Source organism: Cognatishimia sp. (assembly GCF_049116455.1).
GTDB lineage: Bacteria > Pseudomonadota > Alphaproteobacteria > Rhodobacterales > Rhodobacteraceae > Cognatishimia.
Map to the genome: position 1 here is coordinate 1 of NZ_JAGDYW010000005.1, position 56607 is coordinate 56607.

The window sequence follows — 56607 nt, forward strand, 5'->3', positions numbered from 1 at the left end:
CTCTAACCAACTGAGCTACAACCGCTCTCTGAAGTAATCCGCTGCGCCGTCTCCGTCGCTGCGGTGAGAGGGGGTTTAAGCTTAGCCCAAGTCATCGTCAAGCGATTTGCGATGACTAAATTACATTTTTTTCACTCTTTTGAAAAACCAGCTTTGCAACCTACCTAAATCCCTAAGAAATTAAGAGAATTTTCAAATAACTCGCCATCAATATCGCCATCTGACCTTTAACCTGCTGCAATGAAGCCCTTGGAATCACGTCAAAAATGGCTTGCGCACGAGGGATTTAAAAAATTTCGATAAAAGTCATTATTCGCTCTTGCCCTTCACCTGACTTAACGATTAAAAGCTGCCTCACCGGGTCGTTAGCTCAGTTGGTAGAGCGCTTCGTTTACACCGAAGATGTCGGGAGTTCGAGCCTCTCACGACCCACCATCACCCCTGCCCCGATTTGGTGGCGTATATCAAGGGTGATGCCGGAATGACCGCTGGCTTACCAACCAGCACTGAATATGGGTCGTTAGCTCAGTTGGTAGAGCGCTTCGTTTACACCGAAGATGTCGGGAGTTCGAGCCTCTCACGACCCACCATTCCCCATCGATCACCATCGACAATGACACGACCAACGTTCAATATCCGCTTGGCTGTTTCGCACATGTCCTTTCCATGGTATCCGCTGCGCAATGCAATTGGATTGTCATATCAGGAGCCAAGATGGCCGAAAACATCGCCCTTAAAGAAGAAAACTTCGACGAGAGCGTTTCAACTTTCGGGGATCGCTTGGTTGCCGCACGTGCTGCAAGCGGAATGTCCGTTGAAAACCTGGCGGCAAAGCTCGGTGTCGAGGCTTCAACACTTGAAAACTGGGAAACCAACGAAGATGAACCCAGGGCCAATCGCATTCAAACCATATCTGGATTACTGAACATCTCGGTTATTTGGCTCATTACCGGCGAAAGCAATGGCACGACAAATGTAGAGCAAGGCTATCGGCGCCCAGAGGTTGTGAATGAAACGCTTGGCGTCATTTCCGAGGTTAAAGCGTCACTATTGGCAGCACTCGATCGTATTGAGCAGCTTGAAAAGCGCATCAAATAGGGTGAGGTATCACCTACCCCAAATGTGAAATGCACCGCCATTTAGATATGGCAGGGCATTTCAGAAATCACATTTATCGCGCCTAATGTCCGCTGCGTTTTTGCGGCACCAAAGATCGCACCAGCGTGCTCATTTTCAACTCACCCACCGGTTCGCCCTCGTGTTTCACGAGATATGTACCACTGGATTCCCCGCCGGTCTGAGCAATGACTTGCTCTAGCGTATCTTCGCGCTGAATTTCACCCGCATGCGCGGTGCCTGAATTTAGTGGCTCCATGATCGAGCGGACCCGCAGAACCCGCGCGCGGTTGATGTCTGAAATGAAGTCAACGATGTAGTCGTCTTCAGGGTTCAGAAGAATGTGCTGCGGTTCGCCCTGCTGTACCACTTGACCATCTTTGAGGATCACCAGGTGATCCGCCAGTTTCAGCGCCTCATCCAGATCGTGACTGATAAAGACGATGGTCTTGTTCAGCTCGACCTGCAGCTCCAGTAGCAAATCCTGCATATCGGTGCGGATCAGAGGATCAAGGGCAGAAAAAGCCTCGTCCATCAGCATGATCGGCGCATTTGAGGTCAGCGCCCGCGCAATACCAACGCGTTGCTTCATGCCACCCGACAGTTGATGCGGATAGCTTTCCTCATAACCGCCCAGTCCAACACGCTCGAGCCATTTCTTGGCCTCTGGTTCATAATCAGCCTTGTCTTCCCCTCGCACAATCGGAGCGGTTGCTGTGTTTAGCAGAACGTTCCGGTGTGGCAGCAAAGCAAAGTGTTGAAAAACCATCGACATTTGCCGACGGCGCATGTCGCGCAGCTTGTCTTCGTCGTAGTCCAACACGTTTTCGCCTTGCACCAAAACCTGACCATCCGTTGGATCGATCAGTCGATTGATGTGACGCACAAGTGTGGATTTACCAGAGCCAGACAGTCCCATGATCACCGTGATCTCACCTTCCATGAGATCAACGTTGATGTCCTTTAAGCCCAAAACATGGCCATGGGTGGCCTGCAGCTCGTCTTTGCCCATGCCCGCGCGGACATGTTCCATTGCGCCCTCGGGGTTGCCCCCAAAGACCTTATAAAGATTGCGGATCGAAATCATTGGTTCACTCATGTCGTGCGCCTTTAGTGGTTCTGCGCAGCGTTGACACGCGCGAGTGCTGATTTGGTGACACGATCCAGAATGATCGCAAGGATAACGATGCCAAGACCAGCCACGAGGCCCACACCAAGCTCAAGGTTACGAATGCCGCGTAGCACCAAAACACCTAGACCCGGCGCTGAAACCAGCGAGGCAATCACAACCATGGCAAGGCTCATCATGATGGTCTGGTTGATACCGGCCATGATATTGGGCAGCGCCAATGGGATCTGCACTTGGTAGAGCTTTTGGCGTGGTGTCATACCAAATGCCTGCGCGGCTTCCAGCACGTCCTTGTCGACCATTCGAATGCCCAGATCCGTCAAGCGAACCACAGGAACAATAGCGTAGAGAATGATCGCAATGCCATAAAGCTTTGATTCCGTTACGCTAAACAAGAAGATCAGCGGGATCAGATAAACAAAGGTCGGCAGCGTTTGCAGCATGTCTAGAATGGGAATTGTGCCGCGTTGTAATCGATCCGATCGCGACATCGCAATGCCTATGGGCACCCCAAGTAGTACGCATATTGCGGCGCAGACAAAGACAATCGACAAGGTTTGGATGGCAGGCAAATAGTGATCGATAAAGGCCAAGCCAAGCATCGCACCTCCGACCGAAAGAACGATCGACCAAGATCGAGAGACAAAGTAGGTGATCAGTAGCAACAACGGGATCACAATCCACCAAGGTGTCGTTTCAGCCATCCACATCGCCCCGTCCAGCATCCAGCTTAGGGGCTCGGTGATCGGATCAAGAATAAAGCGTAGAGTGTCTTTGATGGCCAGAAACGCATCTTCTAGGCCAACTGTCAGATCACGTGACTTTGGAAATTTGTCACAAGCGTCATTGAGGGCATCCATCGATGGGAAGGGTAAGTCCCAGATGGTTTCTTCAACTTGGCCACCTTTTTTGCGTGCAAGTAAGTCCGCCATGGACAGGGGCGCATCTCCGCCACCTTCGTCACACCACTCTTTTAAGCCTGTGCCTTCAAACACAAAATCATAGGTCGCCATCGTCTGCCCCCGCGCTGTTCGCGCATAAAAACAAAGCCCGCGGCAAATGCGCGGGCTTTGTATCATTCATTTTAGTTTAGAAGAATTCTGCCAGTTTCTTGTTGGCATCTTCGCTAATCCAACCAGACCACATGTCTTTGTTGTTCAGCAAGAAGTACACAGCGGCCTCTTCATAGGTCGCTTTGTTGTCTTCCATCCAAGACAAGAAACCCAGAACGGTATCGTTGTCATATGACATCTTAGTCATAAACTCGGCAACCGCAGGCTCACGTGATGCGAAGTCTGTTGTAACGACTGTTTTCACAGGACCAACTGGCCAAGAGGAAACTCCTTCAGCTGTACATTCCGCATTTGCGGCACAAAGGAAGACTTCTTCATTGTATGGCACGCCAAGATCGACTTCGACCATGTCATATTTCGCCATCAAAGGATCCGGAGACCAGTAGTACCCGATCCATGGCTCTTGGCTTTCGTAAGCCGCACCAATGGATGTTGCCAGCGTTTCGCCGGAACCGTGAACGAAGATTTCATAACCTGCGTCGACTAGGCCAAAGTTGCGGGCCAGATCACCGTTTGTGTTTTTACACGCCCAGCCGTCTGGGCAGTTATGGAAGCGTCCACCAAGCAGCTCTGCGTTGGCAAGAACACCTTCAATAGTCGCAAGCTCAGGATTGGCGTCAACCATGTAGCGTGGCACCCACCAACCTTCGAGTCCGCCATCTGCCAGAACATCCGCAGCAGTGGTGATTTTGCCGGCATCTTGCAGCTCTTGATACGCAGGCGCACCGTTGATCCACAGCTCTGTCACGATGTCAGGCTTGCCGGTTTCAGCAACAGATACCAGTGATGGTGTGGTGGAAGACGGCACTTTTTGCACCGAACAGTCGTAACCATTTTCCATAATGAATTTGGCGATTTCGGTGATGATCGCACTGGAAGCCCAGTTCATTTCAGTGATGGAAACTTCACCACATTCATCAGCCATGGCAACGCCCGGCATCATCATCACACCAAAGGCTGCAGCGCCAAGTAACTTTTTAGACATAGATATCTCCCCTGTTGGCTCAAAATTATTGGTGAGCCATTTGCTTAGTAAAGCTAATCAATTGCAGACTATGCTGTCCAATCATAACCAAGGTTTCCGTGGCGTAAAGTAACCTTATGGACTTTATCTCTATGAGATGTAACGATTATGTGTAGGATAAAAGTGTCCTACTGATACTTAGTGTCAGCAAAGTAAGTTGATTGCTCATTCATTCAGAAGCGCAGATTATGGATCGAACCCACGCTACCCTCATGGCGCTTCGGCGCATCCTCCGAGTGACCGAATTGCATGGTCGTGAGGTTGCGAGATCAGTTGGCCTTACTCCGGTGCAATTGCGACTATTGAAGTTCATTTGCGACATTCCTTGCGCCAATGCGAAATCTTTGGCGAGTGAAATGCGAGTATCACAGGCAACAGTGACGACGCTTTTAGATAAGCTGGAATGTCACCAGCTGGTACAAAGGGAAATCTCGCCCAAAGATCGGCGGCAGAAAATGATCTCGCTTACAGCCAAAGGCCACACGGCCTTAGAGAATGCGCCCGACCCGATGCAGCGCCGTTTTTCGGAGCGGTTCGATCAGCTCGAAAGCTGGGAGCAAGGCATGCTACTGGCTTCGGTCGAACGGATTGCTTCTTTGCTGGATGCTGAAGATATCGATGCCGCCCCGATCCTGACCACGGGCAGCATGATTGACGAAGCCTATGTCGATACATTGAAGTCATTGCGCGTGGACCGAGGGTAGCCTGAAACGCGCGTTCAAATTCGCAGAGCAACGCCTACACGGCCCACAAAGTTTCTTACTTCGGCCCAATTTCCGGGCCTCAAAAGCCTGAATTCCTTGTGAAACCTACCTCAACACACTGTTTTACGAGGTTTCACATGTTTATGCGTCACGATGAATTTCGCAGCCCACAACCAGAACCGCGCCACGCGCGTCTGTTTGAACTGATGCGTCAGGGCAATGCCTACGCGGGTCAGAACCGTATCGCCGCAGCGGCAAGCTCCGATGAAATGGAAGCATTCCGCAATATGGCCTGCGCATCCCTGAAACGCTAAGTCTTAGCCACGGAACCCAGTGGCGACCACAAACTTCTCGGATGAATCTGCCCGAGAAGATGGCGGTTTGACGTTCACAACCTTGGTGAACTTTTGCTTCAGCAGCTTTTGCAGATCACCTTCCGCACCACCGGCCAGAACTTTAGCCACAAAGGTGCCGCCTTCATCCAGCACATCAAATGCAAAATAGGCTGCCGCTTCACAAAGTGCCATGATCCGTAAGTGATCAGTCTGTTTGTGCCCAGATGAAGATGCGGCCATGTCCGACATCACAACATCCGCATTGCCGCCCAGCCAGTCTTTGACTTTGACGTCAGCGTCATCTTCCATGAAATCAAGCTGATGCACTTCGGTTCCTGGCAATGGCTCGACCTCTTGCAGATCAACCCCTAAGACTGTGCCCACCTTTTTGCCCGGGCGTTCGCCCAGAGAATTCACGCGTTTCACAGCGACTTGCAGCCAGCCGCCCGGCGCGCAGCCCAAGTCCACCACTCGTGCACCCGGCACCAGAAAGCGGAACTTTTCGTCAAGTTCCAAAATCTTGAACGCCGCGCGCCCACGATACCCTTCTGCCTGAGCCCGTTTTACATAGGGATCATTCAACTGACGCTGCAGCCAAAGAGTCGAGCTCATAGTGCGACCGCGTGCGGTTTTCACCTTCACCTTAAGGTCACGCTGACCACGTCCGGATGTGTTTTTACTCTTCGGCATTATCTTCGTCCAAATGTTGGGCTGGGCGCTGCTTATGCCCTAGAATGGGCCATCTTCCAAGACACCATCTGCAGACATCTGTGCATAAAGCAGCCCTTCGCGCAGACCGCGATCCGCAACAGACAAACGATCTGTAGGCCAACAGCGCAACAAAGCCTGCAAAATCGCCGATCCTGACATAATCAACGCATGTCGATCCTGTCCAATTCGCGGGTCTTTGCGCCGCCCAGTCGGACCCAAACGCAGGTAATCATTGATCACAGCATCAATCTGCTCAGACGTCATACGCAGCCCGTCAACCTTGGTGCGGTCATACCGGCGCAGCCCCAGATGGCTTGCGGCAACGGTCGTGACAGTGCCGGAGGTGCCAACAATCTGAAAACCTTCTCGCGGTTGCTCGTCTTTATAGGGGGCGAACTCAGATAGGTTTTCCTCAAAGAACCAGCTCATCAGCGCAAAGCGCGCAGCATCATCCTCAACATCGTTGAACTGATCGCGTAGCGTTGCGACGCCCAAAGGCACAGAAATCCAATCCACTACACGTGCGGTTGGGAACATGGTTTCTATGTTCTGCAATCCGTGATGCATACGCATAATGGCCTTAGGGCGCTCGATCCGGTCCACTTTGGAAAGATCGATCCACACAAGTTCTGTAGAACCACCACCAATATCAACCACTAACAGCTGTTCTGTTTTGGTCGACACCAAAGGCGCGCAGCTGATCACCGCCAGACGTGCTTCTTCCTCGGGTGGGATAATTTCCAGCTGCAAGCCGGTCTCGCGCCGCACCTGTTTGATGAAGTCCCGCGAGTTCCGCGCCCGACGGCAAGCCTCGGTTGCCACAAGCCGCATGTGTTTCACACGGTGGCGTTTCAGTTTTTGCTGACAGATCCGCAAGGCCTGAATTGTGCGCCGCATCGAACCACGCGACAGACGCCCAGTCTTTTCCAGACCAGAGCCCAATTGGACGGATTTAGAAAAGCTATCAACCACATGAAACTGGTTGCCCTTCGGTTGGGCAATCAGCATGCGACAGCTGTTGGTACCCAAGTCCAGCGCCGCGTAAAGCTCGCTAGAATCAGGTTTTTTCGGCGCGGGGCTCTCTACCGCTTTCGGGAATGCGCCCGCACCTTTGGGACGCTTGGGCGCCATAGTCACGCCCTCCATTTCGAGTTACCTCCAACCTAGTCAGTTCACGACCTTCGCGCAATCCCTGTGATGGGCTAATGATGGCTTGGCTCATTATCTTCATTAGGATTTTTCAGCCCCTACCCCCTCGCCCCTTTAATCATTGGGCGCTACAAGGCAGAGGTCACCCATGAGGTCGCTCATGGCGGCCATTAAGTCGAAAACACGCTACGTGCCGATCCGCCCCCGCGCTAGGAAGGATTAGGCAATGTAAAGGAATCATGTCATGCCCGAAGTCACAGTTGTTTACTGGCGCGATATCCCCGCTCAGGTGATTGTGGGCAAAGGCCGTCGTGGTGCGAAAAAACAGCTTGATGAGCGGTTTGAGCAAGCCATTGATCGTGCTGCGATGAAATCCGGTGCGGCAGAAACCGACGATTATTTGGCGGAATGGCGCAAAGCGGATCCTTATATTGTGGACGGAGACCCTGCCGAGGTTGCGCAACAAGAAGCCGCCCGCCTTGAGGCAGAGTTTGATAAAGCGCGTCTGATCGCGCTAATTGACAACGATGGCCGGGCCTAAATCCGGCGGCATAAGGACAACGCTGATGGCGCTACTGAATTTCAAACGCAAGACGCAGACCGGTCAAACGGTCTCTCCGGTTGTGTCAGATTTCTTGCAGGATTTTTCCATCGAGGTCATGCCTCGTACCGCCGCTAAGGTCGAGAATTTTCAGGATATCCTGCCATCTGGTACCCGCGTTTACATCGCGCATATCGACGGCACACCGATCGAGGACATGGTTGGCACTGCAAAGCGTCTGGCGGATGAAGGCTTTGATGTCATGCCGCATTTCCCAGCCCGCATCATCCAAGACGCGGCAAAGCTGGAAAACTGGATCGCCATGTATCAAGGCGAGGCTGGCGTAAAACAAGCGCTGCTACTGGCCGGCGGTGTGAATGAACCAAAAGGCGATTTTGACAGCTCTATGCAGCTTTTGGACACAGGTCTGTTTGACAAGGCCGGCTTCACTCGCTTGCACGTTGCAGGCCACCCAGAGGGCAACAAAGACATTGATCCTGATGGGTCCATGAAAAACGTCAATGATGCGTTGAGCTGGAAACAAGAATTTTCCAAACGCACCGATGCGCAGATGGCATTGGCCACACAATTCTGCTTTGAATCCAAGCCAATCATTGAATGGGCAGATGGGCTGAAAGCCGCAGGCATCGATATTCCGGTGCATATCGGCATCGCAGGACCCGCGAAGCTGCAAACCATGATTAAATTCGCCATCGCTTGCGGCGTGGGACCTTCGCTGAAAGTTCTGCAAAAACGCGCGATGGATGTCACTAAGCTGATGTTGCCTTACGAGCCAACTCAGGTTGTGACCGAACTGGCAGAACACAAAGCTGCAAATCCAGAATTTAATATTGAAGCCGTGCATTTCTTCCCGCTCGGCGGCATCAAGACAAACGCTCAATGGGCGCAAGACAACGGAGCCGAAGCACCGGCTTCTCGTTCAACTTAAGGATCAACTATGACCCGTACGATCATCGAATCTAATACAAAAACAGCGATCATGGGCTTTGATCAGCCGTTCTGCGTCATCGGCGAGCGGATCAACCCGACAGGTCGCAAGATCCTGAACGCTGAACTGGAACAGGGTGATTTCTCTCGCGTTCAAGCCGACGCTTTGGCGCAGGTCGCGGCGGGCGCAACGGTTCTGGACATTAACTCTGGCGCGGTATTCTCCAACAAAATGGCCGAAGACGTGCGCTATGCGGACAACAACTTTGTTGAGCCTGGCTTGATGAAGCAGCTGGTCGAAAAAGTTCAGGAAGTCACTGACGTACCTCTCTGCATCGACAGCTCAGTTCCTGGTGCTTTGGAAGCAGGTCTAGAGGCCGCGAATGGTCGTCCGCTGCTCAACTCTGTAACCGGTGAAGAAGAGCGCCTGGAATTGGTTCTTCCGCTGGTCAAGAAATACAATGTGCCAGTCGTTGCGATTTCCAACGACGACACAGGTATTTCCGAAGACCCAGACGTGCGCTTCGCCGTTGCGAAAAAGATCGTTGAACGCGCAGCGGACTTTGGCATTCCAGCCCATGACATTGTGGTTGATCCTCTGGTGATGCCAATCGGCGCGATGGGCACTGCTGGCCTGCAGGTTTTTGCCCTGGTGCGTCGATTGCGCGAGGAACTGGGTGTGAACACCACGTGCGGTGCATCCAACATTTCTTTTGGTCTGCCAAACCGTCACGGCATCAACAACGGCTTCCTGCCGATGGCCATGGGCGCAGGCATGACCTCGGCGATTATGAACCCAGTGGCCCTGCCGATTGGCCCCAAGAAGATTGCTGAGAAGAAGGCGGCTGTGGAAGCCGCAGGTGTGATCTTGCCGGAAGGTATGGATGACGAGGCGTTTGTACAGCTCTTTGGCATGGGCTCCACAAAACCGCGCGCCGGTAAAGAGATGGAAGCCATCCGCGCTGCGAACTTCCTGACCAATAACGATGAAGGTGGTGCGGCGTGGATCAAGTTCAACGCTTCTGACGATGCGGCTGGTGGCCGTGGTCGCCGCGGTGGCGGTGGTCGTCGTCGTCGCGGTTAAAACATCGTTATACAAAAAAGGCCTCGCAACACTCTGATTGCGAGGCCTTTTTTGGTGAAAATCAACGCGCCTTCAGCTTGTTCGGAGCGCTTTAGCACGCGCAACCAGAGCCGCGGTCCCTGCGTGCAAACCCTCGGTTGAGCCCCCCTCTTCTACGGCGGGCGCAAGTTTCACTGCCAGTTCTTTGCCCAGCTCAACGCCCCATTGGTCGTAAGAGTTGATGCCGAGAATGGCACCCTCGACAAAGACACGGTGCTCATACAGCGCAATGATTTGGCCCAGAACAAAAGGTGTCAGCTTTTGATACATCAAGGTTGTCGATGGGCGATTGCCCGAGAAAACCCGCTGCATCGCATGAGCCTTGAGGGCGTCACCTTTATGCCCCTTAGCTTTCATGCGCGCCTCAGATGTCGCGTAGTCACGACCCAGCATCAGGGCTTCGGATTGCGCCAGACAATTTGACAGTAACGCGCGGTGGTGGTGCGCCAAATGTGGCTCATGCCCTTCTGCACCCACAATAAATTCACAAGGCACAACTTGCCGGCCCTGATGGATCAGCTGATAAAAGGCGTGTTGACCATTGGTGCCTGGCTCGCCCCAAACGATCGGTCCCACAGTCTGGTCAAGCGCATCCCCTGCAAGGCTAACACTCTTACCGTTGGATTCCATTTCCAACTGCTGCAGATAGGCAGGAAGACGCAGCAATCGGTTTTCATAAGGCAACACAGCGCGTGTGCCATAGCCGCAAATCTGGTGGTGCCAAATGCCGGTCAAGGCCAGTGCAAAGGCCATGTTGTCTGCAATTGGTGCTGTACGGAAGTGTTGGTCCATCGCCTGTCCACCGCGCAAAAACGCCATGAAATTATCAGGCCCAACCGCCAGCATCACCGACAGGCCAATCGGCCCCCACATTGAGTAGCGCCCGCCAACCCAATCCTCAAATCCAAAAACCCGCTCGGCCGAAATGCCAAAGGCTGCAGTTTCTTCTTCGGCTGTGGAAATCGCCGCAAATTGATCCGCTGGATTGCTGACTTTTGTGGCCATCCAATCAAACGCGCTTTTGGCGTTCATCATGGTTTCCATGGTGGTGAAGGTCTTTGATGCCACCAACACCAGAGTTGTCTCTGGATCGAGCCCCGCCAGCTTGTCTGCCAGATCTGCACCATCAACGTTGCTGACGAAATGACATTTCGGACCATCCGCAAATGGCGCCAGCGCCGGGTAGGCCATGGCCGGACCAAGGTCAGAACCGCCGATGCCGATATTCACCACATCGGTGATCGCGCCGCCCTGCCCTTTGAACGCACCAGATCGCACAGCATTCGCGAAATCCGCCATCTGCGCCAGTGTGGCCTTCACGCCCGGCATGACGTCCTCGCCATCCACAAAGACCGCATCGCCATCCAGATTGCGCAGCGCAGTATGCAAGACCGCGCGGTCTTCGGTTTCATTGATCTTTGCGCCTGCAAACATCGCATCGCGCTTGGCAGACACTTTCTTTTCCTCGGCCAATTCAATCAAGGCAGTATAGGTATCCGCATCGATATTGGTCTTGGAAAAGTCGAAAAACAGACCATCGGCCTCGACACCAAATTCTTCGACCCGATTGTCATCAAATAGATCGGTGATCTTACGATCTTTGGTGGCAGCTTGTAGCGCTTTCAGCGTATCCCACATGGGTTAACTCTCCGAATAATGGACGAATGCGCCGTCAAAAACAGCGCGGATTGGGGCCTCGGTAGGTGACAATGTCACAGCACGATCCAGTGCCTCGCGCTTGTCAACCCCTTTAAAAACAACATGTTTGCGCAGCGCGCCGTTCAAGACATGCGCCGCCAAGGTGATGCGCGCCTCTGGCTGGCTTTCTGGCCGCACCGGGATCAAAGCCGGTGCATCCGGTGCAAGCGCTGCCTGCAATTCCGCTGAATCTGGAAACAACGACGCTGTGTGCATGTCTGCTCCCATGCCCAAAACGGCGACGGCAACCGGCAGCCGCGCTTCGATGCCTGGTATCAACTCCGGAAGGCCTTCTTCGGGTTCCTCCGTCGGCACATAAAGCGGCAACAATGTCGCCTCTGCGGCGCGATCCACCAATAGGCGCTCTTTCAGCAATTTAGTGTTGCTACGTTCATGGTGACCCGGAACCCAGCGTTCATCGGTCAGGATGATGTCCACCCGCGACCAATCAATGTCAGCTGCACATAGCGCATCAAAAATCGGCCCCGGCGTAGTCCCGCCCGGCACCGCCAACAAAGCGCGATCCTGATGCAACAATGCGGCGCTCAAATCACCTGCAATCTGTTGCGCCACATTCAACGCCATCATATCGAAATCTGCGTAAGTCTCTAAATTCATGCGCCAATCTCTCTCCACTCGCGGCCATCGCGTTGCATCAGCAACGCGGCATCTGTTGGCCCTTGGCTATAGCTGTCATAGGGTTTGGGCACGTCATTGACCGCTTCCCAGCCCTGAATGATCGGGTCAGTCCAGGCCCAAGCCGCCTCAACTTCATCATCCCGCATAAAGAGCGTCTGGTTGCCTCGGATTACATCCATGATCAGACGCTCATAGGCATCTGGCGTATCCGCGTGATCACCCAGAGTTTCGGCAAATGACATGTCCAGCGGCACATCCATCAAACGCATGCCACCAGGACCCGGTTCTTTGATGGTCACTTTCAACGTGATGCCTTCATCTGGCTGCAACTGAATGCGCAGCTCATTGCGTGCGCCCCCCGCTTCGGCCCCGAAAATCGAGTGCGGCGTGTCTTTGAACACCACAATGATCTCAGAATCCCGCGCCTGTAGCCGTTTGCCGGTGCGTAGATAAAATGGCGTGTTAGCCCAACGCCAGTTCTGCACATGGCATTTCATGGCAATAAAGCTTTCGGTCCAAGATTTCGGGTTTTCGACATCGTCGCGGAACCCCTGCTCATCTTGGGTTTCGCTATATTGTCCCCGCACGATATGATGCGACTCTACAGGTTCCAATGCACGGATAACCTTAAGCTTTTCATCACGCACCGCGTCAGGATCAAACTTTGCTGGAGGCTCCATCGCCGTCAGGCACAATAGCTGCATCAGATGGTTCTGCACCATATCACGCATCGCGCCAGAATTGTCGTAATAGCCACCGCGCCCACCAACGCCAACTTGCTCGGCGACTGTGATCTGCACGTGATCAATGTACTGGCTGTTCCAAAGCGGCTCAAACAGCATATTGCCAAAGCGCACAGCCATCAGGTTCTGCACGGTCTCTTTACCCAGATAGTGATCAATCCGGTAAATCTGACTTTCGTCAAAATGCGCTGATAGCACCTTGTTCAGAGCACGTGCGGTTTCCAGATCGTGCCCAAAGGGTTTTTCGACCACGATCCGCGTCTCCGGGTTTACCAGCTTGTGCTTGTGCAAACGCATCGCGAGATCATCAAATAGGCTGGGCCCAACAGAGAAATAAAAGGCCCGCACAGCCGTATCACGCATCTTCTGCGCCAGCTCAGGCCAGCCGGTCTCTCCAAGTGCATCGATGGTGACATAGTCCAGTGATGCCAAAAATCCTCTTAACTCATCGGCACTAACCGCGTCACCCAAAGCGTCCTCGACAGCACTTTTGGCAAAATCGACAAAGGCTGCCTGATCCATCTCAGTGCGTGCAGCCCCAATGATCCGAGACCCATCCGGCACCTGTCCATCCGCGAAACGTTTGAAAAGACCCGGCAAAATCTTACGGCGCGCCAGATCCCCAGTACCGCCAAAGATGATAAGGTCGAATTGTTCAACCGGAATAATGCGCGAAACCATGAGATCTCCCCACCCTGCTTTAACCGCCCTGCCGGCGAATTTACGTTAGCGCTAACGGCGCTATATCAATCCTCGCTTCCGCAAACAAGAGTCAATCACATGTCCGTCATGGCGACTCAAACGGGTTTGCAGATGCGTTGAACTTCGATAGCACAAAAGAAACACAGGATTGACAGGCTCATGAAAGATAACGCGAATTTCGGTAAATTTGAGGACGCTTTTGTTACGGCAAAGGGCGAAGAACGTGCGCATGTGGCCCTGACGGATCCGCAGACGCTGTGGTTCAACACCGGAACACTGTGCAATATCGAATGCGAAAACTGTTATATTTTAAGCTCTCCAACCAATGATGCGCTGGTTTATCTGACCGCAGATGAGGTCAGCGACTACCTTGATCAGCTTGAAACCCGCAACTGGGGCGTGCGTGAGATCGCATTTACCGGTGGTGAACCCTTTATGAACCCGGACATGGTGGAAATGACCCGTCGGTCGCTGGAACGCGGTTATGAGGTGCTTATCTTGACCAACGCGATGCTGCCAATGCAACGCAAAAAGGTCAAAGAAGGCCTGCTGGAACTGCACAAGGATTATGCCAGCAAGCTGACCTTCCGGATTTCTGTTGATCATTGGTCTGCCGAGCTGCACGACAAAGAACGCGGCAAAGGCAGCTTTGATAAAACCGTGACCGGCATGGAATGGCTGCGCGACAATGGTTTTCAAATGGCCGTCGCCGGACGCACCGTTTGGGGCGAAAGTGATGCAGAATCTCGCACGGGTTATGCGGAGTTCTATGCAAAGCATAGCTTTGAGATTGACGCACAAAACCCTGGAATAACTGTTCTTTTCCCAGAAATGGATGAAAAGGTTGAAGTGCCTGAAATCACAACGGCCTGCTGGGGTATTCTTGATAAATCCCCAACCCAGGTCATGTGCTCAAACTCTCGTATGGTGGTCAAACATAAGGGCGCTGACACCCCATCTGTGATTGCCTGCACCCTGCTGCCCTATGAGCGTGAATTTGACATGGGTCCAACGCTCGAAGACGCCGAAAAGCCGGTCCAGTTGAACCACCCGCACTGCGCGAAATTCTGCGTTCTTGGAGGCGCCAGCTGCTCTGCGTGACCTGATCCTTTAGGCTGTCGAAAATCAGCAATATTTCGTTATTGTTTATCAGGGACTTACCCTAAAACTGACGAAAGCGGCATGCTTTCGTGGGCTCTGCCATTGCACCCTACATCCGGGGTCTGTTATAAAAATGACAACAAAATATTGATGTCAAAAAGAAGCGAGCACGGTACGTGAACGACACGCCAGAAACGCCTGAAAACGAAGAAGAAACCCCAGTCGCTCGTATGGAGCATGAGGGACCTTCGATCTCTATTGAAGAGGAAATGCGCACCTCCTATCTCGATTACGCGATGAGCGTGATCGTGAGCCGTGCGATTCCTGACCTGCGCGACGGGTTGAAACCGGTGCACCGCCGCATCCTTTACGCGATGCATGAAACCGGAAACACCCACGATAAATCCTATCGTAAATCCGCACGTCCAGTTGGCGATGTTATGGGTAAATATCACCCGCATGGTGACAGCGCGATCTATGATGCCTTGGTACGTATGGCGCAGGATTTCTCGATGTCCCTGCCGCTTTTGGACGGTCAGGGTAACTTTGGCTCTATGGACGGCGACAACCCGGCGGCGATGCGTTACACCGAAGTGCGCATGGACAAACCGGCGGCCTTTGTTCTTGCGGATATCGAAAAAGACACGGTCGATTTCCAAGACAACTACGATGGCAAAGACCGTGAGCCAACGGTTCTGCCTGCGCGTTTCCCAAATATGCTGGTCAACGGTGCTGGCGGTATTGCGGTTGGTATGGCGACCAATATCCCACCACATAACCTCGGCGAAGTCTGCGAAGCTACGCTGGCCTTGATCGAAAACCCTGATCTGTCCAGCGAAGAGCTGATCGAATATGTTCCAGGCCCAGACTTTCCAACAGGCGGCATCATGTTGGGTCGATCCGGCGCCCGCAAAGCCTATCTTGAGGGCCGCGGCTCTGTAATTGTACGTGCCAAAACCCGCGTGGAAGAGATTAGGAAAGACCGCTACGCCATTGTTATTGATGAAATTCCTTATCAAGTTAACAAGGCAGCGATGATCGAAAAGATCGCCGAGCAAGTGCGTGAGAAAAAGGTCGAAGGCGTCGCCCACGTTCAGGATGAATCCGACCGTAACGGTGTGCGTGTCGTCGTGGAGCTCAAGCGTGACGCGACAGCCGAGGTTGTTCTGAACCAGCTCTTCCGCTTCACTCCGATGCAGACCTATTTTGGCTGCAACATGTTGGCGCTGAATGGTGGTCGCCCAGAGCAGCTGACCCTGCGCGCCTTCCTGACATCCTTTATCGACTTCCGTGAAGACGTTGTTGCGCGCCGTACTGCTTATGAGCTGCGCAAAGCACGCGAACGCAGCCATATCCTTTGTGGTTTGGCCGTAGCGGTGTCCAACGTCGACGAAATCGTCGCCACCATCCGCTCTTCTGCGGATGCTGCTGAAGCACGAGCCAAGTTGATGGAGCGCCGCTGGCCGGCCTCTGATATCGCTGCCTATATCCAGCTGATCGACGATCCGACCCATAAGATCAACGATGACGGCACTTATTATCTGTCAGAAACCCAAACCCGCGCGATCTTGGACTTGCGCCTGCAGCGTCTGACGCAAATTGGTGTGAAAGAAGTCACTGATGAGCTCGAAGAACTGGCGGGCAAGATCAAGGAATACCTTGAAATCCTATCGTCCCGCGAACGCATCATGGGTTTAATTTCAGACGAACTGACTGAAGTTAAAGAGAAATTCTCCGTACCACGTCGCACCGAGATCGTTGATTGGTCCGGCGACATGGACGATGAAGACCTGATCGAGCGCGAAGACATGGTCGTGACCGTCACCTCCGGTGGCTACATCAAACGGACTGCTCTAGCTGATTTCCGCGCTCAAAAACGCGGCGGTAAGGGCATTTCCGGGATGCAGACCAAAGAAGAGGACGTTGTCACAACCCTCTTTGTGGCCAACACCCATACGCAACTCTTGTTCTTCACCACCGATGGTATGGTTTATAAGCTGAAAACCTGGCGTCTGCCGCTGGGTGGCCGGACTGCCAAAGGCAAAGCGATCATCAACATTTTGCCAATCCCGCAGGGTGTTTCCATTGCAGCGATCATGCCTGTCGATCGCGACGAAAAAGAGTGGGACGATCTTCAAGTTGTCTTTGCCACTGACCATGGTACCGTACGCCGCAACAAGCTCAGCGATTTCACAAATGTGAAGTCCAACGGCAAAATTGCCATGAAGTTTGAAGGAGATAACGCGGATTGGAAGATGATCAATGCCCGCATCGCATCGAACGATGATGATGTCATGTTGGTCACCAATTCTGGTCGCGCAATCCGCTTCCCGGCAACGGACGTCCGGGTGTTTAACTCGCGTGCCTCAACCGGTGTGCGCGGTGTGAAACTGGGGGACAACGATAAAGTTGTCTCGATGTCGATCATCCGTCACTTCGAAGCAACCACAGATGAACGTTCCGCCTATTTGAAAATGCGCCGCGCTGTTGCCGGTGCAGTTGATGACGAAGGTACTTCAGACGAAGAATCCAATGAAAACGCATCGATTTCTCAGGAACGCTATGCGGAAATGTCTGCGGCTGAAAACCTGATCCTGACGATCACGACCGGTGGCGCTGGCAAATTGTCCAGCTCACATGACTATCCGGTGCGTGGCCGTGGCGGCATGGGTGTAGCTGCGATGGACAAAGCCATGCGTGGCGGTGAATTGGTCGCGTCATTCCCTGTGGAACTGGGCGATCAGATCATGTTGGCGACCTCGAAAGGTCAATCGATCCGCGTACCTGTTGATGGCATCTCCTTCCGCAGCCGCTCTGCGGGTGGCGTGAAAGTCTTCAACACCGGCAAAGGTGAAGAAGTTGTTTCCGTCGCTTGGATCGCGGAGCAGAATGAAGAAGACGAAGAAGGTGGCGCAGAAGAGTAATCTTCTGCCCATCACAAAATCAAAAAAGCCCGCTTTAAGAAGCGGGCTTTTTCTTTATACATCATAAAGTTCCGAGAACTTCTTCTCGAGATAGTTGAGCATTGGTTCCGGTCCAGGCTCCATGCCGCTTGCCAACGCAATGGTTTCATGTGGGGACCGCAGCGCACCATGTTGCTGTAACTTATCGCGCAACCATCCTGTGGCGACCGAAGTATTTCCATCGCGCAGTTGCGCATCCAGATCGGTGACATCCTTGCGCAGCGCCTCATGCAGGCAACCCGCATAGACGTTGCCCAACGCATAGGTCGGGAAATATCCAAAGAGACCCACGGACCAGTGCACGTCCTGCAGCACACCGTTGCTTGGCTTATCAACCGCATATCCGAAATCGGCTTCAAAGCGGTCATTCCAAGCGGCTTCCAGATCCGCAACAGCCAGATCACCACTCATCAAGGCGCGCTCCAGGTCAAAGCGCAGCATGACATGCAGATTGTACTGTATTTCATCTGCTTCCGTGCGGATGTAGCCTTTGTTCACACTGTTGACTGTCTTGTAGAAGTCTTCTTCAGAAGAGACATCAAACTCGTCAAAGTGATCGCACATCAGGTCAAACAGCCAACCGGTAAAGGCGCGTGAACGGCCCAATTGGTTTTCATAAATACGGCTTTGACTTTCATGCACGCCCATCGACACACCACGACCCAGAGGGCTTAGAAGGTAAGCATTATCAATGCCTTGCTCATAGCAGGCATGACCAACTTCGTGGATTGTCGAATAGAAACAATTGAACGGATCATCCGTACTGACACGGGTCGTGATGCGCACATCTTGACCGGAGCCAGAGCTGAATGGATGCACCGCTTTGTCGATACGACCATTGTTAAAGTCATAACCAAAGGCACGTGCCAGTTTGTCAGACACTTCAAGCTGCGCTTTTTCTGGATATAGGCCCGTCAATGCACGTGGCGCTTGCGCGTCCAGCACTTTGGCGCGCAAATCCACTAGACGTGGCCGCATCGCATCAAAGATTTCGGCTAAACGCACGGCGGTCATGTCTGGCTCATAGTCATCCAGCATGGCGTCATAGACGTCGCCACCCTGCGCCAGTGCCTGACCTTCTTCGCGTTTGAGGCGCACAACCTCTTCTAAGGCTGGCAAGAAGGCCGCCACATCTTCAGCAGCACGGGCTTTGGCCCAAGTGCCTTGTGACATGCTGGTGACGCGCGCGATGGCAGCGGCAAGATCAGCAGGGATTTTTGAAGTCCGCTCGTAAGAGCGACGGATTTCCCGCACCTGCGCTTGACCTGCAATATCCAAGGCGCTCACATCGATGGCGTCCAGCCATTTTGCGATCTTTGGATCAATGCGGCGCGCGTGCAGGACTTTCTCCATCGCGGCCATTTCGTCGCCACGCTGAGGTGCTGCGCCAGCTGGCATCATGGTTTCCTGATCCCAACCCAGACGACCCGCCACTTGGGCCAATGCCTCGGTATCCTTTTGAAACGCCATCAAATCATTGAGAGCATTCATAATATCCTAACCTCCCTTAATCCCAGTCGAGATTGGATAGTGGCTGAGGAAACGGGCCCGCAGGATCAACACCCAAACGGCAACTGCTGTCAACTGGTGCAAAATCGCAAGCTGCCAAGGGGCGATATACAAAACTGTCATAATTCCGAGTACCGCCTGAATCGTCATAGCTGCCATGACGAGATTGAATGCAAAGCGGGTTTTGTCATGCGCAGAGCCACGCGCGCGGCGCCAAACAACTATGGTGAAGGCAAAAAGAAGATAGGCCCAGACACGATGCATGAACTGAACGGTGCCTGCGTTTTCAAAGAAATTTGACCAAAGCGGAATCAGTTCAAACATGCCCTCCGGCAGGATACGTCCGCCCATCAACGGCCAATCGGTGTAGCTGCGGCCAGCGTCGATACCAGCAACCAGCGCGCCGAGCAGGATTTGAAGGCCGCTGGCATGCAAAAGGCCCGTTGATAGAGAAAACAGTTTCGCTTCTTTGCCACGACGCGCCTGCAGCAGATCACGCTCTTCACGGCCCAACAGGAAGACGTACCATGCAATGAAACCAAGGATAACAAAGGCCAACCCCAAGTGTGTGGCCAGACGATAAGAGGCCACATCCAGCATCGTGCCCTCCAGTCCAGAGGATACCATCCACCAACCGATTGCACCTTGCAGACCACCCAATGCGCCAATCAGGAACAAGCGTCCTGTCCAGCCAGTCGGGATATTTCGTGTGGCTGCAAAGCCCAGGAAACCTACCGCCCAGACAAGGCCCATCACACGGCCCAGCTGACGATGACCCCATTCCCACCAATAGATGGTTTTGAATTCAGCAAGGCTCATGCCTTTGTTTTGCAACTGATATTCTGGGATCTGTTTGTATTTTTCGAATTCTTCAAGCCAGACCGCTTCGCTGGTCGGAGGCACAGCCCCCGTGACGGGTTTCCATTCGGTGATCGAAAGCCCGCTGTCTGTCAAACGGGTCAGCCCGCCGACGACGATCATTGTGACAACAAGCGCAAACAACACCATCAACCATGCACGAATACCGCGCCGCGCGCCCTTTGGGGCGGCATCGATCGCACCTTTGGCTGTTGATTGGGCCGTTGCTTGGTTTGGCTTCTGGTCGGCTACATCTTCGAAAATACTACGCTTTTGGCTCATCTTACTGTCCTTGCGGTTTGATCGGAGACTAGGGCTGAGCCCTCTGCTCTTCAAGCCAGTCCGGTGGATTTTTATCGCGCTGCGGCGGTTGGTCCGACTAGTCTTTGCGCCGCAACAGCTGACGCAACATGCCATGCATCATCTGGGCATCCGCACGTGTCAACGGCAGGCGCGACCACATGTTGCGCAGGTTGACCTTCATGTTCTCGGCCTTTGCTTCTGGGTAAAAAAACCCGGCCTCATCCAATCGCTGTTCATAATGGCGTGCAAGGGCTTCGACCTCAGAGTGGTTGGCCCATTCGGTTTTGGCCAGTTCCATACGTTCGGGTTCAACCTCAACGGTGCCGCGCATCCATTCATAAGCGGTCAGCAAAACACATTGCGCCAAGTTTAACGATGCATATTCCGGATTTACCGGCACGTTGATGATCGCGTTGGCATATGAAATGTCTTCGTTTTCCAGCCCAGAGCGTTCCGGGCCAAACAAGACTGCCACCTTTTCACCTGCTGCGATCTTCTCTCGCGCCACCTGCATGGCGTGTTCAGGAGTCATGACAGGCTTGGTCAAATCCCGCGCCCGCGCCGTGGTGGCAAAGACATATGTGCAATCCCCAATGCTTTCCGCCACAGAACTGCAAATCTGTGCCTCATCCAACAGGCGCCCTGCCCCCGATGACATCGCCACAGCCTTTTGGTTTGGCCATCCATCGCGCGGGTTCACAATGCGCATGCGGTCCAAACCAAAGTTCCACATCGCACGCGCGGCCCCACCGATGTTCTCACCCATTTGCGGGCGCACCAAAACAATTGCGGGCTGTGGATTTGGATTTGGCATGGTGGACTCCATCTGAATTCAGCGGCTCATACCCAGAGCATGCTTGCAAAACAAGTCATCTCGCAGTTTACTTGCATTTAACAAGTGATTTAAGGAGACCCCAATGGCTTATGACGAAGGACATTTGGCGCTGTTGCGTGATGATTTGGTGGATTATCCGGGTATCGTGGAAAAGAAGATGTTTGGCGGTATCTGTTTCATGTTGAACGGCAATATGTTGTGCGGCGTTCATAAAGGTGGCGGGATGTTTCGGGTCGGCAAAGAGCTGGAACCCGAAGCTTTGAGCATCGAAGGCGCAAACAAAATGGCTTTCACCAAACGCCCTATGCCCGGTTTTATTGATGCTGATGAGGATCTTTTCGAAGACGACATACGGCGGCAGCAAATCCTTGCGCTGGCAAAGGCTTACGTGGGCGCGATGCCATCTAAATGACGCTTCTGGATGGCCAAGGCGCGTTTTCCACGTTATAGCAGCCAAAAGACGTTCCGGGAAATGCACTATGTCTGACATCGAGCAACCACAGATTTATCTGATCACACCGCCAGAATTTGAACTCAGCACCTTTCCAACGCAGCTTGCGCGGGTGTTGGATGAGGTTGACGTCGCTTGTGTGCGTGTCGCCATGGCGACCCGGGATGAAGACCGTCTAAGCCGCGCTGCAGACGCTGTGCGCGAGGTTTGCTATCCACGCGATACAGCACTGGTCATTTCAGAACACTTGCTGCTGGCGGAACGCCTGGGCTTGGATGGGGTGCATCTTGTCGACGGGTCTCGGTCGGTGCGCAAAGTGCGCAAAGACCTAGGCGACGATGCGATTGTTGGCACGTTCTGCGGCGCATCGCGCCATGACGGGATGAATGCGGGCGAAATGGGTGCAGATTACGTTTGTTTTGGTCCGGTTGCCGAAACGCCTTTGGGCGATGGCACCCTTGCAGAGCATGAGCTTTTTGAATGGTGGTCACAGATGATCGAAGTGCCCGTTGTCGCTGAAGGCGCGCTGCACGAGGATACCATCCGTACCCTGGCGCCAGTGACGGATTTCTTTGGTATCGGCGAAGAGATCTGGCGCGAAGATGACCCGCTGGCGCGCATGAAGCAATTCATGGCGGCGATGAAGTGATCTTAGGGTGGGGTTTCACCCCACCATTCTATTTGTAGCGTATTTCGATGGGTTAAACCCCAACCTAGCTACAAAAACACCCGCTCAATAACCCAGTAAGCCCCTACCAAGGCAATCGCAGCAGATGCCGGGTTGGCGATATAGTTTTTGTACCAAGGCTTTGAGCCAAACCAGAGACCAACCGCAAGGAAGGCCACTGCAATCACTGTTAGCTGACCAAGCTCGACACCGATGTTGAAGCCAAGCAGTGCTGGAATAAATTGCCCAGCCGGCAGGCCAAAGTCGCCAAGCACTGAGGCAAATCCCAAGCCATGCAACAGCCCAAAGCCAAATACCACGATGGGTCGCCACTTGTTCAGCCCCTTTGACAGGATGTTTTCCACCCCGACATAGACGATTGAGGCCGCAATAATGGGCTCAACGATGCTGCCAGGAACAGTGATGACCCCCAAAGCCCCCAAGGCCAAGGTCACCGTATGTGCAGCTGTGAAGGCGGTGACTTGCCAAAGCAAGGCTCCCATCCGCAGGGAAAGAAAAAACAGCCCCAACACAAACAAGATATGATCCAACCCTTTGGGCAGAATGTGATCAAAACCAACGGGGATATAGCTGACAAAACTCTGCCACCCAGTCATGGCTGCCCCGCCTGCAAGCGCAATGTCAGGTGTTGTCTCACCGCCCACAAGAAAGCCCGTATAGGGTTCTTCGACGCCTTGTTGACGAATAACAATTTCACCGTAACCGGCACCCCAAGCAAAGGAAATGTCCCGCGCCTCTGCTGGCAAGTTTGCTGTAAATTGAACCGCGCTCAAACGCGCGACCTCTGGCAAGGCTATGACGGGCGTTTTGATGGACTGAAATGCCAGGGCAACTGCAGTTTCGCCGCTACTTACCACCAACCCTTTAGCGAAATCATCAGCCTGCGCTGCAAAAAGCGCCTCGATGTCAGCACCGGTTTGATTTTGCAGGGCATCATAATTCACGGCCCCATCCGCATCATTGGTGTCGCGGACCCCATCAAGGTTTAATTCGGCCAAAAACGCCTCTGCATTCATTTGCAGATCAAGAACCAATGTCCCATCGGTCACGGTAAAGTCTGCAATCGTTGGATTCAGCTCATGTGCACGCGAAGGTGAAGCGAAAAATGCCATCGAAAGAATTGACAATATCACCCATTGCGTCAGCTTATGGGGCAAGCCCTTTGAAAGGTCCATCATGCGCCTCGTTACATCACTTCTTTTTGCGGTTTTGGCCGCCTCGCCTAGTCTTAGCCATGAGTTCTGGATCGAGCCAGAGGTTTTTCAGATCGAAGCGGGGGAAACGCTGAATGCAAATTTCCGCAATGGGCAGGAATTTAAAGGTGGGGCGCTCAGTTGGTTTGATCGCCGAACACGTCGTTCGGAAATACATTTAAATGGCAATATGACCGAATATTCCGGGCGCGATGGAGATATTCCCGCGGTGTCGTTCATAACGTCGACACAGGGCCTAATCAGCTTCGCCCATGAAACAACCCGCAATCGGATCAGCTATGAAGACGCCGCCAAGTTTGACGCCTTTGTCACACACAAAGACTTAGATACGTCAGCTCATCCAAACCCGAGCTACCCCATCACCGAAGGCTATGTACGATATGCCAAGTCGCTGGTTGCGATTGGTCATGGCGAAGGCAGTGATCAGTCAACCGGGCTTGAGATTGAATTTGTTGCATTAAAAAACCCCTATTCCGATGATCTTACCGACGGGCTTTCATTTCAACTCCTCTATCAGAACCAACCACGCGCCAATGCGCAGGTTGAGGTTTTTGAACGCGCTCCAAACGATGAGGTCCATATTTTCCTATTGCGCACGGATCTGAACGGAGAGGTTACGATCCCGGTCAAATCAGGGTTCGACTATCTTCTCGATTCCGTTCTTCTGCGCTCGCGACCGGAAGATAAAATCAATAAAGACGGCATGATTTGGGAAAGCATATGGGCCTCTATGACTTTTACTGTTCCTGAATGATCCACCTCTTGTCTTGGGGCCACTTTGTCGCCAAAAGCGGTCTATGACCAAATCACATGATATTCTCTGCATTGGCTCTGTTCTGTGGGACGTGATCGGCCGCGCGCCGGTGCATATGCGTCAAGGCTCTGACGTCGCCGGACGCATCACCCGTCTGCCCGGCGGCGTGGCCATGAACATCGCGATGACTTTTGCGCGCTTTGGCCTTAAGGCCTCGCTTTTGACCGCGATTGGCCGTGACACTCAGGGCGATGAGCTGATCGAAGCCTGCGAAGAGTTGGGCATGGAAACCAGCCATGTTTACCGATCCGAAGATCTGCCAACCGATCGCTATATGGCGGTAGAAGGCGCAAACGGATTGATTGCTGCGATTGCCGACGCACACTCGCTCGAAGCTGCAGGTAGTAAAATCCTACGCGCGCTGAATGACGGCACATTGGGGAGCGAAGAGACCCCTTACGAAGGCTACATCGCACTTGATGGCAACCTCACACAAAGCCTGCTTGAAAAAATCGCTGTGAGCCCGGCCTTTGCTAATGCTGATCTGCGTGTGGCTCCGGCTTCTCCCGGAAAAGCAGAGCGCCTGCTGCCCTTCTTAGTGCATAAACGTGCAACGCTTTATGTGAACCTCGAAGAAGCAAGTCTGCTCTGCCAGAAAGAATTCACCTCATCTGGAGAAGCCGCCGCTGGATTGCTTGAGCGTGGCGCTCTACGCGCGCTGGTCACTGATGGTGGCAATAGCGCAAGCGACGCGACGCCGGATGGCGTCATCACGCAGGTTCCCCCATCCGTTATGGTCACCCGTGTGACCGGTGCTGGCGACACGTTCATGGCCGCCCATATTGCTGCGGAAAATGAAGGCGCTGACCGCGACGAAGCTCTTAACCGCGCGATCCGCGCAGCCGCTATTTACGTATCCGGAGGCAACCCGAAATGAGCCTATTTGTCATGTCACCAGAAGTGGCCAAAGCCAAAGAGGCAGACACACCGATTGTAGCGCTGGAAAGCACCATCATCACGCACGGCATGCCCTACCCGCAAAACGTCGAAGTGGCGCGTAAGGTTGAAGCCACAGTGCGTGAACATGGCGCAACGCCAGCGACAATCGCAGTAGTGGATGGTGTGCTGCACATCGGCCTGGATGATGCACAATTGGAAGCGCTTGCAACAGCCAAAGACGTGATGAAAGTCTCGCGTGCAGACATGCCGGTTTGTATTGCAACCGGTCGCACGGGTGCAACCACGGTTGCTGCGACCATGATCGGCGCGCATATGGCGGGCATCAAGGTTTTTGCAACCGGTGGCATTGGTGGCGTACACAAGGGCGCGGAACTCAGCTTTGATGTCTCCGCTGACCTGACAGAGCTGGCCGCGACCCCGGTCAGCGTCGTGGCTGCCGGTGCAAAAGCTATTCTCGATATTCCAAAAACCTTAGAAGTGCTGGAAACCCAGGGTGTGCCTGTGATCGCCTACGGCCAAGACAGCTTCCCGGCGTTCTGGTCTCAGCACTCTGATCTCGCCGCCCCGCTACGCCTGGACACAGCCAAAGAGATCGCAGCCAGCCACGCCATGCGTGGCCAAATGGGCTTACCCGGTGGTCAGCTGATCGCAAACCCGATCCCGGCAGAAGCAGAGATCGCTGCCGAAGTATTAGCACCGATCATTGCACAGGCCACTGAAGAGGCCGATGCCCAAGGTGTTAGCGGCAAAGGCGTGACGCCCTTCTTGTTGGCACGTATTTTCGAATTGACCGACGGACGTTCCCTAGAGGCCAATATTGCCCTGGTTCTGAACAATGCGCGTCTGGCATCTGAAATTGCCGTCGAACTTTGCTCTTTGGAGGGTTAACGCCCTGCCATTACCACGTTATTGAAGCTTGAGGCACAAGACCTTATCTAGCCAGAAACAGATGAGACCACGATGACCACACCGTTTGACGAGACCCATACTCCGGCTAAACCGCGCTTTCTGGCCCGGATGCGCTCGTCCTTTTTGACGGGTCTTGTGGTGATCGCCCCTGTGGCCTTCACTATCTGGCTGATCTGGTCCTTTATTGGCTGGGTAGACGGCTTTGTGCTGCCCTTTGTGCCCGAGTTTTATCAGCCCGATAATCTGCTGCGCTATGTGATTGGCGAAGATCGTTACAACGCGTGGATTGGCGAAGACGTCAAAATCAATATCCGCGGCGTTGGCGTGGTCTTTTTCCTGATCTTCACAATCTTCATTGGCTGGGTTGCCAAGGGCCTGATGGGCCGCTCGATGATCCGCTATGCGGAAACATTGGTAGATCGTATGCCGGTTGTGCGGTCGATCTATTCCGGTGTGAAACAGATCGCGGAAACGGTTTTTGCCCAGTCCGATCGCAGCTTTGAAAAAGCCTGCCTTGTGCAATATCCGCGTGAAGGTATTTGGGCGGTTGGTTTTATCTCGACCACGGCCAAAGGCGAAGTGAATGAACGTGCTCCGCATGAGGATCAGCTGCTGTCGGTCTTTGTGCCGACGACACCGAACCCGACCTCTGGCTTTTTGCTGTTCTTCCCTGAAAGCGATGTCATTGAATTGGATATGAGCGTGGAAGATGCGGCGAAATTGGTGATTTCGGCGGGGCTGGTTTATCCAAACCCCAAAGATCCAAACCAGCCTTCGCTCGATCTGGGCGACGACACACCAAAAGCAGCTGAGTGATCAGCCGTACATTTTGGTGATATCAACTGAGCTTTCTTTGCCAAGCTTCGCTTTGTGATCGTTCAAAAATGTCTTTGCCGCTACCTGTCCGGCCTCTTTAAGTTGGGACAGGATCACGGGCACCGGCACCATTTTTGTCGCCGCGGATAGATCATTCATCAGATCGTCATCAGCAATCATATGGACGTTCACATCCTTCATGTCGCCTTCCTGAACAGCGCCTCGTTTAAGCAGACGTTTTGCAAAGGAAATCGCGCGCAGCTCGCTCATCAATGACGAATTGAAACTGATCTCATTCATGCGCGACTGAATCTGCTGCGGCGTCACCGGTGTCTCGCTACGCTCAATCGGGTTGATATTCACGATCATAATGTCGTCTGGCAAATGCGGCTCAAAAAACGGCCACAAAGCGGGATTGCCGGTATACCCGCCATCCCAAAACGCATCGCGCCGACCGGTCTTTGAATCTTCAATTTCCACCGCCTGAAACACAGTTGGCAGGCAAGCAGAGGCCAGGATCACATCGGTGTTGATTTCGTGTCGCGTAAAGACGCGTGCCTTTCCTGTGCGCACATTGGTTGCACAGACAAAAAGCTGCGGGCCATCTTCGGCGCAAACCTTATCGTATCGAAAAGCCTCGGCAATCGACGTTAGTGGATGGCTGTAAAAGGGCCCATAGGCATAAGGCGATACCATGCGGCTCGCCATATCTGCCATCATAAAGGGCAAAGAATACTCCAAAGCTTTCGCAACAGCGCCCGCGCCCCAACTGCCCATCCATTGCGTCACAGCCGGACCACTTAAAGCGCCCATCTGCCGCCAAAGCCAATCTAGGTTCTCACGCGCGGCTTCCGAACCGCCGGAAATAAACCCGGCCTTTAGTGCCGCGCCATTTAGGGCCCCCGCAGAGGTCCCTGAGATCGCCGCAATCTCCAAATCTGGCTCTTGCAGCAGCACATCCAAAACGCCCCAGGTAAAGGCCCCATGCGCACCGCCGCCTTGCAGAGCTAGGTTAATACGAACCACAGCGAACCCTTTTCACTTTTAACTAAATACTCAGAGGAGTTTGAGGGGCTTAGCCCCTCATCAATTAACGCGAGTTTGAGGGGCTTTGCCCCTCATCAGTCGGACTTAAAGCGCCGTCCAGCCGCCATCCACACTGATCGTGGTCCCGGTGATCTGTGCTGCTGCCTCCGAACACAGGAAGGCAACTGTGCCACCCATCTGCTCAACCGTTGCGAATTCCTTGGAGGGCTGGCGTTTCAGCATCACATTTTTGATCACCTCTTCACGGGACATATTATATTCCTTCATCGTGTCAGGAATTTGCGACTCGACCAGTGGTGTCAAAACATAGCCCGGGCAGACCGCATTACAGGTGATGGGCTCTTCAGCTGTTTCCAGCGCCACGGTTTTGGACATGCCAACCACGCCGTGTTTGGCAGCAATATAGGCCGCTTTGTAAGGGGATGCCGTCAAACCATGGGCGGAGGCGATATTCACAATCCGGCCCCAGCCGCGTTCGCGCATCACTGGAAGTGCTGCGGCCATTGTGTGAAAGACCGAATTCATATTGATCGCAATGATCGCATCCCATTTGTCGACCGGGAACTGATCGATTGGCGCAACATGCTGAATGCCCGCGTTATTCACCAGGATATCGCAGCCACCGGCCTTTCCGATCAAGGCACGGCATTCGTCGCCCTTGGACATATCGGCTTTCACGTATTGTGCGGTTACACCGAATTCTTCAGCGATGCTTGCCGCCAGCGCATGATCTTCGTCGCGATCAGAGAAAGAGTTCAAAACCACATTAGCGCCAGCCTTTGCCATCGCGCGCGCGATTCCCAGACCGATGCCAGAATTGGATCCGGTAATGATCGCTGTTTTGCCTTGAACTGTCATGTCACTCTCCCTGACGTCGTCAATTTTCTTTGCAACTGCAACATATCATGCTGCACGCGCATAATAAGGGGGAAAACGGCTGTCGGGTATTCATACGGGAGCGATATGTCGACCCACCCAATCACCTTTGCGTGACGCCCAAACAAAAAAAAACGCCCGCACGAAGCGGGCGTAAAGTTATTGAGGCAGGTTTCATACAGGCAAGAAACCTATCGAGCAGTGACATCTTTATAAGCAATGTCATGCCAAGAGTCCAAGCTAAAAGTTTGATATGGCAGGAATCCCTAGATACGTTATGGTCAAAGAAACAAGGTCTATGAGGGATTGTTCGGCAGATGGCATCAGTGAGTTTCCGTAAATTTATTCAGAAAAGTGCCACTTTGGCGCTTATTTTCATGGGCACGTCAGCCTTAGCCGAACCCAAGCATGGAATCGCCATGTATGGTGAACCAGAACTTCCAGCGGATTATATTTCCCTGCCCTACGCGAACCCCGATGCACCTAAAGGTGGACGAATCGTTACTGGCAACAACGGCGGATTCGATTCGCTCAATCCTTTTGTGCGCAAAGGCAAAGTGCCGTGGCAGCTACGTTTTTTCGCCTATGAAAGCCTGATGGGCCGCAACCGCGACGAACCATTTGCGCTTTATGGACTTCTGGCGGAAACCATCGAGACCAGCCCTGATCGCGACTGGGTTGAGTTCACTTTGCGCGCTGAAGCCAAATTCTGGGACGGCAGCCCCGTGACTGTTGAGGATGTGATCTGGTCCTATGATACCCTCGGCACCGAGGGTCACCCGCGCTACCACGGGTTCTGGAATAAGATCGACACAATTGAAGCCACAGACGATCGCACCGTCCGCATCACCTTTAACACCGAAGACCGTGAACTCGCCTTGATTGCCGGCCTGCGCCCAATCCTGAAAAAGGCGCAGTGGGATGGCATCAATATCAATGACAGCACCTTGGAACAGGTGCCGATGGGCACCTCGCCTTATATGATCAGTGATTTTGAGGCCAATCGCTATGTCACTCTGACACGCAATCCCGACTATTGGGGCAAAGACATCGCCTTCCGCCGAGGCACCCACAATTTCGACGAAGTGCGGATCGAGTTCTTTGGGGACTCTGGAGTGTTGAACGAAGCCTTCAAAGCGGGCGAAGTCAGCTTCCTGCGTGAATTCAACGCTGAAAAATGGGCGACCAACTACACATTCCCGCGCGCCGCATCAGGTGACGTCGTTAAAAGCGAATTCCTGCATCAAAAACCTTCTGGCATGACTGGATTGGTGATGAACACGCGCCGCGCCCCATTGGATGACATTCGCGTTCGCGAAGCGCTTCTACAAGCGTTCAACTTTGAATTCATCAACGACACAATCACAGGTGGTCGTCAGCCGCGTATCACATCCTATTTCAGCAACTCCGTTCTCGGAATGGAACATGGTCCGGCAAAAGGTCGTGTTGCTGATTTCTTAGAAGAGCATGGCGCCGCCCTGCCCGAAGGCGCTGTGGAAGGCTACAACCTGCCTGTTGCAGACGGCACAGCACGTAACCGCGGCAACATCCGCACCGCAACAGGCCTGCTGGAAGATGCAGGCTTTGGTATTGTCGATGGCGTTCTACAAAGTGAAACCGGCACGCCGTTGGTTCTGAACATTGCCTTGCGTCAGGGCGATACAGAGACACAATCTGTGGTCGATATTTACAAAGAGGCGCTGGATCGCCTTGGCATTGGTTTGAAAATCGATGTTCTGGATGGCGCACAATATACGGAACGCACAAACAGCTATGATTTCGATCTGGCATGGTTCCGTCGCAGCCTGTCCCTCAGCCCCGGGAATGAACAGTTCCTATATTGGGGTTCTGAAGCGGCTGACAAAGAAGGTGCGCGCAACTGGATGGGGGTGAAATCTCCTGCCGTTGATGGCTTGATCAACGCAATGCTGACATCCGAAAGCCAAGAGGATTTTGTCGCCGCCACCAAAGCACTCGACCGCACTCTCTTAGCCGGACGCTATGTGATCCCGTTCTGGAACTATGCCGTCGGCCGCATTGCTCATGTGAAAGAAATGCGCTACCCGGACAAGACGCCGATCTATGGCGAAGGCTATTGGATGACACCAGAAACTTGGTGGTATGAGGAATAAAATGAAAGCAGTCACACTGACCTTTGTTTTTTTTGCAGCACTTGCAAGCTGCGCCACCGTTGAAGGTGTTGGCGAAGACATCTCTGGCGGCGCACGCCGTGTCTCTGGCTGGTTCTAAATCACCTACAGATAGACATACAAAAGAGGCGCTGCGGCGCCTCTTTTTACGTTTGCCTTCTGGGTCGCCTAACGTCGCGGCGTCAGCTTAAGCCAAATCCCGTCTTTGCTGCGCACCGTCAGATGTGCCACCGGTACAGGCTCTTTTCCCGCCACTGGTTCGATTTTGAATTCCTTCAAGATCATCGACAGGATTAACACGCCTTCGACCATGGCAAAGCCAGCTCCGGTACAGACCCGGGGTCCGCTTGAAAACGGCATATAGGCCTCACGCATACATTGCTTGCCATTCTCGGTTTGCCAACGGGTCGGATCAAAACCATCCGGATTGTCCCAAAGCCGTTCATGACGATGCAGATGCCAGGGCGACAGCACCATCTGGCTGCCTGGGGCGATGTCACGGTCCCGGAAGGTCACGGGGCAATTGCTCTCACGCACCATCATCGGAACGGGCGGATAAAGCCGCAGGCTTTCACGGAACACATCGCGACTGAGTTTGAGTTTGCTTAATACCGCGAAATCGACCTCTTGCAGCGCCTGTGCCTCTTCTGCCAATTGATCTTGCCAGTCTGGATAAAGCGCCATCAGGTAAAGCGTCCAAGCCAGAGCCGAGGCGCTGGTTTCATGACCCGCAAGGAAGAATATAGCGACCTGATCCACCATTTCATCGGCTGTGAACCGTTCACCACTTTCAGGGTCTGTGGTGGTCATGATCTTCGTAGCCAGATCATCCGGCGCGGTGCCCGCCTCGATTTCGGCCATACGTTCATGGGTCAGCTGTGTGATCAAAGCGCGGATCGACGCTGCGGATTCTTTGGTTTTACGACGGAAAAAGCGGGGCATCCATCGTGGCAAAGGCACCAAAGCCGCAATATTCAAAAGCGGCTGACTGCGCTGGTACTCTTTGAATTCAGAAAAGACCTGACTGGCCACGTCATGTTCAATTGGAATAGAAAACAACGTGCGAAAGATCACATCCGCGGCGGCATGGCTGGTTTCGGCTTCTATCTCAATTTCGCGACCGGTTTGCCCCTTTAATCGCGAAACAGACGCCTCGGCAGCAGCCCAAATCGCTGGGAAGGTATCGCGTAAACGCCCGCCTTCAAAGGCAGGATCAATGATACGACGCTGCCGTTTCCAAACCTCGCCATTGGTCAGAAAAACCGAGTCTCCAAGCAAAGGTCGTAGCCCTTCTGAAATGCGCCCTGATTTCGGAAAATCATCCGGCTGATCTTTCAAAATGGTTTTCAATAGATCCGGCTGGTTGACCAGATATGATCGAAAAAACGGCGTGCGAAACTCTGCCATCCAAGCGCGGTAAAGCCGCGCGGGCTGGGCCGAGAGGATGTCCTGCTTAAACAGTTTGGCATAGTGCCTTAGTGACACTCGCGGGGGTCGAGACGGCGGTTTCGGGGGCTTGATGGTCATGGGTTCACAGAGGTGAACTTATTCACCGGCTCTTCAATCCGAGACGCCGACGGCTGGCGGTCTTCAAACCTCGACCCTAACGTCACAGGCCCTGCGGTGATCTTGAAATAATCGTAGTCACCCGGATTATCAAAAGCGCAAAGATATTGGAAATGCAGGCGAAAAAATTGCCAGCGCAGCTCTTTCCAGCGTGCAGGGCTTAAGGTCTGCGTGAAGGCGGCCGACAAGACCAATGGCCAGCGCTTTCCAGTCTCAGGCGCAACACCGCTCACAGCCACCGGATCGCAAAGGGCAAAGGCACAGCCATCCCCTGGCGCACTCACATCCACCCAACTGATGTTTTCTTGTTGGCACAAATATCCCAAATCCGCCCTCAGCCGATGCGCTTCTGGGAGGAAGGACACCATCGGGACCACCTGCCCCAAAGATAGAAAGCCAAACGCCGGACCATCCGGTTTTATCTTTCCTGCCCGATGTAGATCCGAGATCACCGAGACCGCCAAATGCGCGCCCGAGCTATGGCCCACCACCAGAACTTCATCCGTATCGCCTTTTAGCACCTCAGCAATGCGTTCTGAAAACTCAGCCATTCTGGCTTCAAGCTCCGGTGGGTTTGATCCCCGGGTTGAGGCTGAATAGGAATAATCATGCATCAAATAATAGGCGAGGATTTTGTTATCCTGCTTTTTAAACCAATGCAGCATGGGTGGCACAACAGCCAGCCCCAGCAGGCCAAGCCAATCAGGCAACCACATCGTGACCAGCCAGCCAATACCTGCTGCAACCAGAAGCGCGATCAGCAATTGCACGACAAGAAACACCACGGGATATAGCGCTGCCACAACAGGCCCTTTGCGCAAGCGCATCAAGCGCCACAAGGCTCCAGAACCGATATAGCGCCACGCCGTGATCACCATCTGCTGATAGGTCGCCCAAACGCCGAGATCCATGCTGTCTTGCACAATGTCAGACCACACAAGCACCTCGACATCGGCGATGGTCTCTGCACCATCAATCGCACCTTCGACGCGCCAGCCATAGGCGCCTTGAGTCTGTTTTGGCTTAAGTGCCACCTCGTAGCCAGAGATTGCCCCCTGCGCAGCGCCTTCTTTGCGATAAAGCTCGCGATACCGACGCGGATGAATCGGATCATACCCGGGGATGTAAAACACCCGGCGCTTTTTAACTGTATGAGGCATCTGCTCGGCCAATCTGATCTCCGCGTGTTCTAAAGCACGTCAGTTGAATTCAGATTAACGCGTTAACCAAGAACCGCCAAGGCCGGGAATGTTTCCAGCAGCCAATAAGAGAATGCAGAGAAACCGCCGGTGAGCATCAAGAGGCCAATCGTCCACAACAAGAGCCCCATTATGCGTTCAATGCGTTCCATATGGCGCTTCATCCAGCTCATGACACCAGTGAGGCGTGGCAGAAAGGCTGCAACCAACAGAAAGGGAATGCCAAGACCCGCCGCATAAACCGCCAGTAACAGCGTGCCGCGCGCAACGGATGCTTCGGATGCTGCGATGGACAGGATGGCACCAAGCTGTGGGCCAATACAAGGTGTCCAACCAAAGGCAAAGGCGAGACCAAGTATATAAGCCCCAAAAGAGCTGCCCCCTCGGTCGCCGACATCAAGACGCGCTTCGCGGTCAAGAAAACCAATGCGATAAACGCCCACGAAATGCGCGCCAAAGAACATCACCAGCGCCCCGGCGACGTAGTTGAACCATTGTTGATATTCTAAAAATAGCGTTCCGATGGCCGAAGCCGTGAAACCAAGGAAAAGAAAAACCGTCGACAGCCCCATGACAAAGAACAATGCTGGCATGATCGCCTTGTTCTGCGCTTTGCCTTCTGAGAGATCCGTCACAGATACGCCGCTCATGTAAGCCAGATACGGCGGGACAATTGGCAGCACACAGGGGCTGAGAAAGGATATTAACCCTGCCATCAGCGCAACGATCATGGCCGGCAACAAGGCGGCGTCGATGATATCAATTCCAAACATATCATTCACATAGGCCATCGCGCGGGTCACGTCACGGGGCATAAGGGCACACACCTCATCACAAGCCTGTGGACTTGATGAAACATCAGGTCTAATTGGCTTTGTATGAGCGAAATTCCTGAAATCGATGCGATTGGGCTTTTGTGCCCACTGCCTGTTTTGCGACTGCGCAAACGGATGATGCCATTGTCGACGGGTGATCAGATAATCCTGATCGCTGACGACCCCGCCTCTATCGTGGATGTGCCGCATTTCTGCAATCAGCAAGGTCATCAGTTGATCGACAGCCGAGAAGACGGCGGCGCGATCTATTTTACAGTTCAAAAGGGCTAAGAAAATCGGTCCGAATTTGAACTAGACGTTTTCTAGTCGAGACGGAAAATGAAAACGCCGGGTCAGTGACCCGGCGTTTTACTTATTTCATCGACCACCAACCGCGGCGCTTCGGCTTTGGCGGCTCATCAGCCTTGGGTTCTTCAACCTTGGTCTCTTCGACTTGTGGCTCAGGTTCCTTTTCAAGCACCTGAACATCACCTGCGTCCTCGGTTGGCGCTGCAACTGGTTCAACCAGCGCTTCAACCGGCGTTTCAGCCACTGGCTCAGCTTCAACCTTTACAGGCTCTTCAGCCGGTGTATCCGCAACAGGAGCCGCTTCTACTGATGGAGCGTCTTTGGAAGGTGTTTCCTCAGCCGGAGCTTCAACGGATTTTGCTTCTTCTTCTGCCTTTTTGGACTTGCTAGAGCGACGACGACGACGTTTAGGTTTTTCTTCCTTCGCTTCGTCTTTCGCCTCTTCAGCTTTCACCTCTTCAGCCGTTTCTTCCTTGGCTACTTCAGTGTCAGCAACTGGCGCTTCAGTATCCTCTGTTTTGACAGCGTCAGAGTCAGATTCGTCTGCATTTTCAGCATTTTCTTCGCCCTGCTGATCATCCGTTTGATCACCGCGGCCCTTACGACGACGGCGACGACGGCGACGTTTCTTAGGCTTTTGTTCCTCATCTTCAGCCGCCGGAGTTGCTGGGGCCTCTTCGACCACCTCTGCATCTTCGATGTCGCTGTCGATTTGATCCATCAGGCTTGTGTCAACGGACACCACTGGCGCAGATGGCTCTGGCACAACGCGGGTTGCCGTTTTGAACTTCTCGATTGAGAAATCAGGTGACACTAGGTGCACATCTGCTTCGATACGCACGGACAGACCATGGCGCGCTTCGATCTGTGCGATGTGCTCACGCTTCTGGTTCATCAGATAATTCGCAATCGACACCGGCACTTTCACCAGCACTTCGCGAGAGCGACGGCGTGTGCCTTCCTCTTCGATCTGACGCAGGATGTTCAGCGCAAGGTTATCATCGGAGCGGATCAGACCTGTGCCATGACAATGTGGGCATGGCTGCGTGGTCGCTTCGATCATACCTGGACGCAGACGCTGACGGGACATTTCCATCAGACCAAAGCCCGAAATGCGACCCACTTGAATGCGAGCACGATCGGTTTTCAGCTTGTCTTTCATCCGCTTTTCAACGGCGGCGTTGTTCTTACGCTCATCCATGTCGATGAAGTCGATGACGATCAGACCGGCAAGGTCACGCAGACGCAATTGGCGCGCCACTTCTTCAGCGGCCTCAAGGTTGGTCTTGGTTGCGGTCTCTTCAATGCTGCCTTCTTTGGTCGCACGACCAGAGTTCACATCGATGGCCACCAGAGCCTCGGTTACACCGATCACGATATAGCCGCCAGATTTCAGCTGAACCGTCGGGTTGAACATGCCACCAAGGTAGCTTTCAACCTGATAGCGCGCAAAGAGCGGCAGCTGATCTTGGTAGTTTTTTACGTTCTTGGCGTGGGACGGCATGATCATTTTCATGAAGTCCTTGGCGATGCGGTAACCGCGTTCGCCTTCCACCAAGACCTCGTCGATCTCACGGTTATATAGATCGCGGATCGAGCGTTTGATCAGGTCGCCTTCTTCATAAATCTTGGCCGGAGCCGAAGATTTCAAAGTCAGCTCGCGGATTTGCTCCCACAGACGCTGTAGATATTCGTAGTCGCGCTTGATTTCGGTTTTGGTGCGCTTGGCACCTGCGGTCCGAATGATCAGACCCGCGCCGTTTGGCACGTCGATCTCATTTGCGATTTCTTTCAGTTTTTTGCGGTCGGTTACATTGGTGATCTTACGAGAAATGCCACCACCGCGTGCGGTGTTTGGCATCAGAACGCAGTAACGACCCGCCAAGCTGAGGTAGGTTGTCAGAGCAGCGCCTTTGTTGCCGCGCTCTTCTTTGACGACCTGCACCAAAAGAACCTGACGGACCTTTATGACTTCTTGGATTTTGTAACGACGCGGACGCGGTTTGCGTGGCGGACGGATGTCTTCACTGTCGTCATCATCCGCTACGGATTCAATCGACGTGTCCTTTTCGCTAGCCTTGGACTTACGGCGAGACTTGCGAGACTTCTCGTCTTCCTCTTCGTCGTCTTTATCGTCTTCAGCTGCGGTTTCTTCAGCAGTCGTTTCTTCAGAGGTTTCCTCAGATGTCTCTTCAGTTTTCTCTTCTGCAGTTTCTTCAGGTGCCGCATCTGCTGTTTCAGATTCCGCAGGCGCGTCTTCTTTGTTTTCTTCAGCGACTTCTTCGGCAGCAGGTGCATCCGCTTCATGCGTGTCTTCCGCTGCATCCTCGGAGGCTGCGTCTTTTACGGTTTCTTCGCCGGTCTCAGGATCCTGAGTGGCTACCGCATCTTTTTCGTCCCCATCAGATTTCGCGGCCATGGTCTTGCCCGGCTTGTCGTCATCCTCTGATGGAGCTTCTTCCGCAGGCGCTTCGCTTGCTACGGCAACCTCGACGTCAGCCACAGGCTCTTCGGCAGGTGTTTCCTCTAAGGCTTCAGCGACAGCCTCTTCAGCCGAAGCTTCTTCCGCGACCTCAGCAGGCTTTGTTTCAGCAACAGTCTCTTCTGGTGTTTCAACCGGAGCTTCTGCAACTGCTTCTGCTTCAGGCTTTACAGTCGCTGTTTCGTCAACGATCGCGACGCTGTCTTCACCTGCAGCACCTTCTTCTAGATCAATGGTTTCCATACCTTCGATCTGATCAGTTGCTGGCGCAGCCTCTGCCTTTTTGGAACGAGACTTAGACCGAGACCGGCGCGCGCGCTTTGGCTTTGGTTTTTCGTCTTCTTCATCACGTGCCTTCATCGCTTCAGCGTAGGCGCGTTCCTCTTCCATCAGCGCTTCGCGATCTGCGACCGGGATCTGATAGTAGTCAGGATGAATTTCCGAAAAGGCCAAGAAGCCATGGCGGTTTCCGCCATAGTCCACAAAGGCCGCCTGCAAGGACGGCTCGACCCGTGTAACTTTTGCTAGATAGATATTGCCAGCGAGCTGGCGTTTGTTTTCGGATTCAAAGTCAAATTCCTCAACCTTGTTTCCGTCGACCACCACAACGCGAGTTTCCTCTGCGTGGGTGGCATCGATGAGCATTTTCTTAGCCATGTTTTCCGTGTGCACCCGCGCGTATCCGCAAGACGCCGGGGTGTCAGTCCGGGCGGTTCATTACAGAGCGGGGAGTGTCTAGTCGTGGCGATGCGGTGCATGTGACCAAGGGAGCCGCGGACGGCCTCTGCTCGGTCTTTCAATATAAGCACGCGTGTCATCGCGGTTCTTCTCCGACGCCGCATATCATATATGGCGCCAATTACATGCCGGTCGCGATCACGCGATCCAGGCGGTTCACTTGCCGAAGGCTGGGTTTAAACCTGCTCCCGCGGCATAATCGGTCTGACTAAAATCCGGGCGGGCCTGCCATCTTTGGGGGCCATCGGTGTTTTCAATCAGCGAAACTCATGCGGCGCGTCAAAAGACGCATTCCGTCACCACTACATAAGGGCAGGCCTGTGGAAAACACAATGGGTAATCGTGTTTCAGCTATGCCGAAGTGGTTAATGCAGCGTCAAAATCCGGAAGTTGACCAACCGCTGAACCCAAATCCTGGGCAATGCACTGACCGAGCTTTGGCAGAGATTGCCCCACCGGACGCAGATCAGGAATTTGAAAAGTCAGACACCCTGCCGCCACGGCCGCAGTGGTTCCTGTATCGCTATCCTCAAAAGCCACGCAATCTTCAGCCGAGACACCTAGCGCTGCAGCGGCCTCAAGATAGGGGGCTGGATTGGGTTTGTTTGCTGAAACCTCGTCGCCCGCTTTCACGACCTCGAAATAGCCATAGATTCCAGCTTTTTTCAGTTTTGCCCGCGCAGATTGGCCATAGGTCGAGGTCACCACGGCCATCCGTGCGCCTTTTGCCTTTAGCGCTTCTAATGTTTCCAGAATACGCGGTCGCAATGGCACACCCTGCCCTACAACGTGATCATACTCCTGCCGCCATGCGTTTTCGAAATCGAGCGGATCAATATGAGCCGGTAAAAACCGCTTAAGCTGACGAGAAGTTTCAGCGGCGCTGGTACCAATGAGATCCAGATAAAACGCCTCGGCTTTGGCTGGATCAATCCCATGTTTGTCGGTCAATGTGATCAGCGATTTCATGAACAGCCGCTCGGTGTCCAACAGCAAACCATCCATATCAAATAGAAATGCTGCAATTCTCGTCATGGGAGGCTCCGTAAATTTAATAGAAGCGTGGTAACATCATCGATGTAACCATCCCATGACGACGCAATCACAAGTCATGTCGGCGCATTACAAATTTTAAAGGTAGTCCGCGCGTTGCAAGCCGTATTTGGCCATTTTCTCGTTCAATGTCCGACGCGGTAGGCAAAGCTCTTCCATCACAGAAGCAATAGAGCCGCGATGCCGGCGCATGGTGTTGTCAATCAACATGCGCTCAAACGCCTCGACATATTCCTTAAGCGGCTTGCCTTCGGTGGTCATGACCGGTTGCATTTCCTCGTGATCGTTCATCAGAAGCGATGCAATGGTGCCGCCACCCCGACGCGATTGCAGAACCGCGCGTTCCGCAAGGTTGATTAGCTGACGCACGTTACCGGGCCATGGGGCTTGCAAAAGCTGGGCGGCTTCTTGGGCGGATACCTGCGGAGCGTCACAGCCGTATTCATCAGAGAATTGCTCTGCATGGCGGGTGAACAGCGTCAGGATGTCTTCGCCACGTTGACGCAGCGGAGGCACCGTGATGCGCAGGGCTGCAAGGCGATAGAAAAGATCAGAGCGCAGCGCGTCTTCGCACGTGCGGTTCTGCTCCTGCAGGTTACAAATCGCCACGATACGAGTTTCCGCGGGCGTGCCTTGATCGTTAATCACGCTCAAAAGGCGGGCTTGCAATGTATCCGAAAGCGCTTCGATATCTTCCAGAACAAGCGTGCCACCACGGGCTTCTTCAACCGCTGGCAATTGCGTGTCTTCCGGTAGCATTGGACCAAAGAGGCGCTTGGTCAGCGCATCTTCTTCCAGTGCGGAACAGCTGACCAGCACGAATTTCTTTCCGGCTCGACTGCCAACCGCGTGTAGTGCGTGCGCCACAAGAGTTTTGCCGGTTCCGGTCTCGCCATCGATCAGCACATGACCGTCAGCTTGGCCGAGATCCAGAATATCTTCCTTCAGACGCGACATTACGGGCGAAGAGCCAATCAGTTTTTTCATCAGCTGAGAGCCATCAGACAGCTCTTTGCGCAGAATTCGGTTGTCCAAGGTTAGGCGGCGCGCATTGGCGGCTTTCTTGGCCAGCTGGCTCATGCGATCCGGATTGAACGGCTTTTCCAAGAAATCAAACGCACCCACGCGCATCGCCTCAACGGCCATTGGCACGTCGCCGTGCCCCGTGATCATGATGACCGGCAAAGCGCTGTCAGACCCCATGAGTTTCTTAAGAAACTGCATGCCGTCCATGCCCGGCATCTTAATATCCGAAATCACAATCCCCGGGTATTCCGGCCCCAAGACCTTGAGCGCATCTTCAGCGCTCGCGAAGGTTTCTGTGTCATATCCCGACAGTGCCAGCCATTGGCTGATGGATTGACGCATATCTTTTTCGTCATCCACGATCGCGATTTTCATTGCCTGAGCCATAGTTCTCTCCGCGTTATTCCGCAGCTTCAATCTCACCAGTTAAGATAGGCAGCTGCATTTCAAATACAGCCCCCCGTCCCCGTCCATCCGGAGCCTGACCATTTCTTGCAGTCAGCCGTCCCCCTAGGTCGTTCACGATCCCCGAGGAAATGGCAAGACCCAGCCCAACACCATCACCCGGCTGTTTGGTCGTGTAAAATGGTTCAAACAGGCTATCAAAATCCTCGATGCCCGGCCCATTGTCACGCACCGTTAGAGTCGCCGTTTCACCGGCCGCTAACAGCACTTCGATCTCGGGTTCATCAACGCCTTTGGTGGCATCCAGTGCGTTGCGCAACAGGTTCACCATGACCTGCTCAATGCGCACCTGATCGCCCATCACGTTCACAGGTTCATCCGGGATCACGCGGCTGATCTTAACCTGTCGCTGACGCAATTGCGGCTCCATCATCGACAAGGCTGACCCCATCGCACCCCCAAGTTCTACAGGGCGGAAGTCCTCACCGCCTTTGCGGGCATAGCTTTTAAGCTGCTTGGTGATCGCCCCCATGCGTTCGATTAAATCATCGATGCGCGTAAAGGATGTCAGCGCTTCTTCGGGGCGGTTCCGGCGCACCAGCAAGCGCGCACCTGCTAGGTAGGTTTTCATCGCTGCCAACGGTTGGTTCAGCTCGTGAGACACAGCGGCTGACATCTCACCTAATGCGGCCAATTTCGAGCTCTGCGCCAGGCTTTGTTCGGCCACTTCAAGGCTTGCCTGCATGCGTTCACGTTCGGCGATTTCTCGCTGCAGCCTGTGGTTCAATGCGCGAAGGCTCGCCGATTCACGCTGGAACAGCGCCATGCGCAAGGCGTTCTTTCGGCTGAGAAAATAGAAGGCCAGCGCCAAAAGGATGGCGAATCCCATGATCTCAAGTGCCAGCACCGCATTCACCCGTTCACGCACCGAGGTATAGGTGGTGAAACTTGCGATCTGCCAGCCGCGGAACGGGATGCGGGATTCCTTGCGCATCACCGCCTCGCCCTGCACATAGGCATCCGCAGACAAAGAGGTCCAATCAGAAGTCGCTTGAATTGCACGTTCAATCGCGCCCTGCGCAGGTTGGCGCACAAGGGCTGCGTCTTCTGTTAGCCCTCGCCAGCGCGGCTCGGTCGCCAAGATGATGGCCCCTGAAGAATCCGTGACCAGAACGGCGTCCGAAATACCAGCCCAAGCGCGCTCGAACTTTTGCAGATCGACTTCGACGACAATGACACCAATCGGAAGGCTGACGTCATCCAACCGTCGCGAGTAGGTAAAGCTGTAGCCTGCGCTTTCGCGTGGTTCGACGGTGAAAACGGTGCTGTTAGAACGCATCGCATCCACGAAATAAGCCGATTGGCGGTGGTTTTCACCCAAACGATTACGATCCGTTGCCGCCACTGTGCGCCCATCGGTATCCAGAAGCACCAAAGAGGCCGCACCGATTTCTTCTACAAATGAAATCAAACGAGAAGTCGATTGACTAAAATCACCGGTTTCCAAAGCACGGATCAATTCAGGATCACGCGCCAAAAGCTGAGGTACAATCGCGCTACGGCGCAGCTCGGACAGAAGGTTGCCTGAGTATAGCGCCAGACGCAGCTCGGCGCGATTACGAGTGTTTTCGGTGAATCGATCTGTCAGCAAAGCGTTGGTCACATAAATGACCGTGCCTGCAATCACACAAAGCAAAGCAAGCGCTGCCCGCACGCGCCACGAAATCGTGCGCAATCTGCTTTGTGATCCAGTGTTCAAAGTTTCCCCGCTCATGGGGTTAGGGTACGCCGCCGAGACGGCGTACTCAAGTCAGGCAGAGACAACCTGCTGCATCAATGCGCTAAACATCGCCGTCCCGTCGGTGCCGCCGTGGCCAGAATCCGCCGCCCGCTCTGGGTGAGGCATCATACCAAGCACGCGTTTGTTCGCAGACAGTACACCTGCGATGTCCGCAACAGAGCCGTTCGGGTTGTCTGTATAGGTGAACGCGATGCGATCATCACCCTTCAAACGCGCCAGCACATCTTCATCTGCAAAGTAATTGCCATCATGGTGCGCAATCGGAATATCGATCACGTCACCTTTGGAATAACCCGCAGTGAACGCGCTTTCGGAGGTTTCAACCTGCAGACCAATTGTGCGGCAGATATACTTTAGACCGGCATTGCGACGCAGCGCGCCCGGCAGCAAACCCGTTTCAGTCAAGATCTGAAAGCCATTGCAAACACCCAAAGCAAAACCGCCTGCTTCAGCGTGTTTCACAACCGCTTTGCAAATTGGAGAGTTCGCGGCGATCGCGCCGCAGCGCAGATAATCACCATAAGAAAAACCACCCGGCACGCCGACAATGTCGATGCCCGCTGGCAATTCGGTTTCCTTGTGCCAGACCATGCTGACCTCGGCTCCGGCGCGCTCAAAAGCAACCGCAAGATCGCGGTCACAGTTAGAACCCGGGAATACAACGACTGCTGCCTTCATCAGGACAGCTCCACCCGGTAGCTTTCGATCACTGTGTTCGCCAGCAGCTTTTCACACATATCAGTTACAGTCGCCTCAGAGGTGCCATCTGCCAGATCCAGCTCGATCACCTTGCCCTGACGCACGCCTTCAACGCCATCAAACCCTAGAGTGCCCAAAGCGTGGCGCACGGCCTCACCTTGAGGGTCCAAAACACCGTTTTTCAGCATCACATAGACACGTGCTTTCATGTCGCTCTTCTCCAGCTCGGTAAAGAAACCCAGTCCCCGGTTTCTTCTTTGCAAAAATACGAAAAAGCCCCGCCGTCGACGGGGCCTTAGATTAGTTGATCAAAGTCGGTTTATTCATCGGCGTTGGGTTTTTCGGCAGAACCCCCAAGCGTCGCGCCACTTCGGAATAGGCATCGGTCAGATTGCCCAGATCGCGACGGAAGACATCTTTGTCGAGCTTCTGGCCGGTCTCGATATCCCACAGGCGACAGCTGTCTGGCGAAATTTCGTCTGCCACAACCAAACGTTGGAAATCACCATCATACACACGGCCAATTTCGATTTTGAAATCAATCAGCTTGATGCCAACGCCATACATAGTGCCTGACAGGAAATCATTCACACGCAACGCGATGCTCAGGATATCATCCATATCTTGTTGGCTGGCCCATCCAAAGGCAGCGATATATTCTTCCGGCACCAGCGGATCACCCAGAGAGTCATCTTTGTAGCTGTATTCCACAATTGGACGTGGCAGCTGCGTGCCCTCTTCCATGCCCAAACGTTTTGCCATGGAGCCTGCCGCATAGTTGCGCACGATCACTTCCAAAGGAATGATTTCGCAAGAGCGCACCAGCTGCTCACGCATGTTCAAGCGTTTCAGAAAGTGCGTTGGCACACCGATATTGCCAAGACCAACCATGAAGTACTCGCTCAGGCGGTTGTTCAACACGCCTTTACCGTCAATCACGTCTTTTTTTTCAGCATTGAATGCGGTCGCATCATCTTTGAAGTATTGCACAATTGTGCCCGGCTCTGGACCTTCATAAAGGACCTTAGCTTTACCTTCGTAGATTTTCTTACCGCGTGCCATGAGAGCTCTTTCCAGATGGGCGGGAACCGACTCCCCGCTTCTTGGCGCTCTCTTAATCCATGCAAGGAAATGTCGCAAGTTAAGCTTCCCTCTTGCGACACCCCGCTTAGATGCGCATATCATTAGGAGAAACGCGTTAATTTCCAAGAGGTAGGCCATGAACACATTCGACGACCGCGAAACAGCATTCGAAGCGAAGTTCGCACATGATGAAGAAATGACATTCAAAGCCGAAGCGCGCGCCAATAAACTATTGGGTCTGTGGGCGGCTGAAAAGATGGGGCTGACCGGGGATGAGGCTGACGCCTACGCCAAATCAGTGATCGTTGCTGACTTTGAAGAAGCAGGCGATGAGGACGTGATCCGCAAAGTCACTGCTGACTTTGAAGGCAAAGTCACATCAGATGAGATCCGCGCAAAACGCAAAGAATATGTGATTGAAGCCAAAGGCCAATTGGCTGCGGATCCAGACGCTTAATCCCTTAGTCGTGCTGGCACGCTATTGCACAATATTCCAAAACGCCGCGCTGGATTTTCTGTGCGGCGTTTTCATACAACCGAAATTGTTCAATCTAGGATATCGCGCCAAGAGTATTCTGGCTTGAACCCCAGCATCTTTTTGGCTTTCTGATTGCAATAGAAGGTCTGGTTCGCTTCCATTTTACTGCGCTGTTCAACACCTTGATAGAATTGCGCAATTACCTGATCCGTTGTGATCCCAACCGACGTGTCATCATTTGCGACATTGAATACCTCATACCCCAAACCGTCCGTTTTGAGGCAGCAATCCACCATATGCCCTAAATCTCGCGCGTCGATGTAACCAAAAATGTTCCGACGACGTTGAGCTGGGTCCTCGATAAAACTAGGGAAACTCGCTGCATATTCATGTGGTTCAATCACATTATTGATCCGAAGCGCATAAATATCTGCACCTGTTCGCGCTTGAAACGATTTTGCGGTTGCCTCGTTGCAGACCTTTGACATGGCATAGCTATCATGCGGCACCGTTGGATGTGTTTCATCAACCGGAACAAAGTCTGGCTTAAGGTCCCCTTCAGCAAAGCAAACACCATAGGTCGTTTCAGAGCTTGCGATAATCACTTTGCACACCCCTAATTTCATTGCGGCTTCGATCACATTGTAGGTGGTTAAGGTATTCTGGCGAAAACACTCTCCATCGGTTCCGATCATCACCCGCGGTACGGCTGCGAAATGAACAACCGCGTCATATTTTGGCACACCTGTACCGGGCTCCAATTCGTCAAAGTCGACAAACTGCGACATGGCGCCAATCACTTGCCCTGCGTCGCAAAGATCAACAAGCAACTCCGAGCAATCCAAACCTGACGGGGATTGATCAATGTTAACGACATGGTGCCCCTGCGCCTGCAGATGTTTAATTGCCCATCGGCCAGCTTTCCCGCTGCCTCCGGTAAAAAATACCCTCATGAGCCCCTCCAAAATCGCCTTGTCGGCTTTCGCAATCAATCCAGCGATATGTTGGGACAAAATTTGAAAGAAGATCAAGAAAACAGTGAAGCACTAACGCAGGCACCCCGCAGAAAATGCACATCAAAGCGTCTCATTGAAAGACCTATTCCTCAAAATTTGGAGTCCACGCCCGATTTGCAAAACTGTTGCAAAAACAACCACAAAGCGAACGGATGAGGTGTCGCATTCACATTACTTTAAACTTCCTTTAATCCAGCCACTGTTAAGATTCCTTCCAACCTTCTGAGCAGAACAGCTACGGCGGGACCAAATATACTGAGGACTACGACTTTGGGGCAGGCAATCCGTCGCGCAAGAACTGTGCTGCGGCATGCAATTCCGATTGGTATCGGGATCGTTTGCTGTTGGGCACTTTCTAATCAATTACAACATATCGACTTTGGTCAGCTTTGGACTGCGGTCTTGGCCGTGAAACCCTGGCAATGGCTCATGGCCCTCGTCGCAACAGCGATCAGTTTTTGGGCAGTGGCCCGGTATGATGTTGTGGCTCATCGGCACTTTAGAACGGGCGTGTCCGATCGGCGCGCAACCATCACCGGGGCGACGGCTATTGCGGTGGGACAAACCACCGGTGCAGGTGCGGTTGTTGGCGCGTTTATCCGTTGGCGGATGCAACCGGGCCTCAGCTTTGTAAGTAGCGCAAAAATCACTGCATTTGTGACACTTAGCTTTCTTGCGGCCTGGGCTGCGATCACGTCGATCGCGATTTTGATCCTGCCAACTGCGGATGTTCCTATTGCGATCCCCTGCTCTATTCTTGCGATCATGGCTGGCCTTACCGGCATCGCCTTTTTGAAACCTGTGCTAAAACGCGCGGGTCAAGAAATCGAGCTGCCCACTCTGCCCGCCATTATGGCCCTCGTTGGATTTTGCTTTTTGGATGTCTTTGCGGCCTCCGTCGCCTTTTGGGTTTTGCTGCCAGCGGGCTTTGATTTAACGCTGACCCAGTTGTTGCCGATCTATTTGATCGCACTGGGAGCAGCGATCCTATCTGGAACACCCGGTGGCGTTGGGCCGTTTGAACTGACCGTACTGGCCCTGCTGCCGCTGCACTCAGAAATGGAGACCATGGCGGCGATCCTTGCCTTCCGCCTGGTTTACTACGCCCTGCCTGCCATCATTGGCGGCATCGCCCTATTGCGCCCAATGGCCAATAAAGTAGACGGTTGGGTCAGCAGCGTGGATGGCTGTGTCGATAGCACGCTCAACCAAAACACGGCACGGGCTGAATTGGGCATTATGCGTCAAAACGGCGGTTCTATCCTGCATTGCACAGCCGGCACATATGGGGTCGTGCGCACAGGTCAGACGCTGACGACCCTATTCGATCCGGTCAATGGAGATGCGGCTGACCTCGCGGCCCCATTGAAACGCATCGCGCGCGAACAGAACCGCGTGGTCTGCAAATACAAGATCACCGGTCGGCACGCCCTGCGCGCCCGAAGCCAAGGCTGGACCGTGCTTCATGTGTCTGATGAAGCGCTGATTTGCCCTGATAGTCATTGCTTGTCGGGATCAAAATATCGACAACTGCGCCGCAAGCTGCGTCAGGCCGAAAAGATGGATGTTCAGGTGGTCTCTCCGACCGATACCTTGCCTCTGGAAGACATGGCAATTGTATCGCGGGAATGGGAGGCCAATCACGGTGGTGCGCGCGGCCTATCTATGGGACAATTCGAAGAAACATATGTGCTGGGTCAAGCTGTGTTTTTGGCTTATCGCGCGGGTAAACTGATCGGCTTTGTCACCTTTCACAAAACGCAACATGAATGGTGCTTGGATTTGATGCGTGCAACGCAGGATGCACCGGATGGAACCATGCACATGTTAGTGCAGCAAGCCATTGAAGCTGCAAAGAAAAAAGGCATTCCATCGGTTTCTCTTGCGGCGGCTCCAGCGGGTGCACTGAACAATCATTCAGCGTTTGAAAAACGCCTGCGTAACCTGTTCTTTGCCAAGGCAGGTGGCCCCGGATTGCGTCAGTTCAAAGCCTCGTTCAATCCACGCTGGCAACCGCTTTACATGGCCTCGCCTGGACGCGGACAACTCACGCTGGCAGCTCTCGATCTGATCCGATCCGTCAAACGCGCCAAGCCACTGCCTGCGCGTGCTTATGCAGTGGCACAATCTGCGCACCCAGCCCCGCGTTCATAATCATCCTGAAGAGAATGCATTTGTGCTCCCTGCGCCCACGTGGCATGGGGAGCGCAACTGTATTTACGAGTCCCGAATGGGAACCGACTGAAGGGCATAATGATGACAAACGCTTTGACCCGCCTTCTGGAAACCCGCGACTGGCTGCTCGCGGACGGCGCAACTGGCACCAACTTGTTCAATATGGGCCTAATGGCAGGAGACGCGCCAGAACTGTGGAACGCGGACGAGCCAGAGAAGATCAAAGCGCTCTACCAAATCTCGGTTGATGCGGGCAGTGATTTGTTTTTGACCAACACATTCGGCGGAAACGCATCGCGTTTGAAACTGCATGACGCGCAGGGCCGCGTACGCGAGCTGAACCGTATCGGTGCAGAACTAGGCCGGGAGGTCGTTGATGCCTCTGGCCGAAACATCATTGTTGCAGGCTCTGTGGGTCCGACAGGCGACATTATGCAGCCGGTTGGTTCACTGTCGCATGAAGACGCTGTTGAAATGTTCCACGAGCAAGCAGAGGGCCTGAAAGAAGGTGGCGTTGATGTTCTGTGGCTGGAAACCATTTCTGCCCCAGAAGAGTTCCGCGCTGCAGCTGAAGGTTTTGCGCTGGCGGATATGCGTTGGTGTGGCACCATGAGCTTTGATACAGCAGGTCGCACCATGATGGGTGTGACGTCAGCTGATCTCGTGAAGCTGGTCGAAGATCTGCCAAATCCACCAATCGGATTTGGTGCAAACTGTGGTGTTGGCGCGTCTGACCTGCTGCGCACGGTTCTTGGCTTCTCAGCACAAGGCACGGAACGTCCGATCATTTCCAAAGGCAATGCCGGTATCCCGAAATATGAGCACGGCCACATCCATTATGATGGCACACCACCATTGATGGCGGAATATGCCGTCATGGCGCGTGATGCGGGCGCAACCATTATCGGCGGTTGCTGTGGCACAAAAGGCGAGCACCTCGTGGCCATGCGCGAAGCTTTGGAAACTCGCGAACGCAGCGAACGTCCATCTTTGGAAAAAATCACCGAAGAACTGGGGGGGTTCTCTTCCGCGCAGGATGGCACTGAAGAAGGTGGAGACGCACCAAAACGTCGCCGTCGTCGCCGGGACTCATAATATCAAAGCAGAGACACTTCTGCTCAACAGATTGTTGATTTTACCTAACCGCCGCGCAGATCACTCTGCGTGGCGGTTTAGTTTAGCATGGCCTAATATCAAACTTCTCGACGAGACTGCCGCGCATATTTGATCGTCAAGAACACACCAAAGATCAGGCCGATAAACCCGCCCATGTAGCTGAAGTCATGCATAAAACCAGCTTTCGCAAATGCCAATGGATCTGAAACATTCCGCGCAGGTGCCCACTCAGGAAGATCACCAGCAACGAAGTTAAATTCTGCAAAGGCCAGTGCACCAAGGCCGATGCCTAAGGTTAGAACAACCACCATGATCGAAACACGCATAAAGGCGCGCACAAAGGGCTTTGTCCCTTTCACAAATAAAGAAACAATGTAGATCGGAAATCCAATAATCAGCCCCATCCACCAACTGGCCTGAACCCCGACCCATGCGGCGCCAATTCTGTTTTGCAACGCTTCATCTATGCGAAACTGGATGAACTTAAGTTCATAGAAGTAGCCCGGCGAAACGCTGAATGAGATTTGATTATGCACCGCACCATAAAGCGCGGCCAAAGCGCAGGCGAACAGCATAAGCACCGGAAATAACAGGAGTTTCAACATGGCCTGACCCTAAGCCTGCGCACATGACTTCGCAATAGGGACGCATGCATCGCCTCGCTGATTTAATCAAACAAACTCAATTGATTGCCTTGCTCAAATGGAACTGCAAACAGATCGGTATTCAAAAGTGGCAACGTCTTTGAAAGTTTGTTCTTGCGCATCGCAAGCCCGGCACGATGGGCCATGATCTCGGCGAAATGCCCTTCCCCACGCATGCGTTTACCCCATTCAGGATCATAGGGTTTGCCGCCATGCATATCACAAATCTGCTTCATGACCTTATTCACGCGGTCCGGAAAATGTGCCGCCAGCCATTCTTGAAACAGCTCAGAGACTTCAAGTGGCAGGCGCAGCGAAATCCAGCTGGCCGCTTGCGCCCCTGCCTGTGCGCCCGACCCTAAAATGCGCTCGATCTCATGATCGTTGATCCCGGGCACCACTGGCGCCAGCATAATACGTACGGGAATGCCTGCCTGACTTAACCTTTCAATCAGTTTCAACCGTCTTGCGGGCACCGGTGCGCGAGGTTCCATCAGACGCGACACGCGATTATCCAGCGATGTCACGGACACGCCAACATGTGCTAAACCTCTGCGCGCCATATCAGACAGGATATCGATGTCGCGCTCAATCAACGTCCCTTTGGTGACAATCATGACCGGATGATTGAACCTTTGCAGCACTCCCAGACAATGCCGCATGATCTGATAACGCTTTTCAATTGGCTGATATGGGTCGGTGTTCGTGCCAATCGCAATTGGAGCAACAGCATAGCCTCGCTTGCGTAATTCACGATCCAGCAAGTCTGCCGAATTGGTTTTTGCGATCAGCTTTGTTTCAAAATCAAGCCCGGGTGAGTAACCCAAATAGGCATGCGTGGGTCGTGCAAAACAGTAAATGCAACCGTGCTCACAGCCGCGATATGGATTGATTGAGCGATCAAATGGAATATCAGGCGAGCTGTTGCGCGCGATAATCGACTTTGCCTGTTCTTCTTCCACAGAGGTGGCAAAGACAGCGCGATCTTCGTCAATCTCCCAGCCATCATTGGTTTCGACCATTTGATGTGATTCAAACCGACCGCCATCATTACTGATTGCGCCGCGTGCCAGTCGGCGCGTTTGGTCGATTTTGATCTCTGAATCTTGGGACATGCGGTTAATTTGCCGCTACAACGAGAACAAAGCAAGAACAAATGAGGCGTACAGCATGTTATCAATGAATATTTTTCAAAAGCATTCATAATCTTTTCGCTCTATAAGTCGGAACTGAACGCACTGAGGTCGGTATTATGCATCGCCTCTGGGTGAAAAAATGAGAAAAGGGATGCAAGAAATTTTGCATCCGTAGGAACAGTTGAATGTCAGACGAAGAAGAAATCATCCTGTCGGAACTCAGCGACGAAGAGCTTGTCGAACAAATGTTTGACGATCTTTACGATGGTATGAAAGAAGAAATCGAAGAAGGTACCAACATCCTTCTGTCTCGCGGCTGGACCCCTTACCGGGTGCTGACCGAGGCTCTGGTTGGCGGTATGACCATCGTAGGGATCGATTTCCGCGACGGTATTCTTTTTGTTCCGGAAGTTCTATTGGCGGCAAACGCCATGAAGGGCGGCATGGCGATCCTGAAACCATTGCTGGCTGAAACCGGAGCGCCACAAATCGGCAAAATGGTGATAGGCACCGTTAAAGGCGACATTCATGACATCGGCAAAAACCTTGTCGGCATGATGATGGAAGGCGCAGGCTTTGAAATCGTCGATCTGGGCATCAACAACCCGGTTGAAAACTATCTGGAAGCGCTAGAGCGTGAGAACGCTGACATTCTGGGCATGTCTGCACTGCTGACCACAACCATGCCTTACATGAAAGTAGTGATCGACGAGCTGGTCGCAAAGGGCAAACGCGATGATTATATCGTACTTGTCGGCGGCGCGCCGCTGAACGAAGAGTTCGGCAATGCGATTGGTGCAGATGCTTACTGCCGCGATGCGGCCGTTGCAGTTGAAACCGCAAAAGAGATGATGGTGCGCAAGCATAACTCTGCGGTTGCCTAAGCGCTTTACTTCGCTTTGAACGTTTTAGGACCCGCGCAGATTTGTGCGGGTCTTTGCATTTAAGGCTTCGACCTAAAGGAGCAAAGATGACCAAAATTATCGATGAGATTCTCACCGAAGATGGATTGAAAGCAGATCAATCAAGCGGGCGCATCTTGCTACTGGCCTGCGGGGCTTTGGCGCGTGAAATCTTAGCGCTCAAAGAAGCCAATGGTTGGGATCACATGGTGCTAACCTGCTTGCCTGCCATCTATCACATCCGCCCTGAAAAAATTCCTGAAGCAGTGCGCGAGGTTGTGATCCGCGAAAAGGATAACTATCAGAAAATATTTGTCGTTTATGCAGATTGCGGCACGAGTGGCATCCTGCAAGCAACCTGCGAAGAGCTGGGCGTGGAAATGATTGCGGGGCCTCATTGCTATAGTTTCTACGAAGGCAATGATCGGTTTGATCAAATCAAAGATGATGAATTCACAAGCTTCTATCTGACAGACTTTCTGGTGCGCCAGTTTGACGCTTTTGTCTGGAAACCTATGGGCTTGGATCGCCATCCCGAGTTACGCGACATGATTTTTGGCAATTATGAAAAGCTGATCTATCAGGCCCAAACCGAAGATCCTGCACTGCTGGAAAAAGCTAAGGAATGCGCCAATCGGCTTGGATTGGCCTTTGAGCACCGGTTCACAGGCTACGGTGATTTGGCGACCAGCTTAAAAACCGTCGCGACAAACTGATTAGCCCAACCAATCATGCCGTCTGCGTTCCCTCTCGCTTTAGAGGGATGATACAATCCGGATCGATCTAAACCAAGGATGTCACCCAAAGGATATTGGCATCCTCATCGCTGACAGAAACAACATTGTGCCCCATCGCGCCATCATAATAGGCACTGTCACCGCGGCGCATTTCGATGGGTTCATAGAATTCCGTGTAAAGCTTGATCACACCGGTCAGCACATACAGAAATTCTTCGCCATCGTGGCGCACCCAGCCATCAAATTCTTCCATCGACCGCGCGCGTACGCGTGCCCGATACGGCAGCATGTTCTTCTTGGTCAGGTTCTCTGCCAGCAGTTCATGTTCATAAGTCGCTGTCAGGCGCTCAGCACCCTGACCTTGCTTGGTCATAACCATACGCCCATTCACCTGCCCTTTGCTGGGTTGGGTGAAAAGCTGAGGCACAGTGATCTCCAACCCTTCGGCAAGCTTTTTCAGCGCGTCATAGGTCGGGGACATCTGCCCGTTTTCGATTTTGGAAAGTGTCGAACGTGCCAGACCGGCCTGTGTGGCCGCCTGCTCCAAGGTCCAATTGCGTGCTTTGCGCAGCTCGCGCACGCGCACACCAAGATCAAGCGGTTCCGCTTCTTCCTGCGCGCCGTTTTCGCGGGCGACCTGGACCAGAGACTTTGGGTTTTCATCCATCATATTGGGTCTTTAGGCCTCAGAGGGGAAAACATCAAGCTGGATGACGCGCCATCTGGTCGCGCTCAACCGGCCGTGGCTTGCGTGGCAGCGCATCAGGGCGTAGCTCAGGGGCATGCAGTCGATTTTTGATAATGGCGCGCCGCCGCCCTTCCCTGCGCCGTTCAATATGGCGCAATATGTACTGCAGAAGGCGTCTGATCATCCCGACAAAATCGCGCTTTCCGTAGTTAGTAAAAATCAAGCAACGCCCTTAAGTTATGGCGCGTTAGAAGCCGCTGTTTTGGGGCTCGCACAGGGTTTTTTGGATGAAGGGCTCTCAGCCGGTGACATCATTCTGATGCGTCTTGGCAATACGGTTGATTTCCCAATCACGTACCTTGCAGCCATTGCCGCGGGCATGGTGCCAGTGCCGACCTCCAGCATGTTGTCCGACCCCGAAGTTGATAAGATGCTGGCAGAGCTATCCCCTGCAATGGTGGTTCATGCGCCAGGTATTTCGCTTGGACACCCCACTTGCCCGGTTTTGACGCAAAGTGAATTGCAGGCGCTGAAACAAAGACCAAAAGCCATTTATCATTTGGGTGACCCAAATCGCTTGGCTTATATTGTCTATACCTCTGGCACCTCTGGCACGCCACGCGCTGTGATGCACGCCCATCGCGCCATCTGGGCGCGCCGGATGATGATCACCGATTGGTATGATCTGGGTGCTGAAGATCGCCTGCTACACGCCGGTGCGTTCAATTGGACCTTTACGATGGGCGCGGGCCTGATGGACCCATGGAGCCTTGGCGCAACCAGTCTGATCTTAGAGCCCGATACGCCAGTGGAGGATATTGCCCCCATCCTGATGCAGCACAAGGCCAGTATCTTTGCTGCGGTGCCCGGCATCTATCGAAAGCTCTTACAACGTGAGACCCCGATGGCGTTTGATCATCTGCGCCATTCGCTTTCTGCTGGTGAAAAACTGTCAGAATCCCTGCGCTGTCTATGGCAGACCCGCACAGGCAGCGATATTTTCGAAGCTTTTGGCATGTCCGAATGCTCAACCTTCATTTCACATGCGCCCAAAAATCGCGCTGACCCGGGCGCCCTTGGTCGCCCACAACATGGTCGTCGGGTCGCCTTGCTGGGTGACAATGGCCCCGTGCCACTTGGCGAGGCCGGTCAAATCGCGATTCACAAAGATGATCCGGGCCTGATGCTGGGATATTTCAACGCGCCAGACGCCACCAAGCGCCGCTTTTATGGCCATTGGTTCCTAACTGGAGACCTCGGCCATATGTCTGAGGACGGCAGTATTCACTACGAAGGCCGTGCCGATGACATGATGAACGCAGGTGGTTTTCGTGTATCGCCCCTTGAGGTCGAGCAGGCTTTCGCTTCCCTGCCCGGCCTGCAACAGATCGGCGTCACCGATGTGCAGATCAAAGCCGACACCCGTGTTATTGCCGCTTTTTATGTGGCTGACGAGAATGTCAGTGCAGAAACCTTAGAAGCTTTTGCCAAACAGACATTGGCACGTTACAAGCAGCCGCGAATTTACCAAAAGGTCAACGCTTTGCCGACCAACGCAAATGGCAAGCTCGACCGAAAACGGCTGCGCGCCGAATATGAGGCCAAACACCATGGATCCGATCAAGCTTGATATCATGTCCGACCCGATTTGCCCCTGGTGCTATATCGGCAAGACCCTGCTTGAGCGCGCGCTGGAGCAAGAAGGTGACCATCCGTTCCTGATCGAATGGCATCCGTTTCAGCTAAACCCCGATATGCCAGCGGGCGGTATGGATCGTGCGGAATATCTGGAAACCAAATTTGGTGGCCAAGAAAATGCCGTCAAAGTCTACTCCGAAATCGTGGCCCATGCCGAAAAGGCCAATATCACCTTGAACGTGGGCGACATCAAACGCACGCCGAACACGCTGGACGCGCACCGTTTGATCAATTGGGCCAAAGTCGAAGGCAAGCAAAATGCCATCATAAACGCTCTGTTTCAGGCCTATTTCGTCGATGGGCGCGATATTGGGGATCATGAGGTGCTCGCGGATCTGGCCGACGCCGTTGGCATGGACGCCGCCATGGTGCAGCGTCTGCTTAAGAGCGATGCAGATGTCGAGGAAACCAAGCAACGCGACGCCACGGCGCGCGAAATGGGTGTAAACTCCGTGCCTACTTTCATTGTTGGTGGACGTCACGCGGTCCCTGGCGCTCAGCAGCCTGAACTTTGGCGCAAAGTCATTGCAGAGCTCAGAGAGCAACAACAAGATGCTTAATTAAGCACAATCATTTCTGGGATTTCCATTAGTTACAGTTGTAACTTCCTTGAAGTCACTTAAGTTAAGAAAACATTCCGCGGGATGAGTCTTTGAGCTGCCCCGTATTCTCATTATGCAAAGGATTTGTCATGTCGACAAAGCCAAGACTTTCTCAGCCTGAATTCATTGCGCTGATCGCAATGCTCTTCTCGACAATTGCCCTGTCGATTGACGCAATGCTGCCAGCCTTGACCCAAATGGGACAGCAATTGAGCCCCGAAAACCCAGAGAATGCAACTCTGGTTGTTGGGATATTCGTGATCGGTATGGGGATCGGGACGTTTTTCGCTGGCCCACTTTCTGACGCCTACGGGCGCAAGCCGGTGATCCTAATCGGATTTGCAATCTACACTATTGGTGCGCTCTGGGCTGGGTCTGCCTCTGATCTCGAAGGTGTTCTGATGGGACGGTTCTTGCAAGGGCTTGCAGTCGCAGGGCCGCGCGTAGCTGCTGTCGCGCTAGTTAGGGATTTGTACTCGGGCGAAAAAATGGCCTCGATCATGTCATTTGCGATGACTGTTTTTGCTCTCGTCCCCGCTGTTGCACCTGCTTTGGGGCAGTTCATCATGCTTAGCTTTGGCTGGCGCGCTATTTTCTATTCCTTCGCGATATTTGCCTTCATCGTATCGCTTTGGGTTGGAGTGCGCCAACCCGAAACCAATCAAAAAGAATCCAGACGGCCTTTGTCAGCAACATCGATATGGTCAGCCGTCAAAGAATGCTTTGCCAATCGCGTGTTCCGCTATTCAGTCATGACGCAAGTGGTAGTCTATGCTGCTCTCTTTTCCGAAGTATCAACAATTCAGCCTGTTTATGCACAAACCTTTGATAGTGCTGATACTTTCCCGTTGTTTTTTGCCGCATCTGCACTGATTTCGATGCCAGCCAGCGCGATAAACGCACGATTGGTTTTAAAATTTGGCATGCGGGTTATGATCAAATCAGCACTGACCGGAATCGTATTAGCAACAGTCATCGGCCTCGCTCTTTGGTTGACGAACCTCATGAATGTTTGGATTTTCTGCGTTTGGGTTACTTGCGTCTTTGTGTCCATCGGCTTTGTGCTTGGCAATCTAAATGCACTGGCTATGGAGCCACTGGGACATGTTGCAGGCATGGCCGCTTCCATCAGCGGAGCCATTTCTGCTGTGTTAGCTGCGCTTCTGGCGA

The 56607-nt window shown here is 53.3% G+C and carries 53 protein-coding genes and 2 tRNA genes (1 of these 55 only partly in view); 27 read left to right on the forward strand and 28 right to left on the reverse strand.

Annotated features, from left to right (window positions below; genetic code table 11):
* Positions 1–359: 359 nt before the first annotated feature.
* From JXQ85_RS11970 to JXQ85_RS11980, 3 genes are all read left to right on the forward strand, one after another.
* Positions 360–435 (forward strand) — tRNA-Val (locus tag JXQ85_RS11970).
* 79 nt (positions 436–514) lie between these two features.
* A tRNA-Val gene (locus JXQ85_RS11975) sits at positions 515–590 on the forward strand.
* 124 nt (positions 591–714) lie between these two features.
* Entirely contained in the window at positions 715–1098 is a 384-nt protein-coding gene (locus JXQ85_RS11980; RefSeq protein WP_421749167.1) for a helix-turn-helix domain-containing protein, read from the forward strand.
* Between the two features lie 82 nt (positions 1099–1180).
* Here the strand turns inward: JXQ85_RS11980 and JXQ85_RS11985 are convergent, their stop codons facing one another.
* From JXQ85_RS11985 to JXQ85_RS11995, 3 genes are all read right to left on the reverse strand, one after another.
* Positions 1181–2215, reverse strand: a complete 1035-nt coding sequence (locus tag JXQ85_RS11985) for a quaternary amine ABC transporter ATP-binding protein (RefSeq protein WP_421749168.1) — start codon at positions 2213–2215, stop codon at positions 1181–1183.
* A gap of 11 nt (positions 2216–2226) precedes the next feature.
* Positions 2227–3258 carry an ABC transporter permease gene (locus JXQ85_RS11990; RefSeq protein ID WP_421749169.1) on the reverse strand — a complete coding sequence of 344 codons (1032 nt, stop codon included), beginning with the start codon at positions 3256–3258 and terminating at the stop codon, positions 2227–2229.
* 76 nt (positions 3259–3334) lie between these two features.
* Positions 3335–4303: an ABC transporter substrate-binding protein gene (locus JXQ85_RS11995; protein ID WP_421749170.1), complete on the reverse strand. Its 969-nt coding sequence runs from the start codon at positions 4301–4303 to the stop codon at positions 3335–3337.
* 227 nt (positions 4304–4530) lie between these two features.
* Between JXQ85_RS11995 and JXQ85_RS12000 the strand changes: the two genes are divergently transcribed.
* Complete coding sequence (locus tag JXQ85_RS12000) at positions 4531–5046, forward strand: MarR family winged helix-turn-helix transcriptional regulator (protein ID WP_421749171.1); 516 nt, start codon at positions 4531–4533, stop codon at positions 5044–5046.
* A gap of 137 nt (positions 5047–5183) precedes the next feature.
* The gene (locus JXQ85_RS12005) at positions 5184–5360 is read left to right on the forward strand and encodes a hypothetical protein (RefSeq protein ID WP_421749172.1); all 177 of its coding nucleotides are present in this window, start codon (positions 5184–5186) and stop codon (positions 5358–5360) included.
* A 3-nt stretch (positions 5361–5363) separates the two neighbouring features.
* On the opposite strand, the gene JXQ85_RS12010 is transcribed toward JXQ85_RS12005, so the two are convergent.
* Positions 5364–6071 (reverse strand): RlmE family RNA methyltransferase, encoded by a 708-nt coding sequence (locus tag JXQ85_RS12010; RefSeq protein WP_421749173.1) that lies wholly within the window; start codon positions 6069–6071, stop codon positions 5364–5366.
* A gap of 39 nt (positions 6072–6110) precedes the next feature.
* Positions 6111–7223: a Ppx/GppA phosphatase family protein gene (locus JXQ85_RS12015; RefSeq protein WP_421749174.1), complete on the reverse strand. Its 1113-nt coding sequence runs from the start codon at positions 7221–7223 to the stop codon at positions 6111–6113.
* A gap of 262 nt (positions 7224–7485) precedes the next feature.
* Between JXQ85_RS12015 and JXQ85_RS12020 the strand changes: the two genes are divergently transcribed.
* Genes JXQ85_RS12020 through JXQ85_RS12030 form a run of 3 tightly spaced genes read left to right on the forward strand, consistent with a single transcriptional unit; the run spans position 7486 to position 9814 of the window.
* Positions 7486–7782, forward strand: coding sequence for a virulence factor (locus JXQ85_RS12020; protein ID WP_421749175.1), 297 nt, complete (start codon positions 7486–7488; stop codon positions 7780–7782).
* 25 nt (positions 7783–7807) lie between these two features.
* A complete protein-coding gene (locus tag JXQ85_RS12025; protein WP_421749176.1) occupies positions 7808–8731 on the forward strand; it encodes a methylenetetrahydrofolate reductase in 924 nt (307 codons plus the stop codon).
* Between the two features lie 9 nt (positions 8732–8740).
* Positions 8741–9814, forward strand: a complete 1074-nt coding sequence (locus tag JXQ85_RS12030; RefSeq protein WP_421749177.1) for a methyltetrahydrofolate cobalamin methyltransferase — start codon at positions 8741–8743, stop codon at positions 9812–9814.
* A 72-nt stretch (positions 9815–9886) separates the two neighbouring features.
* On the opposite strand, the gene pgi is transcribed toward JXQ85_RS12030, so the two are convergent.
* From pgi to zwf, 3 genes are read right to left on the reverse strand one after another with little or no spacing between them, the layout of a single operon-like run.
* Entirely contained in the window at positions 9887–11491 is a 1605-nt protein-coding gene (gene pgi / locus JXQ85_RS12035) for a glucose-6-phosphate isomerase (protein ID WP_421749178.1), read from the reverse strand.
* A 3-nt stretch (positions 11492–11494) separates the two neighbouring features.
* Positions 11495–12169, reverse strand: a complete 675-nt coding sequence (pgl, locus tag JXQ85_RS12040; RefSeq protein WP_421749179.1) for a 6-phosphogluconolactonase — start codon at positions 12167–12169, stop codon at positions 11495–11497.
* Positions 12166–13614 (reverse strand): glucose-6-phosphate dehydrogenase, encoded by a 1449-nt coding sequence (zwf, locus tag JXQ85_RS12045; RefSeq protein ID WP_421749180.1) that lies wholly within the window; start codon positions 13612–13614, stop codon positions 12166–12168. The genes pgl and zwf overlap by 4 nt, the downstream gene beginning before the upstream one ends.
* Positions 13615–13794: 180 nt before the next feature.
* On the opposite strand from zwf, the gene JXQ85_RS12050 reads away from it, so the two are divergent.
* Positions 13795–14736: a radical SAM protein gene (locus JXQ85_RS12050; RefSeq protein ID WP_421749181.1), complete on the forward strand. Its 942-nt coding sequence runs from the start codon at positions 13795–13797 to the stop codon at positions 14734–14736.
* Positions 14737–14912: 176 nt separating this feature from the next.
* Positions 14913–17660 (forward strand): DNA gyrase subunit A, encoded by a 2748-nt coding sequence (gene gyrA, locus JXQ85_RS12055; protein WP_421749182.1) that lies wholly within the window; start codon positions 14913–14915, stop codon positions 17658–17660.
* Positions 17661–17714: 54 nt separating this feature from the next.
* On the opposite strand, the gene JXQ85_RS12060 is transcribed toward gyrA, so the two are convergent.
* From JXQ85_RS12060 to JXQ85_RS12070, 3 genes are all read right to left on the reverse strand, one after another.
* On the reverse strand, positions 17715–19190 hold the full coding sequence (locus JXQ85_RS12060) for a carboxypeptidase M32 (RefSeq protein ID WP_421749183.1): 1476 nt from the start codon (positions 19188–19190) through the stop codon (positions 17715–17717).
* A gap of 6 nt (positions 19191–19196) precedes the next feature.
* Complete coding sequence (gene ctaA, locus JXQ85_RS12065) at positions 19197–20348, reverse strand: heme A synthase (RefSeq protein ID WP_421749184.1); 1152 nt, start codon at positions 20346–20348, stop codon at positions 19197–19199.
* Positions 20349–20445: 97 nt separating this feature from the next.
* Positions 20446–21183: an RNA methyltransferase gene (locus JXQ85_RS12070; protein ID WP_421749185.1), complete on the reverse strand. Its 738-nt coding sequence runs from the start codon at positions 21181–21183 to the stop codon at positions 20446–20448.
* Positions 21184–21286: 103 nt separating this feature from the next.
* Here JXQ85_RS12070 and JXQ85_RS12075 point away from each other — a divergent pair, with 103 nt between their 5' ends.
* A complete protein-coding gene (locus JXQ85_RS12075) occupies positions 21287–21616 on the forward strand; it encodes a TfoX/Sxy family protein (protein WP_421749186.1) in 330 nt (109 codons plus the stop codon).
* 67 nt (positions 21617–21683) lie between these two features.
* Positions 21684–22304, forward strand: a complete 621-nt coding sequence (locus JXQ85_RS12080) for a thiamine phosphate synthase (protein WP_421749187.1) — start codon at positions 21684–21686, stop codon at positions 22302–22304.
* 68 nt (positions 22305–22372) lie between these two features.
* Here JXQ85_RS12080 and JXQ85_RS12085 read toward each other — a convergent pair whose 3' ends face one another.
* On the reverse strand, positions 22373–23455 hold the full coding sequence (locus tag JXQ85_RS12085) for a HupE/UreJ family protein (RefSeq protein ID WP_421749188.1): 1083 nt from the start codon (positions 23453–23455) through the stop codon (positions 22373–22375).
* Between the two features lie 64 nt (positions 23456–23519).
* Between JXQ85_RS12085 and JXQ85_RS12090 the strand changes: the two genes are divergently transcribed.
* From JXQ85_RS12090 to JXQ85_RS12105, 4 genes are all read left to right on the forward strand, one after another.
* Entirely contained in the window at positions 23520–24311 is a 792-nt protein-coding gene (locus tag JXQ85_RS12090; RefSeq protein ID WP_421749189.1) for a DUF4198 domain-containing protein, read from the forward strand.
* Between the two features lie 43 nt (positions 24312–24354).
* Complete coding sequence (locus JXQ85_RS12095) at positions 24355–25248, forward strand: PfkB family carbohydrate kinase (protein ID WP_421749190.1); 894 nt, start codon at positions 24355–24357, stop codon at positions 25246–25248.
* Entirely contained in the window at positions 25245–26159 is a 915-nt protein-coding gene (locus tag JXQ85_RS12100; protein ID WP_421749191.1) for a pseudouridine-5'-phosphate glycosidase, read from the forward strand. The genes JXQ85_RS12095 and JXQ85_RS12100 overlap by 4 nt, the downstream gene beginning before the upstream one ends.
* Before the next feature lie 72 nt (positions 26160–26231).
* Complete coding sequence (locus JXQ85_RS12105) at positions 26232–26996, forward strand: DUF502 domain-containing protein (protein WP_421749192.1); 765 nt, start codon at positions 26232–26234, stop codon at positions 26994–26996.
* On the opposite strand, the gene JXQ85_RS12110 is transcribed toward JXQ85_RS12105, so the two are convergent.
* Together JXQ85_RS12110 and JXQ85_RS12115 are read right to left on the reverse strand one after the other, a co-directional pair.
* Entirely contained in the window at positions 26997–28022 is a 1026-nt protein-coding gene (locus tag JXQ85_RS12110) for a patatin-like phospholipase family protein (protein WP_421749193.1), read from the reverse strand.
* 105 nt (positions 28023–28127) lie between these two features.
* A complete protein-coding gene (locus JXQ85_RS12115) occupies positions 28128–28901 on the reverse strand; it encodes a 3-hydroxybutyrate dehydrogenase (RefSeq protein ID WP_421749194.1) in 774 nt (257 codons plus the stop codon).
* 335 nt (positions 28902–29236) lie between these two features.
* On the opposite strand from JXQ85_RS12115, the gene JXQ85_RS12120 reads away from it, so the two are divergent.
* Complete coding sequence (locus tag JXQ85_RS12120) at positions 29237–31051, forward strand: extracellular solute-binding protein (RefSeq protein ID WP_421749195.1); 1815 nt, start codon at positions 29237–29239, stop codon at positions 31049–31051.
* Position 31052: 1 nt separating this feature from the next.
* Entirely contained in the window at positions 31053–31169 is a 117-nt protein-coding gene (locus tag JXQ85_RS12125) for an entericidin EcnA/B family protein (protein WP_421749196.1), read from the forward strand.
* A gap of 68 nt (positions 31170–31237) precedes the next feature.
* On the opposite strand, the gene JXQ85_RS12130 is transcribed toward JXQ85_RS12125, so the two are convergent.
* The 3 genes from JXQ85_RS12130 to JXQ85_RS12140 all read right to left on the reverse strand — a co-directional run bounded on the left by JXQ85_RS12130 (position 31238) and on the right by JXQ85_RS12140 (position 34607).
* On the reverse strand, positions 31238–32596 hold the full coding sequence (locus JXQ85_RS12130) for a cytochrome P450 (protein ID WP_421749197.1): 1359 nt from the start codon (positions 32594–32596) through the stop codon (positions 31238–31240).
* The gene (locus tag JXQ85_RS12135; protein WP_421749828.1) at positions 32593–33795 is read right to left on the reverse strand and encodes a hypothetical protein; all 1203 of its coding nucleotides are present in this window, start codon (positions 33793–33795) and stop codon (positions 32593–32595) included. The genes JXQ85_RS12130 and JXQ85_RS12135 overlap by 4 nt, the downstream gene beginning before the upstream one ends.
* 62 nt (positions 33796–33857) lie before the next feature.
* Positions 33858–34607 (reverse strand): cytochrome c biogenesis CcdA family protein, encoded by a 750-nt coding sequence (locus JXQ85_RS12140; RefSeq protein ID WP_421749829.1) that lies wholly within the window; start codon positions 34605–34607, stop codon positions 33858–33860.
* Positions 34608–34712: 105 nt separating this feature from the next.
* Here JXQ85_RS12140 and JXQ85_RS12145 point away from each other — a divergent pair, with 105 nt between their 5' ends.
* Positions 34713–34940, forward strand: a complete 228-nt coding sequence (locus JXQ85_RS12145) for a sulfurtransferase TusA family protein (protein WP_421749198.1) — start codon at positions 34713–34715, stop codon at positions 34938–34940.
* Positions 34941–35022: 82 nt separating this feature from the next.
* Here the strand turns inward: JXQ85_RS12145 and JXQ85_RS12150 are convergent, their stop codons facing one another.
* From JXQ85_RS12150 to purC, 7 genes are all read right to left on the reverse strand, one after another.
* A complete protein-coding gene (locus JXQ85_RS12150) occupies positions 35023–38097 on the reverse strand; it encodes an Rne/Rng family ribonuclease (RefSeq protein ID WP_421749199.1) in 3075 nt (1024 codons plus the stop codon).
* Between the two features lie 432 nt (positions 38098–38529).
* Positions 38530–39213: an HAD family hydrolase gene (locus tag JXQ85_RS12155; RefSeq protein ID WP_421749200.1), complete on the reverse strand. Its 684-nt coding sequence runs from the start codon at positions 39211–39213 to the stop codon at positions 38530–38532.
* Positions 39214–39309: 96 nt separating this feature from the next.
* Positions 39310–40644, reverse strand: coding sequence for a sigma-54-dependent transcriptional regulator (locus tag JXQ85_RS12160; protein ID WP_421749201.1), 1335 nt, complete (start codon positions 40642–40644; stop codon positions 39310–39312).
* Positions 40645–40657: 13 nt separating this feature from the next.
* Entirely contained in the window at positions 40658–42436 is a 1779-nt protein-coding gene (locus JXQ85_RS12165; RefSeq protein WP_421749202.1) for a sensor histidine kinase, read from the reverse strand.
* 36 nt (positions 42437–42472) lie between these two features.
* Positions 42473–43141: a phosphoribosylformylglycinamidine synthase subunit PurQ gene (gene purQ, locus JXQ85_RS12170; RefSeq protein ID WP_421749203.1), complete on the reverse strand. Its 669-nt coding sequence runs from the start codon at positions 43139–43141 to the stop codon at positions 42473–42475.
* Entirely contained in the window at positions 43141–43371 is a 231-nt protein-coding gene (gene purS / locus JXQ85_RS12175; RefSeq protein ID WP_421749204.1) for a phosphoribosylformylglycinamidine synthase subunit PurS, read from the reverse strand. Before purS ends, purQ begins: the two co-directional genes overlap by 1 nt.
* Before the next feature lie 91 nt (positions 43372–43462).
* On the reverse strand, positions 43463–44224 hold the full coding sequence (gene purC / locus JXQ85_RS12180) for a phosphoribosylaminoimidazolesuccinocarboxamide synthase (RefSeq protein WP_421749205.1): 762 nt from the start codon (positions 44222–44224) through the stop codon (positions 43463–43465).
* Positions 44225–44381: 157 nt separating this feature from the next.
* Between purC and JXQ85_RS12185 the strand changes: the two genes are divergently transcribed.
* Positions 44382–44702, forward strand: coding sequence for a DUF1476 domain-containing protein (locus JXQ85_RS12185; protein ID WP_421749206.1), 321 nt, complete (start codon positions 44382–44384; stop codon positions 44700–44702).
* Between the two features lie 89 nt (positions 44703–44791).
* Here JXQ85_RS12185 and JXQ85_RS12190 read toward each other — a convergent pair whose 3' ends face one another.
* Positions 44792–45676: an NAD-dependent epimerase/dehydratase family protein gene (locus JXQ85_RS12190; protein ID WP_421749207.1), complete on the reverse strand. Its 885-nt coding sequence runs from the start codon at positions 45674–45676 to the stop codon at positions 44792–44794.
* A gap of 333 nt (positions 45677–46009) precedes the next feature.
* On the opposite strand from JXQ85_RS12190, the gene JXQ85_RS12195 reads away from it, so the two are divergent.
* Positions 46010–47893: a phosphatidylglycerol lysyltransferase domain-containing protein gene (locus JXQ85_RS12195; protein WP_421749208.1), complete on the forward strand. Its 1884-nt coding sequence runs from the start codon at positions 46010–46012 to the stop codon at positions 47891–47893.
* A 102-nt stretch (positions 47894–47995) separates the two neighbouring features.
* On the forward strand, positions 47996–49009 hold the full coding sequence (gene bmt, locus JXQ85_RS12200) for a betaine--homocysteine S-methyltransferase (RefSeq protein ID WP_421749209.1): 1014 nt from the start codon (positions 47996–47998) through the stop codon (positions 49007–49009).
* Between the two features lie 98 nt (positions 49010–49107).
* Here bmt and JXQ85_RS12205 read toward each other — a convergent pair whose 3' ends face one another.
* Together JXQ85_RS12205 and JXQ85_RS12210 are read right to left on the reverse strand one after the other, a co-directional pair.
* Positions 49108–49635 carry a hypothetical protein gene (locus tag JXQ85_RS12205; protein WP_421749210.1) on the reverse strand — a complete coding sequence of 176 codons (528 nt, stop codon included), beginning with the start codon at positions 49633–49635 and terminating at the stop codon, positions 49108–49110.
* Between the two features lie 62 nt (positions 49636–49697).
* The gene (locus tag JXQ85_RS12210) at positions 49698–50789 is read right to left on the reverse strand and encodes a PA0069 family radical SAM protein (protein WP_421749211.1); all 1092 of its coding nucleotides are present in this window, start codon (positions 50787–50789) and stop codon (positions 49698–49700) included.
* Between the two features lie 206 nt (positions 50790–50995).
* Between JXQ85_RS12210 and JXQ85_RS12215 the strand changes: the two genes are divergently transcribed.
* Both JXQ85_RS12215 and JXQ85_RS12220 read left to right on the forward strand, forming a co-directional pair.
* Complete coding sequence (locus JXQ85_RS12215; protein WP_421749212.1) at positions 50996–51694, forward strand: corrinoid protein; 699 nt, start codon at positions 50996–50998, stop codon at positions 51692–51694.
* 86 nt (positions 51695–51780) lie between these two features.
* The gene (locus tag JXQ85_RS12220) at positions 51781–52428 is read left to right on the forward strand and encodes a DUF1638 domain-containing protein (protein ID WP_421749213.1); all 648 of its coding nucleotides are present in this window, start codon (positions 51781–51783) and stop codon (positions 52426–52428) included.
* 67 nt (positions 52429–52495) lie between these two features.
* On the opposite strand, the gene JXQ85_RS12225 is transcribed toward JXQ85_RS12220, so the two are convergent.
* Positions 52496–53119 (reverse strand): helix-turn-helix domain-containing protein, encoded by a 624-nt coding sequence (locus tag JXQ85_RS12225; protein ID WP_421749214.1) that lies wholly within the window; start codon positions 53117–53119, stop codon positions 52496–52498.
* A gap of 112 nt (positions 53120–53231) precedes the next feature.
* Here JXQ85_RS12225 and JXQ85_RS12230 point away from each other — a divergent pair, with 112 nt between their 5' ends.
* From JXQ85_RS12230 to JXQ85_RS12240, 3 genes are all read left to right on the forward strand, one after another.
* Complete coding sequence (locus tag JXQ85_RS12230) at positions 53232–54767, forward strand: class I adenylate-forming enzyme family protein (protein ID WP_421749215.1); 1536 nt, start codon at positions 53232–53234, stop codon at positions 54765–54767.
* Positions 54748–55395, forward strand: a complete 648-nt coding sequence (locus JXQ85_RS12235; protein WP_421749216.1) for a DsbA family oxidoreductase — start codon at positions 54748–54750, stop codon at positions 55393–55395. Before JXQ85_RS12230 ends, JXQ85_RS12235 begins: the two co-directional genes overlap by 20 nt.
* A 131-nt stretch (positions 55396–55526) precedes the next feature.
* Positions 55527–56607: the 5' portion of a multidrug effflux MFS transporter gene (locus tag JXQ85_RS12240; RefSeq protein ID WP_421749217.1), read on the forward strand. It continues 131 nt past the right edge of the window; only the first 1081 of its 1212 coding nucleotides appear in the window; the start codon lies at positions 55527–55529; the stop codon falls past the right edge of the window.

Excerpts from the sequence above, each read along its gene's own strand:
- JXQ85_RS11980 (WP_421749167.1), top strand. The coding sequence starts at position 715 with ATGGCCGAAAACATCGCCCTTAAAGAAGAAAACTTCGACGAGAGCGTT.
- JXQ85_RS11985 (WP_421749168.1), bottom strand. The coding sequence starts at position 2,215 with ATGAGTGAACCAATGATTTCGATCCGCAATCTTTATAAGGTCTTTGGG.
- JXQ85_RS11990 (WP_421749169.1), bottom strand. The coding sequence starts at position 3,258 with ATGGCGACCTATGATTTTGTGTTTGAAGGCACAGGCTTAAAAGAGTGG.
- JXQ85_RS11995 (WP_421749170.1), bottom strand. The coding sequence starts at position 4,303 with ATGTCTAAAAAGTTACTTGGCGCTGCAGCCTTTGGTGTGATGATGATG.
- JXQ85_RS12000 (WP_421749171.1), top strand. The coding sequence starts at position 4,531 with ATGGATCGAACCCACGCTACCCTCATGGCGCTTCGGCGCATCCTCCGA.
- JXQ85_RS12005 (WP_421749172.1), top strand. The coding sequence starts at position 5,184 with ATGTTTATGCGTCACGATGAATTTCGCAGCCCACAACCAGAACCGCGC.
- JXQ85_RS12010 (WP_421749173.1), bottom strand. The coding sequence starts at position 6,071 with ATGCCGAAGAGTAAAAACACATCCGGACGTGGTCAGCGTGACCTTAAG.
- JXQ85_RS12015 (WP_421749174.1), bottom strand. The coding sequence starts at position 7,223 with ATGGCGCCCAAGCGTCCCAAAGGTGCGGGCGCATTCCCGAAAGCGGTA.
- JXQ85_RS12020 (WP_421749175.1), top strand. The coding sequence starts at position 7,486 with ATGCCCGAAGTCACAGTTGTTTACTGGCGCGATATCCCCGCTCAGGTG.
- JXQ85_RS12025 (WP_421749176.1), top strand. The coding sequence starts at position 7,808 with ATGGCGCTACTGAATTTCAAACGCAAGACGCAGACCGGTCAAACGGTC.
- JXQ85_RS12030 (WP_421749177.1), top strand. The coding sequence starts at position 8,741 with ATGACCCGTACGATCATCGAATCTAATACAAAAACAGCGATCATGGGC.
- pgi (WP_421749178.1), bottom strand. The coding sequence starts at position 11,491 with ATGTGGGATACGCTGAAAGCGCTACAAGCTGCCACCAAAGATCGTAAG.
- pgl (WP_421749179.1), bottom strand. The coding sequence starts at position 12,169 with ATGAATTTAGAGACTTACGCAGATTTCGATATGATGGCGTTGAATGTG.
- zwf (WP_421749180.1), bottom strand. The coding sequence starts at position 13,614 with ATGGTTTCGCGCATTATTCCGGTTGAACAATTCGACCTTATCATCTTT.
- JXQ85_RS12050 (WP_421749181.1), top strand. The coding sequence starts at position 13,795 with ATGAAAGATAACGCGAATTTCGGTAAATTTGAGGACGCTTTTGTTACG.
- JXQ85_RS12060 (WP_421749183.1), bottom strand. The coding sequence starts at position 19,190 with ATGAATGCTCTCAATGATTTGATGGCGTTTCAAAAGGATACCGAGGCA.
- ctaA (WP_421749184.1), bottom strand. The coding sequence starts at position 20,348 with ATGAGCCAAAAGCGTAGTATTTTCGAAGATGTAGCCGACCAGAAGCCA.
- JXQ85_RS12070 (WP_421749185.1), bottom strand. The coding sequence starts at position 21,183 with ATGCCAAATCCAAATCCACAGCCCGCAATTGTTTTGGTGCGCCCGCAA.
- JXQ85_RS12075 (WP_421749186.1), top strand. The coding sequence starts at position 21,287 with ATGGCTTATGACGAAGGACATTTGGCGCTGTTGCGTGATGATTTGGTG.
- JXQ85_RS12080 (WP_421749187.1), top strand. The coding sequence starts at position 21,684 with ATGTCTGACATCGAGCAACCACAGATTTATCTGATCACACCGCCAGAA.
- JXQ85_RS12085 (WP_421749188.1), bottom strand. The coding sequence starts at position 23,455 with ATGGCATTTTTCGCTTCACCTTCGCGTGCACATGAGCTGAATCCAACG.
- JXQ85_RS12090 (WP_421749189.1), top strand. The coding sequence starts at position 23,520 with ATGCGCCTCGTTACATCACTTCTTTTTGCGGTTTTGGCCGCCTCGCCT.
- JXQ85_RS12095 (WP_421749190.1), top strand. The coding sequence starts at position 24,355 with ATGACCAAATCACATGATATTCTCTGCATTGGCTCTGTTCTGTGGGAC.
- JXQ85_RS12100 (WP_421749191.1), top strand. The coding sequence starts at position 25,245 with ATGAGCCTATTTGTCATGTCACCAGAAGTGGCCAAAGCCAAAGAGGCA.
- JXQ85_RS12105 (WP_421749192.1), top strand. The coding sequence starts at position 26,232 with ATGACCACACCGTTTGACGAGACCCATACTCCGGCTAAACCGCGCTTT.
- JXQ85_RS12115 (WP_421749194.1), bottom strand. The coding sequence starts at position 28,901 with ATGACAGTTCAAGGCAAAACAGCGATCATTACCGGATCCAATTCTGGC.
- JXQ85_RS12120 (WP_421749195.1), top strand. The coding sequence starts at position 29,237 with ATGGCATCAGTGAGTTTCCGTAAATTTATTCAGAAAAGTGCCACTTTG.
- JXQ85_RS12125 (WP_421749196.1), top strand. The coding sequence starts at position 31,053 with ATGAAAGCAGTCACACTGACCTTTGTTTTTTTTGCAGCACTTGCAAGC.
- JXQ85_RS12130 (WP_421749197.1), bottom strand. The coding sequence starts at position 32,596 with ATGACCATCAAGCCCCCGAAACCGCCGTCTCGACCCCCGCGAGTGTCA.
- JXQ85_RS12135 (WP_421749828.1), bottom strand. The coding sequence starts at position 33,795 with ATGCCTCATACAGTTAAAAAGCGCCGGGTGTTTTACATCCCCGGGTAT.
- JXQ85_RS12140 (WP_421749829.1), bottom strand. The coding sequence starts at position 34,607 with ATGTTTGGAATTGATATCATCGACGCCGCCTTGTTGCCGGCCATGATC.
- JXQ85_RS12145 (WP_421749198.1), top strand. The coding sequence starts at position 34,713 with ATGAGCGAAATTCCTGAAATCGATGCGATTGGGCTTTTGTGCCCACTG.
- JXQ85_RS12150 (WP_421749199.1), bottom strand. The coding sequence starts at position 38,097 with ATGGCTAAGAAAATGCTCATCGATGCCACCCACGCAGAGGAAACTCGC.
- JXQ85_RS12155 (WP_421749200.1), bottom strand. The coding sequence starts at position 39,213 with ATGACGAGAATTGCAGCATTTCTATTTGATATGGATGGTTTGCTGTTG.
- JXQ85_RS12160 (WP_421749201.1), bottom strand. The coding sequence starts at position 40,644 with ATGGCTCAGGCAATGAAAATCGCGATCGTGGATGACGAAAAAGATATG.
- JXQ85_RS12165 (WP_421749202.1), bottom strand. The coding sequence starts at position 42,436 with ATGAGCGGGGAAACTTTGAACACTGGATCACAAAGCAGATTGCGCACG.
- purQ (WP_421749203.1), bottom strand. The coding sequence starts at position 43,141 with ATGAAGGCAGCAGTCGTTGTATTCCCGGGTTCTAACTGTGACCGCGAT.
- purS (WP_421749204.1), bottom strand. The coding sequence starts at position 43,371 with ATGAAAGCACGTGTCTATGTGATGCTGAAAAACGGTGTTTTGGACCCT.
- purC (WP_421749205.1), bottom strand. The coding sequence starts at position 44,224 with ATGGCACGCGGTAAGAAAATCTACGAAGGTAAAGCTAAGGTCCTTTAT.
- JXQ85_RS12185 (WP_421749206.1), top strand. The coding sequence starts at position 44,382 with ATGAACACATTCGACGACCGCGAAACAGCATTCGAAGCGAAGTTCGCA.
- JXQ85_RS12190 (WP_421749207.1), bottom strand. The coding sequence starts at position 45,676 with ATGAGGGTATTTTTTACCGGAGGCAGCGGGAAAGCTGGCCGATGGGCA.
- bmt (WP_421749209.1), top strand. The coding sequence starts at position 47,996 with ATGACAAACGCTTTGACCCGCCTTCTGGAAACCCGCGACTGGCTGCTC.
- JXQ85_RS12205 (WP_421749210.1), bottom strand. The coding sequence starts at position 49,635 with ATGTTGAAACTCCTGTTATTTCCGGTGCTTATGCTGTTCGCCTGCGCT.
- JXQ85_RS12210 (WP_421749211.1), bottom strand. The coding sequence starts at position 50,789 with ATGTCCCAAGATTCAGAGATCAAAATCGACCAAACGCGCCGACTGGCA.
- JXQ85_RS12215 (WP_421749212.1), top strand. The coding sequence starts at position 50,996 with ATGTCAGACGAAGAAGAAATCATCCTGTCGGAACTCAGCGACGAAGAG.
- JXQ85_RS12220 (WP_421749213.1), top strand. The coding sequence starts at position 51,781 with ATGACCAAAATTATCGATGAGATTCTCACCGAAGATGGATTGAAAGCA.
- JXQ85_RS12225 (WP_421749214.1), bottom strand. The coding sequence starts at position 53,119 with ATGATGGATGAAAACCCAAAGTCTCTGGTCCAGGTCGCCCGCGAAAAC.
- JXQ85_RS12230 (WP_421749215.1), top strand. The coding sequence starts at position 53,232 with ATGCAGTCGATTTTTGATAATGGCGCGCCGCCGCCCTTCCCTGCGCCG.
- JXQ85_RS12235 (WP_421749216.1), top strand. The coding sequence starts at position 54,748 with ATGGATCCGATCAAGCTTGATATCATGTCCGACCCGATTTGCCCCTGG.